The following is a 46,706-nucleotide window of genomic DNA, read 5'->3' as shown; positions in this document are numbered from 1 at the left end:
CAAAATCTTTGACAGACCCGAGAAATCGGAACCGTGGGTTGCGCCGAACTATTATTCGTTATATTCGGTCCAGGCTATGCAGATTCAGGTATATTCCGTGCAGACACAAGCTTTCTTATACCTATTTTAGCTTCGGGGCCTATTCCTTTCCCTACTTATTTGTCTTACTCTTATAATATTTGCGAACGAGAATCTTGGCATATGGTTTTGTTTCCCGCCTATCATTTTCAAATTCCCCCGATTCGACGAATGCTGCATCTGTACTGCTGAAGGTATTTGATGTTCCTTTTAATGTTGCTTGTAATTCTGCAGCAGTCGATGCATCTAGGAAACCCAGCTGTCTTCCGTCTTCTGTCATGATCTTTACGGCATTTTTATCGTGAGGATTATCCGGATCTCTGACCAGATTTAATTTTTGTCCAGCTCTACAGGACTTTGCGATTTTTATGCGTGAGGACCCGTCATCATTTTCATATGTAATCCCCGCAATGTTGACCGTGAATTCTCGAAAATTCTTCTCCTGCGCTACTTCGGTTGTTGCAGCAACTTCAATCTTCATTCTGCTTCTCGTTTGGGCCAAGATGAAAACTGCATGCAATATACCAGGTATCCAAAACAGGAGAGTAAAAAACAGATTCACAATAGCGGCTCTCCATCTTCCGGTTAGTAATACAGCTACTGGGGGGAGGAAGACGGCAAGGAAATACATCATTCTTAATCACCTCGTAGATATGATACGACTATTTTCGGCATAAATTTACCAAAATCCTCCTTGAAATCAGTTCTACCAGGCATGTTTGTTCAAAGTTTTGTTTTTGATAGGCAGATCCATTCTTTCAATTCTTCCTGCAAGCTCCACATGTGTGGTGCGTTTACCGAGCCCCAAGCCTCATTTGCCGCCAGATACGCTGGAACGCGATTTATCGCCGCGATAGATATGCGGCAAATCCACAGGGTCGATGCCGGCGCCGTTATCCTTGACAGTGATCCTGACGGTGCCGCCTTCTTGGACTGCGCTCATGGCGATCATGCACCCGTCCGCGTCCACGTATCGCGTCGCATTATCGTTCAATTTATCGAAAATTACACATATGCAGACCGTTAAAAAAACTAAGCAGTTAGTCGCGTCTGGGCAACTGACTGCTTAGTTCTATTAGTGTGATTCATCAAAATCAATTATAATCTGGCAACCCTTTAGATCGTCCTGTAACCAGAAGGCAAGGTTCCAGAGTTTCTTATTCCCCGCACTTGCTCAACTGTCAATCTTTGATTCGTAGCAATAAGCGATTCCACATCCGCACCATTGATGAGATCATCGAGATCGGCTATATTGCGGTTTCTGCGCAAAATCCTGAAGTTACCGCGGAATCTTGTACGCGTGAACAAAACAAGTGTGGCGTTGTCGCTTGTGGAGAAGAAACGAAGACTTTCGGCGTCTTCTCCACTAATAACGTCATCGAGAGTACGAATACCGAGATTGCCCCTTAATACCCTCGAAGCTCCGCGGAAGTTTTCATCAGTAAAGAGCGTGAGCCGGGGATAAGTTTGAGAAATAGTTGCAGACTTTTGAATCATGTTGCTTCACACCTTTCAGTTCTAGGATATTACAAATTATTCATAGAACTTGAGATGTGCATAGACAAAAGTTATCGTCTCTTCGACCATTTTGAAAGGACGAACAGCTTTTTACAGTTGTTGAACAGTACATAGAATACGGTATAAGCTGTTCTGGCTTACAAACTATCGGCAGTCTCTCTTCTTTCAAGTCTCGCTGCACACTCCACATGTGTTGAGTTGGGAATAGGAACATGAATCACTCCTTTCATTTACTGAGGGCTTTTTTCGATTTTGCCTGCCCATCTTGGCTTGAACGCTGCTCGTAAAGCCTGTTTTATAGATAAAAGTTAGCTTATAAGGATTAGGGTTACCTTCATTAAGGCTCTCTCCAATTATAACTTTATCAACGACGCTCTCAAACACATTCCGGTCAAATGTAGACAGGATGGCATTCGTTTGAAGCACTTTGCGGAAATGTTCAATTCTTTTCTCGATATTGATTTCTTCTTGCGCCGCTTCCTCCAATCCCTCTCTTTCGTCGAGCAGTTCGGTCAACGTGGATTCGAGTTCCTCAAACTTACGCTCATATGTTGGGCGGTCTATTTTTTCTTCCAGATGCAAGTCGATCAGTTTACAGCGCTTATGTTCAATCGCCTGGATTTCATTTATAATTTTGTTCAATTGTTTTTGATTGTTCTGGTCACTAAATACGGATTCCATTCTGATTAATAATTCGTCTAACACATCCTTATGATTACTACAAACTAATTTGTACGTTTCAATAAATGCACCTTCAATAATTTTTTCTTCTATTCCTTTGCTGTGCGGACAAAATCTTTTTCCCTTCTTCGTGTTAGTGGTACACTGCCAAATTGTCTTTTCATGCGATGTACCACTATTCCAACTCCGCCGAGAGAAGTTGGAACCACAGAACGCACATTCCAACTTGCTGCTAAAAGCGAATTTCCTACTGTATTTTTCCCGTTTACTGCCTTGTTTAAGCTTCCCGCGATTTTTTCCTCTACGGTGCAATATATCCTGTGCCTTGTTAAAGACTTCTTCGCTGACAATTGGCTCATGATGATTTTTGATGTAGTATTGATCTTCCTCACCATGATTTTCAAGTCTGCGCTTGGAAATCGGATCGAGAGTAAACGTCTTTCCCTGAAGGAGATCACCTTTATATTTCTCATTCTTAATAATGCCTAGAACAGTTGTATCATTCCATTCGGGATTCCCACTTTTCGTCTTATATCCAAATTCCATCAGTTCTTTTGCAATCACGTATGCACCAACACCAGAAATATAGCGCTCAAAGATGTAGCGTACAATCTTAGCTTCTTCTTCGTTTACCGATATCTGTTTGGTAACGGGATCATAGTCATATCCAAGGCAGCTTTGAAATCCAACCAGTTCCCCACGTTGCATTTTCATTTTCAAGCCCATTTTTACAATAGAAGAAATATTCTCAACCTCTTGTTGAGCAACCGAACTTAAAATGGTTAGTAACATTTCCCCATCCATAGTAAGCGTGTTGATATTCTCTTTCTCAAAAAATACAGCAACGTTTCTTTCTTTCAACATGCGAACATATTTCAAAGTGTCCACAGTATTTCTGGCAAACCTTGAAATGGACTTGGTAATAACCATATCAATTTTGCCATCCATGCAATCCTTTATCAGTCGTTGGAAATCATCACGTTTCTTCACTTGGGTTCCCGTGATGGCTTCATCCGCGTAAATGTCCACCAATATCCAATCGTTTCGTTGGCTAACCATATCTGTATAGTGAGCAACTTGCGACTTATAGCTGCTTAACTGTTCTTCCGTGTCGGTACTCACTCTGGCATAAGGAGCAACGCGCAGACGGTCTGGCCTTCCTCCAACACGATCTGATAGCTTCCGATTGGCTTTGATTACTTCAACTGCGTACCCCATTGTTAAGGCTCCTTTCGTCTTATTATCACGATCAGTGTAATAAGAGTTAAGCAGACCAACAATTGTGCGAATCAAGAAGTCAGGTCTGAAACAACATCGTATTCCTTCATGGTTTTGTTTTTGATAAGAGTAAACTCTTTTTCCGTAATCAGTGACAGAGCCAATAATTGTTTCAACATGGCAATTTGCATGCTATATCTGATTAATTTTCGACTCATCATAAGCCCCCCCTGTTTGGTTCATTACATCTAAAACAGAGATGCGACAAAGGACGATCACCTTATACGCATCTCTGTTCTTCCTTGTTTTGGTTGTATCGCATAAATCCAATTCCAGCGGCCGGTGGTTAACGGCCTCATAGGTATAGTCCGAATACCTCTCCCAGGATCGCTGCAAGCCGCCCCCATTGCGTGATCTGCCTAAAGCAGAGCTGTGGCTGGACGGAAGTATCATTATCCCCCGCATGGGTCATCGCCTTAAATGGAACCACCATTTATTATTGCACGGACAAAAATAAAATCGCTCTCACCCTGCTACTTCAAACACAGATCGAAAAAACAAGCAGAATGGTCATGGCGCACCTGCAAATTGGCTTTCCTAGGCATGCGGGGAACGTACTGGAATGGATGGTATTTAATTTTCAAGGTACGGAAAAACAGTAGAGGACATGCCCCTCTATCATCCTTTTCATTTTGAAGCCAAAATCGGACCTTTCTGCGAAAAAATAAATAGGAGAGGATAGAAAGCTCTTGGTACAGAGATTAGAAATCTCCGGTAGCGTGAGCTATAATGATGGCGAGGTGATCACATTATGGAAGAAATGGTCCCAACAAGAGAGGTTCTGAGCTTTGTCAGAAAGCTCAAAAAAATGATGAATCAATGTGAGGGAAAATAATGTGAGTATTTCGAGATCATCATCTGCATGCTCCGAGAGTTTAATCTCGGTTACAGAATAGATGGGATGTATCTATTGCCGAAAAAAAATAAAAATGGCCACTTAATGCTGTCGCGATTAAATCTCGGTCAATAACCAGCTTTACATGTAAAGAAACTGAACAAAGTGAAGAAAATCCCGTTGAAGGTGGAAGCTAGTGAACTGGGGGATCCCGAAGAATAATTCAAGAGCTTAATGCGCTGCAGGTTGTTCAGATTACTCATTATATATAGGTGCTGGTCATTGTCCGCCGCTCGACCCTGCATGCAATGAATGAACAAGCTGCACTTGCTCTGCCCTCCTATTGCCAAAAACATCTCCAGTATGGCAGATGGAATGAAATCGAATTAAGGCGTGCTCTGCATTTTCGAAATCGCCATGGACTAGCACGCTCTATTGCTGAAGTTCAGCTAAATTAGCGGAAGATAGTTTCGCAATAATACGATCAAAATCTTCTGTTACCTCATTGCAATTAAGCCAGCAGTACCACTTAAACTCAGATGTTGTTTAACTGACATGTATAGACTCCATTTCGTTGGTTTTCTGGAAAAGCCTTGTCTTATCTTGTGCTTATATTGCGACAGTTATGTTGAGAGTTATCCTTAAGGGGCAAACTATATAGCCTGTGAATTAGTATCCAGGTATGGTTTCATCTGAACTAAGTACCTTTCTCAAAGACCGGAAAAGCTTCTTCTTTGGAAACATGAATCATTTCTTGAGGGAATGTTTTCTTAAAGTACTTTTCTACTCTGAGATGGATATCTTTTTGATACCATTCCGAAAGTCCATAGGCTTTGAACAACTGGTGCATGCCGAGTCGTTCAGAGTGTTTCCCCATCGAACCATCCCCGATATTAAGTGTATCTATCCATATCCGATCTACGATACCTTCCAGTAACTTTGGGAAATCCGGAGTGAACGGCAGTACAGGTGAAATTGACGCTTGTGTAGTTATCCCTACCTCATGTACTTCTCTTAATGCTTGAATTCGCAGCTTAATTCCCGGTGCAACCGGAGCAAAAAGCCGCTTTATATCTTCCCGATCGGTTTCAATTGTCATTGACAAAATGTGCTTCAAAGATAGGAGTAAGCACTTGGAGAAGAGCCTGTTGGATAAAGCGATCTACCACAGTCGAAATGCCAAATAATCTGACAACGCCGTCGGGTTTCGGGATTTCGACCCTTCGGACTGGTGCCGTTGATAGGCCCCTTCTAATAATTGTTGTCGTATAAGCGGCCAGTACTCATGGGACTCGGAGTTTGCCGGACGACGCTTAACCATCACTTCAAGGTCCTCTGGGCTTCACCCGTACTTCCCTGAAGGAGTTCCATAGGAATTCTGCTTCAACGCGTCGTTCTCGAAAACGTCTGATCCATCCCTGAGTTGACGTTTGGCCCTTCCCTTTTTCAGGCGTCCCTTACTCACGCACTATGACCTCTGCTGACTCCTGCACGCTCAGCAAAACCTTACGGCCTTGGTTACCATCCTCAGATGGCGTGCCATGCAGGCCTCCCCGGATAAGGATGCGTACTTTCATCCATGCACCTGTCCAATATACTCATACAGCCCTTGGCGGCTTAGGACTTCGCCTTGTTTCGCAGACTCGTCCGACTGTACTAGCCTCACATTGGATTCGTGTATCTCAGGTCGAGTGTTTGCCTCCAGCTTCCTTAAGATTCCACCTCACGATGGACACCCTTACTTTTGGCTAACGGTAGGCGCTCGACAGCCCCCGTTCGGGACTTTCACCCTAAAGCACGGCACCCATGCCGGGCGTACCAAAAAGGGTGCAGAAGCAAAAGCGCTTCTGCACCAAACCTTATTGTGACAACAGCTCCAACAATCTCAGGATACTGGTGACCGCTTCCGCGCGGGTCAGCGTCTCATTCGGCGCGAAGAGATTGCGATCGCGACCGTGAATGATGCCCATGATACGAACCTCTTCCACGTAACTTTTCGCCCATGCCGGAATACTGGCATCGTCTGCAAAGCGGGTGTGCGCATGGTCGGTCAACTCCGCTCCTGTTGCTCTTGCGATCATCACCGCCATTTCCACACGAGTGACCGGGCGACCAGGTCGAAATGTTCCATCTTCATATCCTGACACAATGCCTGCCCTTGCCGCCAAATCAATCGCTTGCTTTGCCCATTCGCCAATTTGCTCCCCGTCCGCAAAAGCAGGCGCATCGCCTCCCGCTTCTCCTTCCAGCCGCAAGGCATGAACGAGCATCAACGTAAATTCAGCGCGGCTGACGGCATGATCCGGCCTAAACGTACCGTCAGGGTATCCGGCAACGATGCCTTTTGCATAGGCTTCCTGAATGAACGGCTCCGCCCAATGACCCGCAATATCCGCAAATAACGGCTCCGGGGAAGGCGGGTCCGGCATCTCCTCTTGCATACGTTCCACGGTGATGGAATACGTTCTGCGCGTTCCGTCTTCTGCAGTGACCACGATGTCAATGATATCCGTATCCGTGTGCAAGGGGATGCGAATGCTTCCCTGATCACTCCGGACTTGCCGACCATTCACGCTGATTCCAGCCTGATGATGTGCAGCACGGATCGTGAGCTGGATGCTGTCAGCATCATGCGGGATCAAAGCCTTGTACATCGTAATGTCCCCCGAAAATTCCGGTGTCAGCACGCCTTCTGACAAGATGAGCTCCCTCAGTGTCGCATTGCCGGAGCGTGCAGAGGCAGGCGGACTCGGCGAATCTGAAGGATCGGGCTCACGCACCAGACGAAAGCGCTGGGATATTTTATAACTCTCTTGACCCACCTGATCTTTGGCGTAAATGTGCAAATACCAGTCGCCGCCGTTTTTGTCTGCATAACTCAACGTGCTTTGGTTAATGAAAGGTTGCCAGTCGGCATGTTCATCCAACGGGTCTGAACTCGTTGACCAAACATAACGGAGGGAAGCGGCATCGATCCCGCTGCCGTCGTCCTTCACGTTGACTTGACTGGATATGGTCCGCGAGAGGGTTTCATCGCCGTCGGGTTTCAATTCGATCTCCGGATTCGTGTGATCGATACGGATGAGTACATGCTCGCTCATTTCATTGCCTAATACATCTTCCACTCTGAACCAAAGCGAGTACTGCCCCTCTGTTGTGAAGTCGAGCGGATCATGATAAATCTCCCAAGCCGCTCCTTCATCCAACGAATATGCAATGGGCCGCAGCGCGATCCCGTGGTCATGAGAAGCATAAACCGCTGCGGTCACACTTTGGTTCGTCCACGTTCCGCCGAGATACGCTTGACTGTCATTATCGGTAAAATACAAATCCACTTCCAGCTTCAGGCCGCTTCTGCTGATCTTCACGGTCCGCTCAACGAGCGTACTCTTATTGCCGATGTCATCCATCGCTTGCGCCTGGATCTTCGTTTGCCCTTCTTCCGTCACCTCGAAGCGAATCGGTGTACCGTTAAATGGATGGTCCTCCCACTCCTCGTCGCCGATTTTCACGCGTATCGTGTGAACATCTGTCTGCCTTGGGTTAGCAGCGCTGTGGTCGATCGACACTTCCACTTTGGCAGCATTGGTCCAGCCGTCGGGATGAAGGGTGATCGTCGGCGGTTCCGGACTTCCGCTGTCCACGACGATGGCGAAAGTCTCCGACTTGTCGAATAAAGATACGGTAATCGTTGCTTTACCACCTTTGACAGCATGGACAGTCCCATCAGAATCAACGCGTACAATTTCAGGAACATCGGGATCAATGGTATATCTGGCGGATCTAACCCCATTGTACTGATCACCATTCTGATGCTCTGTCTTCACGATAATCTTGGTCGAATCATCAAGAGTCAAATCATTCTCTTCAATGGAAATCTCCCAGGAGATCAACGGATTTTGCCAGTGAAGAAATGGCATTTCACCTTCGTAATGGTACCATCCGTCGGTGAGGTCCCAATCGCTAAATGTATCCGGATCCAATAAGTCTTCCTCTGCCACTGGCGTTCCAAACCCATTGTCAGGGATCGGATCGGAATAATGATCCTTGACCCAAAAGTTGTTTTCCACGATGATGTCACTACCCGGTCTAAAATAATTTTCACCAATAAATCCATTGATCGTATCATCGACCGGTCCCGTGACTTTCCCAGTCACATAATTTTGAGCGATTACGAAGGTAGTATCCGACCCGGATGTTGTGACATTATAGCCAATGAGACCACCCACTTGGCTCTGACCCGTTACATCACCTGTTGCATAGGAATTTCGAACGATGATCGTACCGCCCGGTAAGACGGCATTGCTGCCGATGAATCCTCCTACCTGGCTATCGCCTGTAACGTTCCCTTCCGCATAACTATTCGTTATTACATTAACACTGTCCTTATTATCAGTTTCGTTTCTTCCGATCAATCCACCTACAAATGTTGCACCATCAACATCTCCGGAGGCATAGGAATCACGAATGCTGACCGTTTTATCATTTAAGCCGTTCAGAAGTCCTACAAGTCCTCCAACACTATCCACGCCATTAACCAAAATATCTGCATGGGAGCCGACCAGTTCACCTGAATGCCTGCCGACTAGCCCCCCGACAAAGTCATCACCTTGAACCAAACCATCATTGGCGGAGGCGTTTTCAATAACTCCATAATTGAGCCCGACCAGACTGCCGACACAGCTACTCCCGTTTATCGTGACATCTTCAAGGTGCACATTCCGGATCTCGCCTTCTTCCCCTACTGCGGCGAACAATCCTTGACAGAGCTCTTCACGGTCGATTTCTAAATTCGAAATCGTAAAACCATTTCCATCAAAACTGCCTGTAAACAGAGTTTCTGGATGCGAAGTGTTAAACCCTGATGCGATCGGTTCCCAGCCTTCTCCATCACTGTAATGGAATAAATCAATATCTGCTCCCAACTTGAAGTGGGAATCCAGATAATTTCTCACTTTGTCCAGTTGTGCAGGGGTTTCGATGATATATGGGTTTTCTTTTGTACCGTCTCCACCAGCAAAATCACTGCTTGACGGCGCGAATGCACCGTCATCGGCGGCCTGAACCGATATGCCGACATTCCCAAACAGTTGTGTCCAGGTCCATCCGAAAAAAAGAACTAACGCCGCCAACAGAACGGATGATTTAAACGGTCTCATTTTCCTTTCACTTCCTTTCTAATGTGCGGAGACCGCAAGTTCCACATCATTGTCCGTCATAAAGTCCACTCCTCGCCTTCTCCAAGGCTTCCAGATCAATTCTTTCCATCGCAAGCATGGCCTTGTTCACGCACTGCTGTTGTTCCCCGGATTCGTCGGAACTGATCGCTTCCCAATCGGAGGGAAATACTTGTCAGCACGATGCTCTATCATCTATCCAACAATCTTAGCAGCATCACCGTCGCTTCTGCACGGGTAGCCGTTTCGTTCGGCACAAACCGGTTTCCGCCGCGGCCATCGACAATGCCAAGTTTGCGGATGGCTTCGACCGCACCTTTCGCCCACTGCGGAATCGTTTCATCATCGGCAAAGCCGGTTGACGCATTCGCGTTAAGCTGTAGTTGTAACGCCCGAGCGATCATCACCGCCATTTCTACGCGGGTGATCTGTGCGTTTGGCCGGAAGCTGCCATCGTTGTATCCATCCACGATGCCCGCTTGTACGGCCTGCGCAACGGCTTGCTTCGCCCATCCGCCGATCCGGTCATGATCCGTGAAAGTTAGCGCGGAGCCGTCACCTTCCAGTTTCAATGCACCTGCCAGCATCACAGTAAACTCGGCGCGTGTGACTGGATGATTCGGTTTAAATGTGCCATCTGGATAACCGCTGACGATGCCTTTCTCTACAGCACGCATGATATAGTCCTCCGCCCAGTGTCCAGCGATGTCGGTAAATGCAATAACCGGTTCATTTGGCTTTGGCATTTCACGATAAATGGTCAGCGTATAGGTTTTCTTCGTGCCATTCTCCGCTTGTACCGTTAGCTCAATCGTATTGTCGCCTTCCTCCAAATCGACTTGAATACTGTCCGTAATTACCTTGCCCTTCCATATCACTTTCGCCGCGGAGTGAGCTTCTTTGACCACAATCTCAATTCGTTCGCCTTCTGTACGGGCCGTATATTCTGTTGTTCCAGAAGTAAATGAAGGGCTTAGTTTCAATAATTTCCCTTCCACCCATACTTGCAGATCCGCAAGATCCGCATTGTTGGATAACACACGGCCGCCCCCGCCACCACCGGAACCGCTGTTACCTCCTGGTGCTCTTGGGGTCGCTATCGCTACATTGGAGAAATCGCTGGCCCCCTTCACAGTGATAGCCTTCACTACAAATGCATACGTTGTTCCGTTCGTCAATCCCGTGACATTGTAGGAATTCGCCGACACATTCGATTGAATGAGCTTCCAGTTCGCCGGATCGACAGGAACTGATGTGCCTTCCGCTTGGTAAACCGCATAAGTCACGCTGCCTGCTTCCGTAACCGCATCCCACTTTAATGTAACGGAACGATCAGCCGCCGAAGCTGTTAAATTCGCCGGTGCAGGTATCGTTGCAATCGTATACTGTTCCTCCAGCACTTCACTGTCCAGCATGCCTTCCTTCACAGCAATCGCCTTGAGCGTCATCTCTGTTGTCACTTCGATGGGCGCGGTATATTCGGCACTGCTGCTCGTCGGTTCGCTGCCGTCCGTTGTGTAGTAGATTGTTGCATCGTTCGTATACGTGCTCAACGTCACCGTTGTACCAGCCGGGACTGCACCGCCCGCAGGACTGGCGATCGGCTTGGCGACTTGATCAGGAGGTAGGATCGTGTAATGCTCCTCCAGCACTTCGCTGTCGAGCATGCCGTCCTTCACCGCAATGGCCTTAAGCGTCATTCCCCCAGTCACTTCGATGGGCGCGGTATATTCCATACTGCTGCGGCTCGGCATACTGCCGTCCGTCGTGTAGTAAACCGTTGCTCCTTCCGTTGTCGTGCTCAATGTTACCATTGTACCTGCCGGGACTGCACCGCCCGCAGGACTGGCGACTGGTTTCGATACTTGCTCTGGCTCTGCTTCTCGTAAGAGCTTGATCGTATACGTTTTACTTTCTTGCAAATAAGGGGATACTTTCACTTGAACAACTGTTTGTTCACCTTCAACTTCGACCTTGACTCCTTCGACCTGATCGGATTGTCGCTTACCATTCACATACACATCGGCATACTCCGGGTTTTCCAATGTAGCCAGCACATTCACTGAAGTGACGCTATTATCAATTAGAACAGTGTATTCCTGCTCCGAAACATCAAACAAGAACTCCAATTCTCCACCACTTTGATCGGTCAGTTTGATCGTTTTGAGATCACTTGTTGGAATGTTGAGTTGACCTGAACGATTATCACCCCAGGCCACGATCGTCCCATCCTCTTTCAAGGCAAGCGAATGATAGAATCCCGCTGCAATCGCGATCACGCCGCTTTTCGCTGCATCAGGTACAACCGTTTGTCCGTGGTCGTCCGATTCTGTGTTGTCTGAAATGCCCCAGGCAATGACAGATCCATCAGACTTCAAGGCAAGAGAATGTGCATACCCTGCCGCAATGGCGACAACATCACTTTTCGCTTCCTCCGGCACATCAGATTCTCCGAATTCGTTTCTCCCCCAAGCAAACACCTTCCCCGATTCAGTTAATGCCAAAGAATGATGAACTCCTGCACTAATGGCTACTGCATTGCCCTGCACCTCTTCAGGCACATTGAGTTTTCCCCGACTCTTATCTCCCCACGCAATCACATCTCCGTCTTCTTTTAGCGCTAAAGAATGCCAATATCCCGCCGCGATGGCGACAACGCCGCTTTTCGCTGCATCAGGTACAACCGTTTGTCCGTAGTCGTTTCTCCCCCAGGCAATGACTTCTCCCGAAGATGTGAGGGCTAACGAATGGAAGGCACCAGGTCCCGCAGCAATGGCTACGATATCGCTCTTCGCTTCCTCCGGCACATCGGTTCCCTCTGCTCCCCCCCAGGCGATGACCTCGCCGCTTACTGTGAGAGCCAGGGAGTGATTATCTCCCGCGCTCACCGAGACAATATTGGACTGCGCTTCATCGGGGACTTCAATGGGGACCATGGTTTTGTCAATTTTATTCTCCCCCCAGGCGAGCACTTTCCCGTCCGCTGTTAAAGCTAAGGAATGATTCCGCCCTCCTGCGATTTGCAGGATTCCTCCCGAACGATCACTCAAGGCTGGATGAAAACTCCCTTGAGCAGACACGTTGTCATAGGGTACCGTGATCAGAAACGACTGCATGAGCAGCAAAGCGATGCACAACCTCACCAAGCCTCTCCTCCTGTTGCATATGTATGATTGTTCCAAGCTTTTTCCCCATGGATTCATCTCTTACAAATCCTCCTTCAAGTTAATCTCTGCATAGCTTCACCCCATCTATTGTATATTCTTCCAATCCCATTGTGATCAACCCTGCCCGGCACAAAAGATCAAAAAGGTTGAGCAGGGTGGTTGAGATAATTTGTACAAAATAAAAAGAACGGGTCAGAACAATTGTAGTGTTCTGGCACGTTCCAACGCTTGTAAGCGATTTTTGGATTGCAATTTGCAGTAGATATTGTTAATATGTGTTTTTACGGTTGCCAGGGAAACATTCAATTTAAGCGCGATTTCTTTATTAGACATTCCCGTTTCCATCAACCGAAGCACGCTTTGTTCTCTGGCTGTAAGAGCAGCCAACGTTCTATCATGGGGAGTACCGGCTTCCCTTTCGGCTAGCGGAATCAGTCTCCGCAGCCGTTTCACATAGGATAAAGGCACCTTATGGCTGGGGCGGCGAAGCTGATTTTGGCGCAATCGGATATATTGATCCATCAATTGCCCAAGTGATGCTCCTTCGTCGACAAAGGTCCGGATATACCCTTCCGGCCGCGCCAATGCCAGCGCTTCTTCCAGTACGTCCATGGAGTCCGAAATCTTTCCTTGTAAGGATAGGATCATACTCTTGTGAACGAGCAGACGAATTCGGTCGCTTTGCCGTCCTTCTTCTATTGACAGCTGGAGTAGACGCTCCGTCAATGCTGCGGCTTCTTCCATTTTTCCTTGCTCCGCCAATATAGAGGCCAGTAAATCGTATTCCTTGATCATGGATACCGGAATTTCATCACGGAATCGCAAGCGGCTCTTTCTCAGCCATTGTCTCACCGGTTTCTCTTCTCTATGCATCCTGCCCAGCATGGCGCGAAACGAGGCGATTTTCCCGGACAAACGCGAATTCGCCGTCTTGGACGTGAGTTGGGTTAGCTCGCGTAATATGTGCTTTGACGTCGCCTCGTCTCCTTGTACGGTGGCAATGCGGGCAAGCCAGAGCGCTGCGATGGTCGCCAAGCTTCGATGATCATGCAATCTTCCAATATCATAGGCTTGGCGCATCAGCTTTTCCGCTTCGACCAAGCGATTTCGTTCGTACTGCATTTTGCCTAAGTCGATATAAAGATGAGCAACAAAATAGACATTTCGGGTTTCAGACCAAATCGACAGCAAGGACGTTAACACCTGCTCCGCCAATCGAAGGCTGTCATCCGACACGTAGATATCCCACACCGGATGATAGCCATCCACGTCGCTCCCAAACTCAATGAAGAAATCGCCTTCCGGATGCTTCTCGACATATTCATGTGAAAATTGAACGGCATATTCAAAATCACGATCCAAAAACGTGCGAAATGCAGCCAGAAAAGCGAGTCCGGCTTGCAATGTTTCGGCTTCTTCAGGAGGAAGGGGATCTGTGTCCTCTTCTAGCCTGCGAACCGCTTGCCAATACCCGTCAGTGGCCGCTTCGACATGCCCGGACAAGTACTGGGAAGCGAGTTTTGTCAACAGCATCATCGGTCTGGCAAATAACAGCGTGTCGGGAATTGCGTTTAACCACTTGCAAAGCGTCGTCCATTCATTGGTCATCAGCTCCGGTGTCATCACCTCTATCAATGATAGCGCATGTTCATAATCGGCAGCCGCAAGGTAATGATCTACCGCTTCATGCGGATAACCGTTCTCTTCCAACCATTTTCCCGCTGTCATGTGAAGTGTTTGCCATTGCCGCGGCTCGCGCATTTTCAACTGCGCCGTCAAAAATTGCCGGAATAAATGATGATACCTGTACCACTCCCGCCACTCGTCCAAAGCTACAAGAAACAAGCTTTCCTTGTCTAATTGTTGCAGATACGCATGACTTTCGGCTATACCGGTTACCGCTTGACAAAGTTCGCCCTTCATCCGGTCCAAAATGGAAGTATAGAGTAAAAATTGCTGCATCGTTGCGGATTGTCGGGCTAACACCTCATCAAAGAAGTAATCCGATATATCACGTTCCGTCCCCGCCATCTTCCGGATTAGAGATACGGGATCGGTATGTTCGTGCATTGACAAGACCGCCAGTCGCATCGCCACTGCCCAACCCTCTGTCTTTTTTTGTACGGTCGCCACATCTTCATTGGATAATTGTATACCACCGCACATCGCAAAAAATTCAGTCGTTTCGTCCGGCACAAACCGGAGATCGCTCGCCTCCAACGTGATCAGCCTATTTTCTGCTCGTAGTCTGGAAAGAGGAAGCGCTGGAGAATTTCGGCTTGCAAGATAGAGATGGACATGTAGTGGTAAACGTTCCAGCAGATAAGTGACGCCCTGCAAGATGGACGTTTCTTCGATATGATGAAAGTCATCCCATACGAGCACCATCGTGTGTGAAATGCGATGTAGCCCGTTGATGAGCGCAGCAATCAGTGACACACCCGATGGATCTTCTGCGGCATGACGAAGGACGTCCTGTTGGTCAAAAGACGGATAAGCTTGTTTTAACGCTGCAATGGTATGTGCCCAGAAGCGCGTGCGATCATTATCCCCTTGATCAAGCGAGACCCAGGCGACGGGATTTTCCAGCGTCATCACCCATTCGCCGAGCAATGTCGTTTTGCCATACCCGGCTGGAGCTGAGATCAAAGTAAGCGTGCGATCTAACCCTTCATGCAAACGCCGGGTGAGACGGGAACGCACAACAAGCGAGCTTCGCGATCGAGGAATATGCAGTTTCGTGGCTATGATCATGGCTTGCCCCCCTCCCTTATTTGGCAACCGTCATGAGATATGAACATTTTTTCTATTATTTTACCAAAAAACTTTTATTTAGGTAGGGCCTTATCGGAGCATGTCAAATCACTTCGATCGACAATGCTGGGGGTACTATTAACTTGAAATAGAATGGAGTACATCTTTCCGCTAGTCGATGACAGGAAGGCGGACGATAAAGCCTTTCATCGTTTGCTCACGACTGTATTCAATCGTTCCCTCATGCTTTTTAATAATGGATAACGCTATGGATAGACCTAGCCCTGTACCTGCCTTGTTCTTCGTTCTACCTTCCGAAGTTCTGTAAAACGGTTCAAAGATAAACGGAATGTGTTTTTCATCTATGCCATCTCCGGTGTCCATGATAGAAATGAAACACTCTCCTTCTTGACTTGCACACGTGATGATCACTTTTCCTTGTGGCTTGTTGTACATAATAGCGTTCTCGACCAGATTGCTGATGGCTCTCTGGATTAAAATATCGTTCCCATATATCTCAACATCAGGATGGATGTGGATTTCAATAGAAATTGTCTGTGTTGAAGCTAAATCGTTTAATTCACTCACGACTTTACGGATCATTGAACCCACTTCAATCACATCCTTATCCGGGTCATTATTTTTAGCCAGAACGAGCAGTTCATTGACCATATGATTCATTCGTTTTAACGTCTTTTCAAAAATGTCCGAGAGCTGCCGATAATCTGCCAAAGTTGCGGATGGATCACTCCTCAAGACTTCCAGATTCGTCTTCAAAATCGTCAAGGGAGTTCTAAATTCATGAGCGGCATTGGCCATAAAACGTTCTTGCTGCTGGAAGGCATGTTCTAATTTTTTCAGCATGGTATTGAACGATTCCGTTAATTCTTTCAATTCATCATTGGGCAGTTCCTTAACAGGAAGCTGCACGGACAAATCATTGGCATTGATTTTCATAAGTCGTTCACTCAATAAACGCACCGGCCACAGACTTCTTTTGGAGAGATAAAACGCCCCGACCCCACCTAATATAATCATGATGAGCAGGCAGATCAGCGAAAAAAGGAGAACTTGTCCTTTAAATGCAATCAATTCAGATGAAAAGCTTACATCCGATCTGAGCATCCCCTCTTCGTTTACCTGATTCACTTCAATGGTGGGTACGATCACTTCATGATCTTGTTGAAGTAGCATATCATTGGGCTTCACATGAACAGCAGGAAGCATAATTTGAACAAAAACATTGAGCGAAACCAACAGAAACACGCCTGTCAATATGATTAAACCCAGGTTCCACAACACGATTCTTCCCGCCAATGTGAGCCGCTTGCTTTTCATCATTTTGATAACCTCTCAATTTGTTTGTTCAGTCGATAGCCGTACCCTGGCACCGTATTCAAAAAGTTTGCATGGATAACGGATCTTATCTTACTACGCAAAGTCGTAATATGTACCCTGACGGAATTGGAAAAAGGGTCCGCATGCTGATCCCACACATGTTCAACCAATTCTTCGGACGAGACAACTCGATCAGGATGAGATAAAAATACTGTAATAAGGCAAACTCCTTACGAGTAAGGGTCAGCTGTTGCCCAGCACAAGTTGCTGTCATCGTGATCGGATTCAACTCGATAGGGCCATAGGTGAGCAGCGGGCTTTCTCGTAAAAGATCACGTCTCAATAAGGCGCGTATTCTTGCTTTCAGTTCTTCAAAATCAAATGGTTTACCAAGATAATCGTCCGCTCCCAAATTCAATCCTTTCACACGAGAAGATGTATCAGAAAGCGCTGTTAGAATCAGCACTCTGATTTGTTTGGACAGATGTCGTATGTGTTGCAGCACGTCTAACCCATTCCTATCTGGCAAGTTTAAATCCAAGATGATGATATCGTAGGCATGGATTTCCGCCAGGTGACAGCCTTCTTCTCCATCTAATGCAATGTCTACCGCAAATCCTTCCATTTCCAATCCTTTTTTGATCGCACTCGCCAAATCTTGTTCATCTTCGATCACCAACATCCGCATCTTTAGCTCACCTCTCAATAAAACGTCGTAGTCGGGGAATGGTTTATGTTTAGATCGTGATATTTCCAGTGACTGTCACTTGATGGGTATCCGTATTGTAAATCCCCACTCGATAGTTGTCAGCGACATTCACAACAAAAGTTCGACTATCGGCACCGCCTGTAAAGTTCACATAAAAAAATGTATTGTCCGAGTCGATTAAACCAACTCGAAGTGTAGCGTCCCGAGGCAGCCATGTCAACGATATGGTAACCTCTTCGTTCCGAGTCAAATACCACGGGTTTCCAGACCCATCACTTATTGTGGCAAGTGATGATCCCGGCAAGTTGAAGTTAACCGGATAGGCAGCCTGTACACCAACATCGTCAGAATCCCCAAGATTCAATTCAATGATGTTTTCCTCTGATAGTTGAATTTTGTGTACCGGCTGCCCGTCCACAGTGACATCGCTCGAAGTTGGGTTAGCGTCATTCACTTGAGGAGTTGCCCGTTGAATTACTGTAACTGCTCCAGAAGACTGGCCCGAAATATCCTCTGACTTCGAAACAACATCACTCGTTTGAATCGTTACTGCAGGCGCATCCTTTGTCAAGGCAAATGCGGTCATGGGCAACACAGCCAGCAACAAGACAGCCGTAATTAAAAAACGTTTCATTTTCACTTTTTTCACCTCATTTTGTCTTTTCCCCGACTACTTAAAAACAGTCTATCCCATCGATTGTTAAATTTTTGTTAAGTAATTCTGTATTTCAGAAAAAGAGGAAGTCAGCTGAGGAACTTCTGGGGCGAGAACGATGCTTACGGTTATCGAGGCAGTCACGAGCCCCATCGAACATGATACTGTCCACCCAAACCTGCCAGTTAAAATCGGTAGCTTTTCCGATGACAATCGGCAGTCAATCCGTTAAATCCACGACGATCTGACAGAGCCACCGCCGTAGATGGCGGGGAAGCAGATAGAGAAGAGTCAGTACATGATCGCAAGGCCCAAATAAAATTCGCGCGAGTGTGCGCCCATGTTGAGGGATACGATCAAATTCGCCTTGCCGGTAATATCCATGAATCCGATAGTTAACGCCGGAGCGCCTGCGCGGGCGTTAGACCGACGGAAACAGCCGCCTTGGGTTGTCCACGCGCACACCTTCCTGTCTTCAAATCGGCCCCGTACCACCACCCCATTTTCGTTCTCGACGGACTAGGGGAGTTCGTTTACAAACAGAATAGTCACGCGATCCGCAAAGCCGAATTGTTCTGCCTGTTTTTGCAGACGGTGCACAAATATGAGGTCAACGGGCGACCCTCTTTTTTTCTAATCGATAATCTATAAATCATGAATAAGAGAGTCGTATTTACGTTAGATCATCCAACTTTGGCGAATGCTGCGAGCGGATCTATAAAAACCTGCTTCTACCTTCATGCCAGCAAGTACGGGAAGTATGTTCAAGAAGACTGCAGCAGTTGCGGTCATGTACTAGACATCCTCACCTATCGAATAACTTAGTAATGTCGTAACCTGAATCTTGATTTCACCTCACGATAATTTGCAACAGCATAACTGCCAATGGAATAAGAATCCACCCAATAGGAAATAATGATAATGATGAGATGTGAGAATCTGGAGGTTCGTCGATGGCAAGAAAAAAACAAAATCAATCGATCAAGAATGATTTTTTCGGAGACATTCAATCAGCCCTCGGGTTACCCCCGGACTTGGTCTGCCGATCCTTGTTTGTCCAAGGGGAACAAACCGTGCAGTGCGTATATCTGGAATCGATGGTCAATAAAAAAACGATTGACGAATACATTTTGAAATCGTTCACGGAAAATACGTTTTCCGAAGGGGAAGCGCCTCGTTCCGCCGAAAGCGGTTTTTTGCGCGAATTTTCCTTTTCCGATCCATATGAACAGTTGCGGGAACATGCCGTAAAAGCACTCCTTGCAGGCCATTGCGCACTAACCGATTTTGCAAGGGAGCGCGTTTGTCTCATCAATGTGACCGAATCCAAACAACGCTCCATTGAAGAACCGAAGTCGGAATCGACCATTCGCGGGCCGCACGAAGGCTTTACGGAAAGCATTCTGACCAATGTGGGGCTTGTCCGCAAAAGAATCCCCAACCCATTCCTCCGGTTTGATAAAATGAACATCGGCAATCAAACCGGGACGACTTTGCTTATGGTGTACATGGAGAACCTCGCCCCGGAATCGCTGGTCCGGGAAGTGCGCGGCAGATTGTCAGCCATCCGGACGGACAGTGTGCTGGAAAGCGCTTATGTGGAGGAATTCATCCAGGACCGGATTTGGTCTCCTTTTCCGACGCTTACCAACACCGAGCGCCCTGATATGGTAGCTGCCCAGTTGCTGGATGGTAAAGTGGCCGTGATGGTGGACGGGACACCCAGCGTTCTGCTGGCCCCCATGACGTTTTTCGAGTTTTTCAGTTCTCCTGAAGATTATTATCAGCGGGCGGATATCGCCACGTTTATTCGCTGGATTCGGTTGATTTCCTTTTTTACGGCCGTGTTCGTCCCTTCCTTGTATGTCGCGGCCACGACGTTCCATCAGGAACTGATCCCGACCCAACTCCTGATCAGTTTGTCCGCCCAGCGGGAAGGGGTCCCCTTTCCCGCCATCTTCGAAGTGTTGTTAATGGAAGTCGTGTTTGAAATTATCCGGGAGGCGGGGCTGCGCATGCCGCGGGCGGTCGGACAGGCGCTTTCGATCGTGGGGGCGATTGTACTGGGGCAGGCGGCGGTGGAAGCCGGTCTCATTTCCGTCGCGATTGTCATTGTCGTTGCCATAACCGGCATCACCAATTTTGTCGTTCCGGTTTACAGCTTCGGCATGTCACAACGCCTGCTTCGCTTTTCGTTCGTGCTGTTGGCCGGCTTTATGGGCCTTTTTGGCATTTTATGCGGTGCCCTGTTTCTGGTTGTCCATCTGGTGTCGCTTAAGTCATTTGGCGTTCCTTACATCACTCCCGCCTCCCCGTCCATAGGAACCGATTGGAAAGATGTGTTGGTGCGGCTGCCCCGGCCCTGGCTGGATCCGAACGGTCTGCCCGGATATATTCGGAATATGAAGAGAAAAAGGTAATCTGGAGGAACAAACATGACCAACCGGTATGCAGCGGGTCTGTTCATCCTGATGATGTTTACCGCCCTGCTTACGGCTTGCTGGGACAGGACGGAGATGAACGAACTGGCGCTGGTCAGTATGGTGGGGGTGGACAGCGACCCGGAGAGCAACAAAATAACCGTGTATTACCAGATCATCAACCCGCTCAGCGGCACTTCCGCCAAAGGTACGTCGGGAGGCGAACAAGCCCCTGTATACACTTACGAAATCAGTGGATCGTCTTTTGGAGAAATCAAATCTACGATTTACAAAATGTTGCCGCGCAAGTTATTTATGGCCCACTGCAAGGTGCTGCTCGTTTCCCAGCGGGCCGCCAAACAAGACATGCGCGATATTGTCAACTTTATCGAAATGCAACCCAACGGCCGCTCGTCGGTCCCGATGCTGATTGTCGACGGATCGATATCTCAGGTCATGAGAACATTAACTCCCCTGGAGCGGGTGCCGTCTGACACGATCGATTCCAGGCTCGACCTGCTGATCCGGAATTCGCTCCTAGTGGGAAAACAGATCAAGGTCAGTGATGTCATTGAACGGATGGAAAAGTCAGATACGATCGTATTACCGTTGATCACCGGAATGACAGAGGCACCTTCTTCCAACAGCGGGGAAAGGTCGGCGGATATCGACGCCAATCAAAACAACTTTATCATCCGAGGCGGGGCGGTTTTCCGTGATTATCGCATGGCGGGCAAACTGAATGATACGCAGCTGGTCTGGTACCATTTGCTAAATGGCGATCGAGGTCGCCACGTGCGACAGTTTCAGGTGGAAGGAAAACAGGTATCCGTGGAATTGAGACTGGTTCGCATAAAACGTGAGGTCTTCTGGAAATCCGACCAACCTGTCGTTCGGATCCGCATGGACCTCGAACTTTCCACTGCCTATACAATCGAGTCCGTCCCGAAGTCTCGGAACGAGGTGGAGAGACTTGAAAACAGACTGAATCAGATCATAGCAGACGAGTCGCTTGCTTTCTATCAAATGATAAGGGAGCGTGGCTGGGATCTGTTAAGCATCAACGACTTGTTGCGCAAACAAACGCCAAATCATCCGGATATCGACCAAGCGGCGAAAAATGCACAAATTGAGATTCGTGCAAATACCCGGCTGCTCCGAACGGGAAGCATGAGTCAACCTTATGGAGGGACAAGATGAAGCCAATGATTTCCCGATTCCAGTTTTATCTGCTGACAATCAATTATATCCTCGGAACCACCCTTTTCGTGCTGATCGGGCGGCTGGTCGTACAGGCGGGACAGGATGCCTGGCTCATGCCCTTGTGGGCAGGAAGTTTTGGCATACTCGTCGGTCTGTTCTGGATTTTTCTTTTCCGATATTACCCGGGCAAAAGTCTGGTGCAAATCCCGCTGGAAGCTTGGGGACGTTATCTGGGAACACTTGTTTCCGTCCTGTATTTTCTTTATTTCTGTATTTTGGCTGGATGGGTTCTTCGAAATTTAAGCGATTTTTTAAATGGAACCATCATGCCGGAGACGCCGAAAACCGTTTTTCACGTCATGTTTTTGCTTGTCGCCTTTTACACGGTCGCTCAGGGGACGGAAGCCATCGGACGATTAAATCAAATCATTACTCCGTTTTTGTTCTTCCCGTTCTGGTTTGTTCTGTTGCTGGCAATGGTGAACTGGGATTGGGGAAGACTTCAGCCAGCTTTCCATTCCGGCCTGGGTACCATTTTGCAATACCATTCCTTTTTGGGCTTTCCCTATATGGAAACTATTGCGCTCACGATATTGTTTCCGCTGGTCAAACAGGGGGCAACACGCCCCTTTTTGCTTGGGTTGATGACCACTTCCGTTTCTCTTAGCATGACCTTGTTTATGATTATCGGTTTATTAGGAGTGGAGAGGGCGTCACAACTTACCTTTCCAGTGTATACGACCGTGCAGGAAATTTCCATCGGAGAGGTGATCGTCAACATCCATTCCATTATCTCCATTATTTTACTGATTCTGATTTTTATCAAGCTGTTGGTACTCGTTTACGGAGCTTCCGAAACGCTGCGTCAAGTATTTCGTCCAAAAACCCGGTGGCCTCATTTTCTGGGTTTGACGATTTTGTTGTCGGCGACCGCCTTGTCCATCTATGAAAACCCGATCCAAAACGAGGAATGGGATGAAAAATATACATTCATATATGACAGTTTCTTTGTTCTACTGATCCCCTTTTTGTTGCTAGTGACAACATGGGTCAAACGCACGTTCGAGAAGCGAAAAGGAGGGTGAATTGAACATGTTGATGCTTCACATCCTGCTGGCGCCTTTGATAGGTTTACCGATGTTGGGATTGCTTCGAAAGAGACTTTATCGGGATGCAGCAGTTTTTGGGGCTGTATCTGTTATTGGATACGGATTATGGATTTGTATCGTGAATCATCGTCCTTTTATCATTACGATTTTTATTGAAAGAATGATTGAAATGTTAAAATCCATTTCAACGACGATGTTATAAACGTAGAATGAATTGTTTTGCGGGTTCTTCCCAGTTTAGTACCACTATGATCCGCCAATCCTTGTGACAGAACCTTAACAGGAGATATGAAGGATGACTGAAAACGAATGATGATGCTGTCCATTGGAACGCCAATGTTGATGACTTTGCCATACCACTGTCCGGTCGGGTTTTTCCCGGTGATAATTTGAATGCCAAACTGCTCCTGATCCGAAAACTTGCGCAGAGCATTGACGACTTGGCTGCCCGAAAGTGTGGTGTTGTCATACACCGTAAAGGCCGTCTGAGATAATTCCGTTTGGATATTGCTAAAATTGCTTTGAGCTGCTTTTGTTGAATCTTGTGCGGAAATAAACAACACGACGGCGAGGGTAATGAGCGCAATTGCGAGGAAAATGCCCGCCGCCATTACCAGCGCCTTTTGTGCATTGGACATGGTCGATCTCTCCTTTAAATGTAGAAATAAAAAACGGTCCTTTCCAACATGGAAAGCACCGCTAAGGGTGAATCATTGAATGCGTTGCAATTGCTCGTAGTACACCGACATTTGGTTCAAGCTGACAACAATGAGCGGAATGACCAGATAACCGAAAATGAGCGCCATCATTGGTGCGAACCCGATCATTCTGCCCCAGCCCGCCTTGTGCTCAATCAATCGTTCGTACTCCTGCTTGCGTTCTTCCTGTGCATACACGTACTCGGACTCCAAATCATCAAACGCTTTTCGAATCGGCAGCGTGCTTGCCGCCAGTTCCAGCTTTTCCACCATGCGCACGAATGGCTGAAAAGGCGCATCCTCCTTGAGCTGCTCCAGCGCCTGTTCAGCGCCTTGATCAAAATGGAGCAGGCATGTTTGCAGCGGCTCTTCGAACACGCGGGCGAACTGCTCCATCCAAATTAGCAAATGCTCTACCGACATGCGATCCATATCGGCCAGCATCGCAATGACCGCCTGCAATTGATCCACTTCATGCTTCATTTCCATTTGCCGCATCTTGCGCTGAAACAGGCGAATGCCGACCGGCGCCCAGTAGCCGACCCAGTCCGCCAAAACGGTCAATAGTGCTTGCCACCATTTGACGTATTGCCTGTCGAGTTTCTCCAACTTGCCCATAATGCGCTGTGTATCCGCGCGAAGCGCTTCATCCGAACGTTCTCCTCCAGTCTCCTTTCGCAACAGCTCCAAGAGCGACTCCTCTGTAGGCCTCACCCCCTTTACTTTATAGATGATTCTCCGATCCAGCACGGCTGCTTCAAGCGCTTTTTCCTGCTCCTCAGGCGTCGCTTGACCAAACAGCGTATCAGCATACACCGGCGCCTACAGCACTTGATGCCGATCCGCATAATGCAAAGCTATGAATAGTCCCATTGCTGCAAGAAAAGCCATGCTTCCCGCCACGATTCGCTGGACATAAAACCATTCCAACCGCAAAGGAGAAGCCGTTTCTTTCAGCAGCTTCACCATCCGTTCCGCTTCCCTTGAGCCAGGAGCAGGACCCAAACGGTGAACGAGCCAACGCATCCAGCCCCGGCCGTGCACCCATTTTTCCCATCTCTTTCGGCTGGTGATTTTCGGTGAGGTCTCCAAGTTCTGAATATGACGAAGCAGAACATAGGAGAGCCAAACGCCCCCCATCAAGCCGAGCTTTATGCTCCAACCCATCATACTGCTGTAAAAGGCGTCCATCGCCGAAAAATAATAGCTGGCCCATGCTTCAATCGGACGGGTAAACAAGAGCGGAAGCAGGGCAATAACGGACAGCCCATGCAACAAAAAACCAAGGCGTTCCCGGCGCAACAGTTCAAAGTTTAATTCACCGGCCAATTTTCCCAATGCCTTCAAATACAATGATCCGCTATCCGTTTGTTTGTCTCCGTATTCCTTCACCAGATACGACAATCCGGCCAAACCTTTCAAATAACGGTTCGGAGCCGCTTCCAAGTATTGTTCCAGTCGTTCTTCCGCGTGGCTGTCGGTCAACACTTCAACGATTTCCTGGCCGTGCAAAGTCATTTCATACGGCGCTTCATCCGTCGCTTCGTAAATCGCTTCTTCTACCATTCCGTGTCGGTGATAATGATGACGGACATCCCCGAAAAACTGGCGTAGCTGACGCAACAATCGCATTTCCAACCGTTGTACGAATACGTCTGTTAACATGCCGTGGCAAACCCAACCGCCAATCATCAGCATGACAAGTGTAAATACATCGCGCACCCAAAGCGTGATCGGCACAGCCGCTGCAAGCAACATGCCCCAGAGCCAAAGCGCCGTCCGCATCGTCTCCAGACGCAGCTTCCACTCATCGCCCAGGTGGAGAATAACCAAACGACGACGAATGAAGTGTAAGTAGGTACGCAAGAGCGGTACACGAGAGCAGAGGGTATAGAGTTGTTGCATGCCGTTGTGCAATGCCTGCTTGTTGCTCGTTTTAGCAGGTTGGCGCAAGGCTTCATACTTTCGTGCTGCCCCGGCTTCCCCATAGCGGGACAAAAATTGAAACGCTAAGACCGCCCCAAGAAACAACAGCGTCGCTCCGCCAAGCAGCAGGGAAAGCCACTCAAGATTCAACGCCATCCCCCCAATTACACAAAAACGCCTCGAAAGCTGCCTGGTCCGGACCGGCAAGCCGCTTGGCAATCTCTTTGCGGCTTTGTTCGGACAACGGATGAACCGCGACATAACGGCCGTCCCGATATTCAATGACATTTCGCGCTTCATACAGTTTCCGATCCGTGGAGCGATGGAAGTAGTCCGTCACCGTCTCCATAAACGCATCCATCTTCTCATCCAGCGTCTTTTTCTCGCGAAAGTCTGTCCGGTAAGGCATTTCCTGTGCAAGCGGTACGCATTCCGTGATGCGCTCGATATAGCGGCGACCGTCCGCATCCCGTTTTAAATGAATATCAAAGTTGATGACGCTGACCACTTGCTGTTCTGCCACCTGTTCATTGGTAAACACGCCGGTTTTGAGCAATGAATTGCGCAAGGACAACACCAAATCGCGAAACGTTTTGGCGTGGTGGGTAAACAACGTAAAAAGTGAAGCCACTTGCGCCATTTGGATCATCCAGGCCGCTACCGGGTCGGTCGCCACCTCACCCAAAATGTTGACCGAGCCGTCCGTTTTTTTCTGTATATCCAGCCCGGCCTGACCGGAGATCGTTTCAGTTTCCCGAAGGCTGAGAATATTACGATTAGGATAAATTTTGCGCAGTTGCAGTTCAAAGCTCATCTCTTGAACGCGAATCGGGAGCAGGGCGGATATATGACGCACCATGGCCATAAGCAGCGTCGTTTTCCCGCTGCCTTGCGCGCCAGTTATCGCCGTAATGCGCTCTCCCATCACAAGATAGCGAATCAGAGCAATCGGCAGTTCCGCATGTTCATCGCGAATCAGCTGTTCCAAAGTGGCATTTTGCACATCAAATTTGCGCACAAAAAAAGCCCACGACTCGGCAAATCGGGGGCGCAGCACCACGACACGAGAACCGTCGGCCATTTCATTCACCTTGTATCCGGTCGTTTCGGACAACTGGCCGGGAAAATTATGCTTGTAGATGTTTTGGCATACGCGCCGCAGTTCCAGTTCCGATCCAAAGGAGAGGAAACTAAGGTGGATGGATTTCCCCTCATAAAAAACCCACACACTATCATGCGCCCGCGGCACCTCACCGAGTTGAACATCCCCGTCCCAATCCCATGTTTCTTCCCATACGGAAGGCGGCAAACCGGACACTCCGCCGGACACGCCGTCAATGCGCATATCGCGCAGTTCGTCCACGACACTAAAGCCTTTGTAGTGCTGGTAAATGCGCTGCACCACGATTTGCAGTTTATCCTCTTCCGATAGCTGGACGTCCTCTTGTTCATAAATCTCGCCGATCTCCTCAGACGTAATACGGTAAGACAGCTCCTGTTCTTCATGGGCATCCGGCTTGGGCCGATCCAGATCATAGCGGCGTATGAGTTCACTAAGCGCATGATAGCCGTGACGTTTTTTGTATACATGAAGCAAGATGTCAAACCGATCCTGATGCGACAACGATTCAGGGCAATCAAACGGGATCAACCGGTTCAGATGTTCATGATCCAACGTATAGTGCTGTGCAAGCAAATCGGTTATATATTGCTTGACATACATTTTGTCACGCAGATCACCAGACGTGCATCCGCGCAGCGCTTTTTTCATCTCTGCCCGCTTGTTTTTCCGTCGCCGGTACTCTTCTTCTGATAGACCGTAATCCGTCAGATTGGCGCTTATCACGTCATGCAGTGCTCTTTTGACGTATTCTTCCATCGCCTTCAACATGTACACCGGCGCTTCCTGCTGGCGTTCCGGCAAGGTTCGGCTCATGCGCAAATACAGGAACAATACGCCTATTAAGACAATGCCTCCGATCAACAGACCATGTAACGCGCCCATCATATCGGGGTCTCCTTCCCGCCGAAAAAGGCATAGTGCAAGCCCGTTTGTTCAATCAACGCAAGTGCCAACGCTCGCACGTCTCGCATGAACAGATAGTTTTCATGTTCCCGCGGCACTTGCCGATTGCGATACATGTAAGAAATCGCCTGCCCGTTTTGTCCATCATCCAACCACCGTGTATTGTAACTGACCGAACATGTTTGTAAACGCCGTCCATAAGGACGCAACAAATTTTTATGGGTCAAAGATGAGTACCGATCATATTTTCCGAATACGAGCACATGCTTTTTAGTTGTGAGCATCGCTTGAAGTTCATCCATCCGAAAAAAACGATGGACAGCCAACCGATTTTGCGGGAGGCACACCACCAGCACATCCGCCAGCCGCAGTAAACCGTTGGTCCATTCCGATGAATTTCCGCTGCCGCCATCCACAAACACAAGATCATACATCCGTTTCGCCATGCTTAGCAGCGATTCCATCCAAGGCGTGGCCATGTCAATAAAACGATCATCCGGCTTGCTTGAACCCGGCAGCAAGTCGAGCCTGTCCTTTAACAAAGGCAGCGTGTAATCCCGAATCATGTTGGGTTGCAATTTTCGGTTTTGCAGCAGTCGCAATAACGCATCTACCCCCATATTGACTGAGACATCCATGTCCATCTCCCGAGAGGCATGCGTTTGATAAAAGCATTGCTTCAAGGCGATATCGTGACTTTCACAATGACCCAGCAGCAACATATGTGCCGAATACTCCAGTCCCATGACCGAGGCAGTCGCTGCCAGATTGCTCGTTGTCCCGGTTCCCGATACCGGACTCCAAAACACGATTGTATGTCCCGTCACCGTGTCCCCTCCTTTTCTCAATCATTTTGATCAGCTTGATTAGCGACGGAAGGCAGCGCGTTCTTGGCGAAGTCGCTTCCATGCCTTGCGAACGGTTTTGTCGTCCCAATCAAACAACTGTTGTGCCATCTCCCATATCGTGCGGCGGTACGTTCCCGATAGTCCCTTCACATCGATGCGGCCATGATGCTGGTTTTCCAGCTCGGCGGATACATCACGCTCATCCAGCGGAAAACGAAAAACCGCTTCCTCCCAGCGAATGGTCTGCTGAGCAAAGGCGGAATCGAGATACGCCTCGGTGACAGTCAGAGGAACAACGGATAGCATCATCTTGTAAAACGATACCGGTTGATTCTGTGCTTCATGCAAGCATAACCGCTGCATCAATTCGACATTTCGCTGCATGGTCAATCGGTTGAAATTGCTGCACCAGATCCGCTTGTCGTAATGGGGTAACTCCCGCCCTTTGACCATTTCGGTATGGTCGGTGTCCAGCAGTATCACATCGTAATCCATGCCATTTGCTTTCTGATACAAGTATCGTTCCATCTGCGAATACAAGATAAACCCACAGGCCACGTCCACACCTTCAAACTCGTAGAGCGGGGCGCGTAATTCTTCCTGCGGCAAATATCCCTGTGTCGTTTGTGCGAGAGTGGAGTCCACCACCAGCACCTTGTAATCCATTGCGGCCAGGAGTTTGCCAAGCAATAACAGCACATGGCTTTTATCCGGCGCTCCTAAAAATACAATCTTTTTCATGGTTTCTCCTTATTGATTGAAGATTTCGGAATAATCCGGGGCCGTTTCTGACTCTGGCTCGGATGCAGGCGGTGGATCGGGCAACGTCGCTTCGGGCGATTCTTCTTCTACCACGACCGGAAGGGAAGAAGGCGGCTGTTCATCTTCTCCTTGCACCGACTCTTGGTCATCCTGCTCCGGGAAACTAAGGGGCTGCGGCATTGCTTTGCTGTGTTGCGGCCCGTTCATTCATGAGTTGTTGCTGCACGGTGACATTGCCGTACATCACCCGCATTTTGTCCGCTTCGCTCATTTCATTCAGGTTGCTTTCCAACCTTTCGCGTTGCTGACGAGCCAGCTCAGTAGAAACCTGCTCAACCAGGTTTGGGTTTTGCTCCAATAAATCCAACACCATCGGATTGGCCGGATAAGTCGCCGTCGCTGCCTCTTGCAGTCCCGGTTCGATATAGGGCACCGCGTATAATCTTGCGCCTTGCAGATAAGCATCGATGATCGCGCTTGATGTGAGCAGCAGGTCGGTTTCATTCATCTCCAGCCAAATGACGGTTCCCTCGCGATCAAGCACCTGCTTTTTGGCAAGCACAACGAAATCTTCGCCAGTCGGGAAGTTGATCCTCACATCGATATACTGTGCTTTTCCCAGATGCGACGGAAGCTGAATGATTTGAAACTCTTGTGTCCGCACATCCTTGGCAATCGGGTTGCCCTCATACAGCACAGAAGCAAGAAGCGGCATTCCCGGGCGAAGTTCAACTTTGGCGTGTTTACCGACCGCCTCTTCCTCCTTAGCGATCATTTCGGGCGAAACCAATGCGGTCGGCAGGGTCATCGCCGTGACGTCTTCCGGTTCGATCTGCTCACCGGCCGGAATGGTTCGAGCCACAGTCCATACCGTTTGCAGCGATTCTTCTTTAGTCGCTGTTAACTGTTCTATTTGCCTCTCATAATGGGCGATCACTTCCTGATGTTCCTGCTGTTGTTCAGCTTGTCTCATCAAGTGAAAAATGACAGCCGACACGAGCAAAAGAATGCCGAACAAAATGGCAGCGATCACCAGCATCTTGCGATGACGATAGATCCAAGACATGCTCACGACTCCTTTCTATACCAAATGAATTTCAACTTTCTTCCTTCTCATTGCTTTTATGCTTTGCTCGACTTCTTTTTCTTCGTTCCTCTTTAGCTGTGTTGGAACGCTCCGATTCATCTTTCGGTTCTCTGCGGTCAAAACCGGGCCTTTCTTTCATTAATCGTTCGTATTTCCGCCATTTACCTTCCGTAAAGAGCATCTCCGTCACCTCCTTGTAGGCACAAAAAAACTCCCTTGCAATGGAGAGTAAGGAATGGCTATTTTTTGTTCATGTTGCTTAAGATTATCTTCCATGTTCGCGCTGCCGCTTGCGATACCAGCTTTCAAGCAATTGGACAATAAGGTCCTCCTTTTGTTTTTCAGTGAAATTCTTAGGGAAAAAGCGATCAATGCGCTCCCGCTGAATGTGCATTTTTTCCCTCTGATTGGGCTTTTCCTCCGTCAAAATCGAGAAGATAACATCCATATTGAGCCGTCCGCCCTGACTCAGTTTCTTCATACGCAGCGCCTGTGACAAAGAAGGCGTACAGTCTTCGGACTGTATCGTTTCATAAAGGTCTTGCTGCTCTTTTTCGGCCAAGTAAGACAACTCAACAGCCGGATTAAACGCGATCCGTTTTTCATCTACCATTTCAAGAATGGAAGGGATCAAATGAGTCAAGCGAATATACCGCTGAATTTGATTGCGACTTTCTCCAACTTGATCTGCTAGCAGTTCATCGGAACGTTTTTGTGTCCCAACTTGGGACACATTTTCTTTACTTGGTCTGCCTGCCTGTCTTTTCATCGCCTCCAGCTTCATCTTATAAGCAAACGCTTTCTCGCTAGGCGCTATATGCTCCCTTTGCAGGTTGCTGTCCACCATAATAATGGTCGCTTGATCGTCGTCCAGTTCGCGGACGATGCAAGGCATCGTTTCCATACCCGCCAGCTCGCTCGCCTTTTTCCGCCGATGTCCGGCGACCATCTCATAACCGCCCTCTGCCTTCGGACGTACTAATCCAGGAACCAATACGCCGTATTGCTTCACACTATTTGCCATTTCCAGCATCGCTTCATCCGCTTTTACTTTGAATGGATGATCGGGGAAATCGCTGATCTCTGACAACGGGATGTCCATCACTTTTTCCCGCTGTGCATCGGCGCGGCTCTCATCGGTCGAAAACAAATCATCGACTGTGGTCAGCTTGATGCTGGCGCGTCTGTCGTCTTTCTTTGCCAATACCCTTCACCTCCTTTGTAAATGCCGCATACGCTTCGGCTACTTGTCCGTTCGGATCATGCTTATAAATGCTCTTCCCCTTGGCGCTCGTTTCCGCCGCACGGATGGAAAGCGGAATTTCCGTTTGAAACACACGCAGCTTGTCTCCATAATCACGCCGAAGAACAAAGGAAATATCCTTGGCAAAGTTGGTCCGGTTGTCCACCATCGTCAGCAGCACGCCATCTACCAGCAACTTCGGGTTGATTTGGCGTCGGACACGGGAAACGGTTTGCAAAAGCTGCGTCATTCCTTTCGCCGGTAAATAATGCGCCTGAACCGGAATGATGACGCTATCAGCGGCCGCCAGTGCATTGATGGTCAACATGCCCAAGCTGGGCATACAGTCAATAAGGACATAATCATAGTCCTTTTTCACCTTGTCTATATAGGAGCGCAAGATCGTTTCCCTGCTCATTGTATTGACAAGCGAGACTTCAACAGCAGACAATTCGATGTTACCGGGCATTAGGTCAATCCCTTCGGGATGGTGCAAAATGCCTTTTTGGGGCGGATACGATTCTTCCAACATATTTTTAACGAGCAGTGTAGCCAAAGAAATTGACAAATTATCCGGTTCGCGGTAACCCAACGCATCTGTCAAATTGCCTTGTGCATCCGCATCCACTAGAAGAACCTTTTTACCTTCAGTCGCCAAGCCAATACCCAAATTAACAGCCGTAGTCGTTTTGCCGACACCGCCTTTCTGATTGGCAAGAGCAATCACCTTCGTCATTCGCTGTTCCTCCTTTCATGAAAAATGCCGGCTGCCTGAGAGGGACAACCGGCTCTTTGAAGAAATATCTATATAAAAAGAGAACGCCCCGATAAGGACGCTCTCTTGGATATTCTTGTTTTCAATTAAAAATCACTAGGTGTATCTATCCATTCCAAGTCGAGAACAATAGAAACCTCGATTTTATCGTTTAACACCTTATTCCTGTAGTCCTTTCCATTAGTCGTAAACGAAGCATACTTTGCAGAATACTGATAATTCAGCACTTCTACGTATCGTCTCGACATATTCCTATTACGCACTCCACATGCACCGTATGCGGGAACATATCCACCGGCTGCACCTCGACAGTGCGGTAGCCGCCATCCTCCAGCACACGGAGATCGCGAGCCAGTGTAGACGGGTTGCACGATACGTAGACGACGCGCGCGGGGCGCATGGCGAGAATCGTGTCGAGCAGCGCTTCGTCGCAGCCCTTGCGCGGCGGGTCGACGACGATCACATCCGGCTGGATGCCCTGCTCCCGCCAAGCGGGGATGACTTCCTCAGCCGGACCGGTCTGGAACGTCACGTTGCGGATATCGTTCAGCTCCGCATTGCGGCGCGCATCGGCGATTGCATCCTCTACGATTTCCACGCCGTACACTTCCTTGGCGCGCTTCGCGAGGAACAAGGAAATCGTGCCGATACCGCAGTATGCATCGATCACCGTTTCCTCTCCTGTCAGCTGCGCATATTCCAGCGCTTTGTTGTACAGGATTTCCGTCTGCACCGGGTTCACCTGATAGAAGGAACGCGCCGAGATCAGAAACTGCACGTTGCCGATGGCATCGCGAATCGTCTCACTGCCCCATAGCACCCGGGTCTCGGGGCCGAAGATGACATTGGTCTTGTCCGTATTGATGTTCTGGCAGATGCTGACGACACCGGGCACATCCCGGCGCAGCAGTCCAATCAGTTCATCCCGCTTCGGAATGTTCGCACCATTTGTGATCAGCACGATCATGATTTCGCCTGTAGCGAATCCATACTTCGCCACGACGTGGCGCAGCAAGCCGCGGCCTGTCTGCTCATCGTATGCACGGATGCCGAGCTCCTCCGCGATGTGCTTCACCTTCGCCACGACCTGATCGTTCTGCTCATGCTGAATCATGCACTCTGCCATGTCGATAATGCGATGGCTCCCCTGGGCATAGAAACCGCCGACCAAACCGCCCTCCTGCTCTCCGATCGGCACCTGCGCCTTATTCCGGTAGCGCCACGGATCGGCCATGCCGATTGTAGGGTGGACATGTACGCCGGGAGCGGACTGTCTCCCATTCGCTGCCGGCTCTGCCGAACCCGCTGCAGCCATATGTGCATTTCGCTCAGGAAGGTTCTTATGAACGTCTGTCTCAGGAATTTCCTCATGAGCATCTGACACAGGAGGTTCCTTATGAGCATCTGACGCAGGCTTGTCCTTGTCTTGCTTAAGTGCTTCGTTATGTGCATTTCGCTCAGGAGCCTCAATATGTGCACCACGCTCAGGAACAGCAATATGAGCATCACGCTCAGGAAGCCCGCCTTCGGAACCCCTTTCGGCTGCTTCCCCGCCTGCAGCGTCACTTGCATGCGCAGAAGGATCATCCTCAGCATTTCGCCCTGCACCGCCCATCACCGACAGCTTGCCGATTCTCTCCAAATTATCCACGACCAGCTGCCGCTTCACCCGCAGCTGCGCCTCGTAATCAAGATGCTGAAGCTGGCAGCCGCCGCACTGGCTGTAAATGGAACAAGGAGGCGCCACCCTGTCCGGGCTCGCCTCCACAACCTCCAGCAGCTTGCCGTAGCCAAACTGCTTCTTCAGCTTCACGACCCGCGCCAGCGCCTTCTCGCCGGGCAACGCGCCGGGGATGAACAACGTAAAGCCTTGATAGCGCCCTACGCCTTCTCCATTATGGCCAATCCCGACAATGTCGGCGACGACTTCATCGTTCTTGCGAACCGGGAGGCCGGACAAAAAGCAGGCCTTCCCCGCAGCCGACGCCGCCCTCTCCTTTGAGCGCGCTTCCTGCTGGCGATCTGCCCTGCCAGCCACGCGCTCGCCTCGCTTATTCTTCGATTGTGTGCGTGTCGCCTTCTGTTTGCTCATCGTTTGCTTTCGCTCCATTTTTCAATTTCCCTTTGTAAAGCCCCTCTGCATCATGAAACACCTGCAAATGCGAAGGCAATATCGTGCAGCGGCAGGGCAGCGTGCCGCCATATTCGCCGTCCAGGTTTAGCTGTGTATAATCCTCCGACATCACTTCAATGTGCCGCGTCTGGAAATACACGACATGGGAATCCGCAATATGTTCCCCGCGCAGTGCCGCTGTCGCAATTCGGATAAAGTCCGCCAGGTTGCAGCGCTTCAGCAGCAGCACGTCGAACAAGCCGTCGTCCATATGCGCCTGCGGCGCCAACTTCTCGAAGCCTCCGACCGAATTGGAGTTGGCGATAAGGAAAAGCATGAATTCCCCCTCCATCTCGCCCTCATCGGTACGAATAGCCAAGTGGATCGGACGGAAGCGCGGCAGCTTCTCAATGCCTTTCATGTAATAGGCAAGCTGCCCCAGCATGGTCTTGAGCTTGCTCGGCACCTCATAAGTAAGCTCGGTCATTGATCCGCCGCCGGCTATATTAATGAAGAAGCGTTCGTTCATCCTCCCGATATCGATAGGCCGGGTCTGCTGGCGCACAATAATGTCGCACGCCTGCTCCCACTGGCGCGGAATGCCGAGCGCGCGGGCGAAGTCATTCGTTGTGCCCAGCGGCAAAATACCGAGCGGCGGCCGCTGGTCCTTCACGGCCATGCCGCTGATGACCTCATTCAATGTGCCGTCGCCGCCAGCGGCAATGATCAGGTCGAAGCCGCGGTCAATTGCCTCGGCAGCGGCCAATGTTGCATCGCCAGCCCCGATTGTGGCATGGCAGGACGTTTCCAGCCCGCCCTGCTCCAGACGGGTCAGGATGTCGGACAAGCGCCGCTTCATCTCCTCCCGTCCCGAGGTCGGGTTGTAGATCAGACGAGCTCGCTTAATAGGCTTTTTCTGTACGGTGTGGCTGCCAATTCGAACCAAGAGCTGTTCTTCCTTCCACGCATTGCCGTTGTTCACAAGGCCTCGCTTCCTTCATTCAGAGCATCGGCTATCCGCCTCTCCAGCCACCGGCTGGCTACCGGATGAGGCAGCAGCGCTTTGCCGTTGTATAGGATAGTGTATCCCTTCATTCGCTCCGGGATGACATGTTTCGTGAAATATCCCTCACTTAGAAAAACCGGCACGACGACAGGCCGAAGTTCCGGGTACTTGCGCTGCCAGGCAGAGAGCTTGCAAGCCAGCTGATCCGGCAGAAGCAAGGCGAATCCGCTTTGGGCGAAGCCTCCCGTTGCTTGAAGGGCCTGAGCCAATCGCGTCAGTCCATTTCGGTAGGCGGTATAAAAACCCGGCTCCCTGCTGCCGTGCCCCACCAGCACCAACAGCTCGCGAGCCGGTTGAACGGAAAGCGTCTGTATGCGATCCCCGAGCATCTGCAGCACTTCCGGATCATCATCCATGGGCGGCACCATGCGAATCGGGACCCGAACCCGAAATCGCTCGAGATCGGTATCTGTACGGGCCTCCTCTTGAACGCCGAGCGCATAGGCGATTTCGTCAACGTGCGTGCTGCCAGAAGACATGAACAGCGGCACCGCCACGATCATCTGTACGCCCAGCTCCTCCAGCCGATTGATGCCGTCTTGAATGAGCCGTCCCTCGACGATCTCCAGAAAAGCAGATATGATCACCGTATTCTCAGGAAGGACCACCTTCGCCACAGCGTCATCCACCATGGCGACCCACCGGGGATCGCGTGAGCCGTGACTGATGACAAGAATCCCTGTCCTGCCCATCTAAATCCCTCCTGTATGGCTTGGCTGATTATCGGTTCAAGCGTTCTAATGCCAGTTTATATCCGTCGTTGCCGTAATTCAAGCAGCGCTTCACTCGCGAGATTGTGGCCGTGCTGGCCCCCGTCTCCGCTTCAATCTGATTATACGTATTGCCTTTGCGCAGCATGCGGGCTACTTCGAGACGCTGAGCAAGCGACTGGATTTCATTGACGGTGCACAAATCGTCGAAGAACACATACGCCTCTTCCACGTCCTTCAATGTCAAAATAGCTTCAAACAATTGGTCCACAGTTTTGTCATTCAATTTCTTAAGCTGCATCCTGTTCATCCCCCGACTTTCCTGCTCGTGTTCATGATTTCTTCCTATTATCATACTTTATTTGGCTAAAAGCTTCAAACGTTAAAAAGCTCCCGCTTTACAGGGATAAAACATGGAAACATGTGCGCCTGCCCGTTTTGCAGCCCGACTCGTGACAAACGTCCATACCCGCCCGTAGACGAATACATAGAGTGTAGAAAAAAACAAAGGATAGTGACCTATGAACAAATACCATGGAAATCGACAAACGCCAAAGTATGTGGATCCTGCCGCCAAAGCCAAGACAAAGGCCCTGTTCGGCCCGCAAGAGCCCCCTTATTCGCAGCAGTCCTACTTGCCGCCGCAACAGAACACCGGCCAGTTCCTGGGTGGAGGCGGATTTGGCGGCCAGCCTCCTGCAGGAGGCGGATTCGGGGGATTCGGCGGCGGAGCGGGCGGCGGTTCAGGCGGCGGACTGGGCAACTTCAATCTCGGCGAGATGAAGCAGATGATTGATCGGCTCGGCGGCATCGACGGCATCATGAATACCGTCACTAAGCTCAACAAGATGATGCAGACCTTTCAGCAGATGGGTCCGATGCTCAAGCTGTTGGCCGGCTCCTTCCTGCCCAAGGCCGCCACGAACGACGCCGATGACGACTACGACTTCGACCGCCCGAGACGCCGCAGACGCAGACGCCGCCGTAGCAGCAAACGCAGACGCAGAACAACCCACACCCGCCGCTAAACGCATCATCCCGCGATAGCAAAGCGCAGTATGCTTAATCCCAACCAGTTACGCTATCGCGGGATCAGCTATGTTGTTGCTTCCTTACGGCATGCTGCCCCATTGCACTGCGCCGTCGCCTGCTTCTCTAACTCGACGACCTATTCCCATGATACCGCCCTGCTCCCTGACTCGATATCCTTCGCTGCAATGAATTAGCATTTGGCCAACACTGTCCCCTAGGCACGCGGCGAATCTCCCACCACTCCGTCAGCAGTATGTATCACCTGCCCCAAAGCGAAGGCGGCCACTGCGACTGTTCAGACAGCCTCGATGCCAAAGCCGCCTCCCTCTAGCTGGACTTGTAACGGAAGTGAGAGACCTTAATCAGCCAAAATCTGCGCTTCTGAATTTCTAACGGAACCAGCAGACCTTATTTCGGGGTTGTGCCGTACTTTTCAGCAGATTTAGCCCCAATAGCGTCGCTCACTTCCGTTACAATTTCTATCCGCCACTTTTCCACCTAATAACGTCCGTGAGTTCCGTTACAGCTCCTCGGGTTTGTTTTCCACGTTCCATCATCGGCTGCGTCTGGTTGGATGTACTGAATCCACCTCCGGCACTTGAAAGGTGCGATAACGTTGTGTCCCGCTGGATACAATCAGATGCTGACTATGCACCAAATCATGCAGCACACTTCTTGCGTAGCGCTCCGTTTTCCTAAGATGCGCGGCAAGCTCGCGGGAATCGAATGGGCGCATAAGCCTGCGGGCGAACCGCACCGTTTCCGCTTCAGCCCAATTCAAAGCTGCAGGAGTTTCCATCGAGAGCAGCTTCCCGGCAAAAGACAAGACCAACTGTTTGCAGACACTGGGATCCTCTTGTATGGACAAATAGGCCACAGGAAGAAACAACCAATCGTCCAATGCGAGCAGAGCATGCTTCATGCACAAATCCTTGAATCGGCTGGCATCCACATCCCGCGCATGTGAACGATATCCCTGTATCTCGATACACCCCTTAGCGCTGCCCGGCATAAAAGCCAAGTCCAAATAGCGATAGCCGTTATTGAAGTCTCTCACTTCATATTCGGGGTACAAGTGATCCAGATTGCCGAAGACAGGAAACCAGATTGAACGCAAAAACTCTACAGTACCATGCCCCAGCCCTTTTCTCAACAATTCCCTTCTTCTACGATTGGATTCTCCCTCTACATGATCGGCAAGCCATTTCTCATACGTATCCTCGAACAACCCCATCCCTCTCACCTCATTTGCTTGGTCGCGAGCAAACAAAAAACCGCCCTGACGCATAACGACTCCAAACGAGCCTTACCCATCAAAGCGGTATGTGCTTCACACCGAAATTGTAATCCTACATTACCATATTTTTGTTCATGCAGCAATGTAGAAAGACTCGCCCTGCGGAGGAATCAGCTTGCCAGTGTGAGAATGGAGCGATCACATATGCCGAACTGCTCAGACAGAGAGTCTGGCCCGCGCTAGGTATGAGTTCGGCGCATCCGGTATGTCCGGTGCGCTTACAGCGGGTTTGGCGCATCCAACATGTTCGGTGAGCTTACAGCGAGTTTGGCGCATCCAGTATGTCCGGTGAGCTTACAGCGAATTCGGCGCATCCGGTATGTTCGGTGAGCTCACAGCGAGTTCGGCGCATCCGGTATGTTCGGTGAGCAAACAGCGAGTTCGGCGCATGAGCGTGTGAACTGTAACGGAAGTGAGAGACCTTAATCAGCCAAAATCTGCGCTTCTGAATTTCTAACGGAACCAGTAGACCTTATTGCGGGGCTGTGCCGTACTTTTCAGCAGATTTAGCCCTAATAGCGTCGCTCACTTCCGTTACAATTTCAAACAGGGCTAATTCGGCAAAATAACGTCTCTGGCTTCCGTTAGCCGGTTTGCCTAGCCGATCCTAGCCGGTTTGCCTAGCCGGATAGCCTGATCGAACTGCAGCCTCCTCCCTAAACTCCTTGCCGCACCGCAAAACGCCCCCCGTCAAACCAACGGTGGGCGGTGAACTGCCTCCCTATTGCGGTCTGCCACCTCCCTGCCTGGCCGCCGACAACACAGCAAGCCCCCCAAAACCGAAATTTTGGGAGGCTTGCGTTGCTTGCTGCCGCAAATTGCGATCTACAGCGGTCCATATCCACGACCGCGCTCTTACCGCTGGACGATGTCCTGGATCGCCTTGTCGAACTTCTCGAACAACTCCTCCTTGCCGATCGTGCCGCCTTGATATTCCTGCATGGCCGCGCCCCAGCCCTGGATGATGCCGTCCGGATAGCGGCCCCAATGCCAGCCGCCTGCGTTAGCGGCAAGCTGGGATACGCCTTCGCCTAGTTGGCCGATGTCCTCTGAGTTCGCCTCGATTGTCGTCAGCGCCGGAATGAATTGGAATTCCTCCGTCAAGTAGCGCTTGCCTGTCTCGGAAGTGACCATCCACTCCAGGAACGCCTTGGCCTCCTCCGGATGCTTGGACTTGCTGTTGACGATCCAGAAGTTCGCCGGACCTGTATAGATCCGCGCATTGCCGCTGTCGTCAATCGGGATCGGCATCACGCCGATATCCAGCTGCGCGACCTTGTCGATGTCGCCCTGAATCCAGTTGCCCTGCTGAATCATCGCCGCCTGACCAGTTGCGAACAGTGCGACCTGTGTCGCGTAATCGGTCGTCAGCTTGTCGGACTGGCTGTACTTGAACACGAGATCGACATAGTTGATCCACTTCTCGAACACCTCGTTGCCGACGAAGGAAGCGTCGCCGCTCTTCGTATCTTCGATGAAAGCAACCGGGTCCGCTTGCTCCGCCAGACCGATGTTGATCGTGTGCTGGCCGATTGACCACCATTCATTCGTCGTGGCGAACGGCGTAATGCCTGCCGCCTCAAGCTTCTGCGCTACTTCCTCCAGCTCCGACAGCGTAGTCGGAAGCTCCTCAATGCCTGCTTGCTGGAACAGCTCTTTGTTGTAATTGATGCCGTAGCCTTCAATATTCATTGGCATGCCGAGCAGCTTGCCGTCCACCTGGGCCGGGGCCGCAGCGGAAGGAATCACGTCCTTCGCCCAAGACTCGCCCGACAGATCTTCCGCCCGGTCATAGTACGCCTCCAAAGCGGCAAATCCTTCGGAGTTGAAAATTTCCGGCTCAGACCCGGACGCAATCTCCGCCTTCAGCAGCGCATTGTAATCTTCACCGCCGCCGTGCGTTTCCACAATAACCTTCACGCCGGTCTCCTGCTCATATTCCGCCGCCATCTGATTCAGCGCATCGGCGATCTCGACCTTGAACTGGAACATCTTGATCGTGACATCCTTCTTCGGTGCCTCGTCGTTCCCGGCATCCGCCTGATTGCCCCCGCTTCCTCCGCCATTCGCTCCATTGCTGCCGCTGCATGCCGCCATCACGAGCACAAGAACGGCTGCCAGCAGCATGATCGACCATCTTTTCATCGGTTGACCTCCCCATATGCATGTGTGATTTCTTTTACAAGCTCATCATAAAATAGTAACATTACCGAGAAAAACTCACATTTTTGACAAAAAAGGTGTAACATATTGATGCCGCTACTACTATGCACAACCAATCCGTTGCCAGCGCCTAGGGCACGCCACATCGCCAACGTCCGCAGCGGCACGCGCCCTTTTTTCCACCGACAGGGGCATCCTGTACAAGCCCCCGGTACGCTTAGCCTTTCACCGAGCCAGCCGTAATGCCTTCGATAATGTGCTTTTGCAGCAGCAGGAAAAACGCAATAATCGGCGTCACGCCAAGCGTCAACCCGGCCAGCGCCAAATCCCACTGCTTCGTATATTGCCCGAAGAACTTCGTGATCGCAAGAGGAATCGTTGTCAGCTCGCGATTGGAGCCGATAATGAGCACCGGAAGCAAATAATCGTTCCAAATCCATAGGCTGTTCAAAATCATCACCGTGACCATGATCGGGCGCAGCAGCGGAAATACGATTTTCCAGAACACACCATATGGCGAACAGCCGTCGACAACGGCTGCCTCCTCAATTTCAAGCGGCACGTTCTTGATAAAGCCATGGAACAAAAACATCGACAGCGCAATGCCGAAGCCGAGATAGCATACCACGATTCCGATCAGGTTGCCCCTAAGTTCCAGCAGGCTGGTCACCCGCACCAGCTGCAGCATCACCGACTGGAACGGGATGATCATCGAGGAGATGAACAGGACAAACAGCACGTTGTTGAACCAGGTCGGCCGCCGCACCAGCTGATAGGCCGTCATCGAGGACAACATAACAATCCCGGCTACGCTCAGGCCCGTGATCAGGAACGAATTCCACAATACCTTGGGGAACTCAATGATCGACCATACCTTGGCGTAGTTGGCGAAATGGTACGTGACCGGCAGGGAGGCCGCATCGACGATAATTTCGCCGAGTGTCTTGAGCGAGTTGACAATGACGAAATAGAACGGCGCCAAAAAGAGCAGCGCCAGCAGTCCAGCCGAAAGCTCGATGCCGAACAAGCGGATCGAATAAGGCTGCTTCGTCTCCATCATCAGGCTTCCACCTCCTTGCGCTTCGTGAACCACACCTGCGTCACCGTAATCAGCGACACGGCGAGGAAGAACAGCATCGCCTTGGCTGTGCCGAGTCCGTACCGGTTATTGACCAGCGCCTCGGCATAGATGTTGTAAGCGAGCGACTGGGTCGAGGTGCCCGGTCCGCCCTTCGTCAGCGACAGGTTCAAGTCGAACATCTTGAAGGCGTTCGAGACTGTCAGGAACAGGCATACGGTGATCGCTGGCATAATGAGCGGAACGAGCACCCGGCGCACCGACTGCCAGTAGCTTGCCCCGTCGATCTTGGCCGCCTCCAGGAGGTCCTTCGGCACACCAACCAGCGCCGCGATATAGATGACCATCATATAACCGGCCGTCTGCCAGACGAAGACGATGACCAGTCCCCAAAATCCCGTACTGGGCGTTCCCAGCCAAGGCAGCTCGAACAGGGGCCACCCTGTCAGCTTGCCGATCGTATTGAACCCCCTCGTGAAGATGAACTGCCAGATGAAACCAAGCAAGATGCCGCCGATTACATTCGGCAGGAAGAAAACCGTGCGCAGCAGCCCCCGCGACTTCAATGGCTGGATCAGCATGAGCGCCAGGAAGAAGGCCAGCACATTAGCCAGCACGACGGTCGTTACTGTGAAGCGCACCGTGAACCAGAATGCCGCCCAAAACTTCTCGTCGTTCGTGAAGATGCGCTCAAAGTTGCTCCATCCGATCCATTTCGCCTTATCCAGATCCAGTCCGTTCCATTCGGTGAACGAATAATAGAATCCCAGCAAAAAAGGAATAAACACAATGACGCTGAAGCACAGCAGTCCCGGCCCGACAAAAACGGCCTGCCTCAGCCATTCCGATCTTTTTCTCTGTGTGAGCATAGCTGTTCCCCTTTCTTCATTTTCGCTATTGTGCCAGGGTACTTTTACTATAAAAGGCGGTTGTGTTTCCGAACACCGATAGATATGATGAGGTAGGTGGAATATATTGATCTCTCACAGGGGAGGAGACACACATGTTCAGAACCAGCATTCGCAAGAAACTGATGGCCCTGCTGCTTGCTGCCACCATTATCCCCATTGCCACTTCGATGCTTGTCTCGGATTGGTATATCAAACGGTCGGTCACGCAGAAGTCGATTAGCGAGAACGCCAATCTGCTGTCGCTCGGCACAAGCAATATTTTGAACTATACGAATACCATTAACCGCATTTCCTTAAGCGCTTACAATTCCCTGAACACGCCTACCTCCTTATATGCCATCATCGAAAAAGGCGCCGCATCCGGCATCGACGCGGAGCAGTTCGACCTGGACAACCGCACGCACCTATATACACACCTGCTGAATATGTTCCAGCAGACGAAGGAAGTCCACCAGATTCATCTGGAGATATACGGCGAGCAGCGCATATCGTATTTGCTGGCGAGGGGGCTCTTCCGCCGGGACATTCAACCGCAGGACAACCCGACGCTGGCGCCTGCTGCCACCGATCCGCTTCCGTACGTGGAGCCTGCGCATGAGAGCACGAATTACCGTTTGGATTGGACGAGCTATGTGCCCAAGCGGCAAGTGTTCACCCTCCACCGCCCGATCATACGAACGCCGCAGGATGAGGTGCTGGCCAGGCTGTCCATGGATATCCGCACCGATGAGCTGTTCGCCATCGCCCGCCAGCTGGTGCAGTCGCCGAAGGAAAGCCTGTATATCCTCAATCGGGACGGCACAATCGTGTATGCAGACGATGCCGCTCAGATCGGCGGACAACTGGAGACGGCCTGGTCCGCGAAGCTGCTGGACGACCGCTCGCCGCGCGGCCACTTCGAATGGAAGCAGGACAGCTTCTCCGGCATTATCGTGTACGATTCGATGCAGACCCAGTATGCCGACTGGCTTATTGTCAAGCAGCTCCCCTACGATTACTTGTACGAAGGGGCGCAGGCGATTACGAAGATCAATACGTATATCGTCGCTTGCTTTCTAGTGGTCGTCATTATCGCCACGCTCATCATTTCCTTTCAGTTCGCCAAGCCGATCAAGCGGCTCATTCATTCGATCAACAAGGTGCAAACGGGCAATTTCAATGTCGATATCGGGGTGCAGGGACAGGATGAGATCGGGCTGCTGGCACGACGGTTCAACGATATGGTCGGGAAGATCAATCAGTTGATCAACCGCGAATACAAGCTGGAAATTGCCAATAAGAACAATCAGCTGCGGGCGATGCAGGCGCAGATCAATCCCCACTTCCTCAACAATGCGCTGCAGTCGATCGGGACGCTTGCCCTGCAGCACGGCGCCTCGAAGGTGTACAGCCTGATTCACGCTCTGGCCAAAATGATGCGCTACAGCATGAATACCAGCGAGACGATTGTCCCGCTGTCGGCGGAATGGAACCATGCCAAATCTTATCTGGATCTGCAGCAGCAGCGCTTCGGCGAGAAGCTGAACGTGCAGGCGGCGATGGATGAGGCGGCGCTCGCCGTCAAGGTGCCGAAGATGGTGCTGCAGCCCTTGATTGAAAATTACTTTAAGCACGGCTTCGATCAGCAGGAGGGACTTGGCGAGTTGCGAATGGCAGCCCGGCTTGCCGGAGAATCGCTCGTCTTGACCGTCGAAGACAACGGGGCCGGCGTTGCGCCCGAGCGGCTGCAGCAGCTGCAGAAGCTGCTCGCCCTCCCTCCGCAAGTATTGCTGGAAGAGCAGGACAGCATCGGGCTGAGCAATGTGCAGGCGAGGCTGAAGCTGTATTACGGAGAACTGGCCGAGATGAAAGTTACCGCCGGGGAGGAGCGAGGCTTTCGTGTAGAGCTGCGCATCCCTGTGAAAGGAGTACAGGCATGAACATTCTGATTGTTGATGATGAACAGCACGTCCGGGACGCGATCCGGCTGCTTGTCGATTGGGAAGCCTTCGGCATCCGGCATGTCTACGAGGCGACGAATGGCGAGGAAGCCATTCAGCTGATTGAGGCGCATCGGCCCGAGATTGTCGTGACGGATATGATGATGCCGATCAAAGGAGGGATCGATCTGCTCGCCTGGATGGAGGAGCATGCCAATGACCTCAAGCGAATCGTCGTCAGCGGCTACGATGATTTCCAGCTGGTGCGCAGCACGATGAAGCACGGCGGGCTCGATTACATCCTGAAGCCGATTGATCCGGACGAGCTGGCCGCCGCGCTCGCCAAGGCCAAGCAAGCCTGGGAAGCCGATGAATCGAGCCGCAAGCAGCTGGTGCGGCAAAGCATCCAGATGAACCAGTTCAAGCCGGCTTATTGGGACAAGCTGTTCTCCAGTCTGATCCACGATCCGCATCAGCCACCGTCCGTCATGCACGCCTTAGAGAGCGAGTTCCAGGTCAGGAAGGGACAATCGTGCCACGTGGCGGTTATCAGCCTGGCGCTGCTGGACGAAGCTGTTGCCCGCAAGTACCAAGGCCAGCCGGAATTGCTGTGCTTTACGCTGACGAACATTTGCAATGAGCTGCTCCGTGAGGAGAATAGCGGATATGCCTGCCGCTACTGGGGCAGCGAACAGGAGCTGCTGCTGTTCTATTGGGGGGAAGGCGGCAGCCAGGGCAGCTTGGCTGATGGACTCGACCGGCAGCTGCGCCGCATGCAGCATGGATTTTACCTGACGCTGCAGGCGCGGTTCGACACAGGCATCGGCCTGGCGTGCAGCTTCCCGGACGGCGTATTTCAGTCCTACGAGGAAGCCAGACAAGCGCTGCGGCAGCGCAATATCCGGGACAAGGGGCCGCACGTATGCTGGTTCCATGCCGACGGCTGGTCTGCCGAGGATTGGGTACAGCCCTTCGCCTTCGAGGAATCGTTCAGGCTGGCGCTGCAAAGCGCAAGCCTGGAAGAGATCGAAGCTGCGGCGGACAAGTGGGTGGCAGCCGTGGACGCTTATGCCCGCATTCCCTTCGGACAGTTGGAGCAATGGATGGCGCAGCTGGAGCAGCTGGAGGCCCAGTTCCTGCATCAGCCGCCGTTCGCCGATCCGGCGGAAGCGGGAGAAAGCGCGGTCAAGCCTCCCGAGCTTCCGAAAGCCCCTTGGCCGTTCGACGAGGACAGGCGGTTCTCATCCGCGCTGTGGAAGCGGACACTGGCGGAACGGCTGATGCAAATTGCGCAGTATTGGGCGGAACGAAATACCGGGGGCAAGAACGTCATACGTGAAATCGCCCGCTATATCGATACACACTATAGCCAGGAAATTACGCTGCAGGATATCTCCAGCCATTTTTACTTGAGCCGGGAATATATCTCGCGCAAATTCAAGCAGGAAACAGGAGAAAATATCAGCGAATACATCGGCCGCGTCCGCATGGAACATGCCAAGTTGCTGCTGAAAAACCCTGCCCTCAAGGTGGCCCAAATCGCGGAGATGGTCGGCTACACCGACGAGAAGTATTTCAGCAAGGTATTCCGCAAGCTCGTGGGCGTTTCTCCGAATCAGTACAGGAAAGCCGGGCAATGAAGGGCGATGGTTGTAAGTTTGGCATGCAGGCCGTGCTGATCGCCGCAGCGGCGAAACGGCAGCTTGGCTCACCAAGACAGCATCGCAGCACTTAGCAGAACCGCAGCTGAACAAGATAGCATCGCAGCGCCTAGCAGAACCGCAGCTGAACAAGATAGCATCGCAGCGCCTAACGAACCTCAGCTGAACGGGAAGCTTCGCCATGCTTGCGGGGCCTCCGGTCTGGCCGCCACCATCCCTTCCCCACTTTACTAGAGGCGAGAAACTGGGCGTTCAGCAATCGCCTGCCCCGCTAACGGAAGTCAGAAGCACTATTTCGCTATTTTGGGCGACAAAAAAATTCTAACTATCAAGCCCCCTAATTAAGTTGGAGAATACCTAGGGAAATAAGGTACCATATAAATTAGGGGGCTGAGGAAATGAGACAGCGTAACAATGCGTTCAAAGAGGTGCGGTACAAGGTAGCGCAAGAGGCGTTAGCTGGCATCAA

General features: G+C 50.5%; 36 protein-coding genes and 4 pseudogenes. 6 read left to right on the top strand and 34 right to left on the bottom strand.

All coding sequences use genetic code 11. From position 1 onward, the window contains the following. Window positions 1-151: 151 nt before the first annotated feature. The 16 genes and pseudogenes from XYCOK13_RS08720 to XYCOK13_RS08670 form a co-directional block, all read right to left on the bottom strand. A complete protein-coding gene (locus tag XYCOK13_RS08720) occupies window positions 152-559 on the bottom strand; it encodes an HIRAN domain-containing protein (RefSeq protein WP_244865080.1) in 408 nt (135 codons plus the stop codon). A gap of 30 nt (window positions 560-589) precedes the next feature. Further along, window positions 590-709, bottom strand: a pseudogene (locus XYCOK13_RS22140) (YqaE/Pmp3 family membrane protein); the annotation flags it as partial. A 180-nt stretch (window positions 710-889) separates the two neighbouring features. Continuing rightward, on the bottom strand, window positions 890-1,072 hold the full coding sequence (locus tag XYCOK13_RS22135; protein WP_373314364.1) for an ATP-binding protein: 183 nt from the start codon (window positions 1,070-1,072) through the stop codon (window positions 890-892). A 122-nt stretch (window positions 1,073-1,194) separates the two neighbouring features. Then, the gene (locus tag XYCOK13_RS08715) at window positions 1,195-1,575 is read right to left on the bottom strand and encodes a hypothetical protein (protein ID WP_373314363.1); all 381 of its coding nucleotides are present in this window, start codon (window positions 1,573-1,575) and stop codon (window positions 1,195-1,197) included. 186 nt (window positions 1,576-1,761) lie between these two features. Further along, a complete protein-coding gene (locus tag XYCOK13_RS08710; protein WP_213411740.1) occupies window positions 1,762-3,495 on the bottom strand; it encodes a recombinase family protein in 1,734 nt (577 codons plus the stop codon). Window positions 3,496-3,566: 71 nt separating this feature from the next. Next, window positions 3,567-3,713, bottom strand: coding sequence for an SHOCT domain-containing protein (locus XYCOK13_RS08705; protein ID WP_155609838.1), 147 nt, complete (start codon window positions 3,711-3,713; stop codon window positions 3,567-3,569). Between the two features lie 980 nt (window positions 3,714-4,693). Next, a pseudogene (locus tag XYCOK13_RS21880) lies at window positions 4,694-4,933 on the bottom strand (GTP cyclohydrolase); the annotation flags it as partial. Window positions 4,934-5,087: 154 nt separating this feature from the next. Further along, a complete protein-coding gene (locus tag XYCOK13_RS08700) occupies window positions 5,088-5,489 on the bottom strand; it encodes a hypothetical protein (protein WP_373314362.1) in 402 nt (133 codons plus the stop codon). A gap of 4 nt (window positions 5,490-5,493) precedes the next feature. Further along, window positions 5,494-5,672, bottom strand: a pseudogene (locus XYCOK13_RS21875) (group II intron reverse transcriptase/maturase); the annotation flags it as partial. Between the two features lie 577 nt (window positions 5,673-6,249). Then, entirely contained in the window at window positions 6,250-9,549 is a 3,300-nt protein-coding gene (locus tag XYCOK13_RS08695; RefSeq protein ID WP_213411738.1) for an S-layer homology domain-containing protein, read from the bottom strand. A gap of 209 nt (window positions 9,550-9,758) precedes the next feature. Beyond that, on the bottom strand, window positions 9,759-12,710 hold the full coding sequence (locus XYCOK13_RS08690; protein WP_213411736.1) for a chitobiase/beta-hexosaminidase C-terminal domain-containing protein: 2,952 nt from the start codon (window positions 12,708-12,710) through the stop codon (window positions 9,759-9,761). A gap of 216 nt (window positions 12,711-12,926) precedes the next feature. Further along, window positions 12,927-15,488: a winged helix-turn-helix domain-containing protein gene (locus XYCOK13_RS08685; protein ID WP_213411734.1), complete on the bottom strand. Its 2,562-nt coding sequence runs from the start codon at window positions 15,486-15,488 to the stop codon at window positions 12,927-12,929. Between the two features lie 171 nt (window positions 15,489-15,659). Next, on the bottom strand, window positions 15,660-16,829 hold the full coding sequence (locus XYCOK13_RS08680) for a sensor histidine kinase (protein ID WP_095397576.1): 1,170 nt from the start codon (window positions 16,827-16,829) through the stop codon (window positions 15,660-15,662). Beyond that, a complete protein-coding gene (locus XYCOK13_RS21870; protein WP_244865077.1) occupies window positions 16,826-16,996 on the bottom strand; it encodes a winged helix-turn-helix domain-containing protein in 171 nt (56 codons plus the stop codon). Before XYCOK13_RS21870 ends, XYCOK13_RS08680 begins: the two co-directional genes overlap by 4 nt. A gap of 239 nt (window positions 16,997-17,235) precedes the next feature. Next, window positions 17,236-17,451 (bottom strand): annotated as a pseudogene (locus tag XYCOK13_RS21865) (response regulator); the annotation flags it as partial. Window positions 17,452-17,563: 112 nt separating this feature from the next. Then, on the bottom strand, window positions 17,564-18,169 hold the full coding sequence (locus XYCOK13_RS08670) for a hypothetical protein (RefSeq protein WP_244865079.1): 606 nt from the start codon (window positions 18,167-18,169) through the stop codon (window positions 17,564-17,566). 974 nt (window positions 18,170-19,143) lie between these two features. Here XYCOK13_RS08670 and XYCOK13_RS08665 point away from each other — a divergent pair. From XYCOK13_RS08665 to XYCOK13_RS08655, 3 genes are read left to right on the top strand one after another with little or no spacing between them, the layout of a single operon-like run. Continuing rightward, complete coding sequence (locus tag XYCOK13_RS08665) at window positions 19,144-20,610, top strand: spore germination protein (protein ID WP_213411732.1); 1,467 nt, start codon at window positions 19,144-19,146, stop codon at window positions 20,608-20,610. A gap of 15 nt (window positions 20,611-20,625) precedes the next feature. Further along, window positions 20,626-21,810, top strand: a complete 1,185-nt coding sequence (locus XYCOK13_RS08660) for a Ger(x)C family spore germination protein (protein ID WP_213411730.1) — start codon at window positions 20,626-20,628, stop codon at window positions 21,808-21,810. Further along, entirely contained in the window at window positions 21,807-22,898 is a 1,092-nt protein-coding gene (locus tag XYCOK13_RS08655; protein ID WP_213411728.1) for a GerAB/ArcD/ProY family transporter, read from the top strand. Before XYCOK13_RS08660 ends, XYCOK13_RS08655 begins: the two co-directional genes overlap by 4 nt. Before the next feature lie 173 nt (window positions 22,899-23,071). Here XYCOK13_RS08655 and XYCOK13_RS21860 read toward each other — a convergent pair whose 3' ends face one another. The 14 genes from XYCOK13_RS21860 to XYCOK13_RS08590 form a co-directional block, all read right to left on the bottom strand. Next, a complete protein-coding gene (locus XYCOK13_RS21860) occupies window positions 23,072-23,560 on the bottom strand; it encodes an ABC transporter permease (protein WP_244865076.1) in 489 nt (162 codons plus the stop codon). 72 nt (window positions 23,561-23,632) lie between these two features. Beyond that, window positions 23,633-24,436, bottom strand: a complete 804-nt coding sequence (locus XYCOK13_RS21855; protein WP_244865075.1) for a hypothetical protein — start codon at window positions 24,434-24,436, stop codon at window positions 23,633-23,635. A 6-nt stretch (window positions 24,437-24,442) separates the two neighbouring features. Beyond that, a complete protein-coding gene (locus XYCOK13_RS21850; RefSeq protein ID WP_244865074.1) occupies window positions 24,443-25,696 on the bottom strand; it encodes a hypothetical protein in 1,254 nt (417 codons plus the stop codon). Then, complete coding sequence (locus XYCOK13_RS08640) at window positions 25,686-27,554, bottom strand: P-loop NTPase family protein (RefSeq protein ID WP_213411726.1); 1,869 nt, start codon at window positions 27,552-27,554, stop codon at window positions 25,686-25,688. Before XYCOK13_RS08640 ends, XYCOK13_RS21850 begins: the two co-directional genes overlap by 11 nt. Continuing rightward, window positions 27,551-28,399: a CpaE/TadZ family protein gene (locus XYCOK13_RS08635; RefSeq protein ID WP_213411724.1), complete on the bottom strand. Its 849-nt coding sequence runs from the start codon at window positions 28,397-28,399 to the stop codon at window positions 27,551-27,553. Before XYCOK13_RS08635 ends, XYCOK13_RS08640 begins: the two co-directional genes overlap by 4 nt. A 39-nt stretch (window positions 28,400-28,438) precedes the next feature. Next, on the bottom strand, window positions 28,439-29,161 hold the full coding sequence (locus tag XYCOK13_RS08630) for a hypothetical protein (protein ID WP_213411722.1): 723 nt from the start codon (window positions 29,159-29,161) through the stop codon (window positions 28,439-28,441). Window positions 29,162-29,345: 184 nt separating this feature from the next. Beyond that, window positions 29,346-30,248, bottom strand: a complete 903-nt coding sequence (locus tag XYCOK13_RS08625) for an SAF domain-containing protein (protein ID WP_213411720.1) — start codon at window positions 30,246-30,248, stop codon at window positions 29,346-29,348. 31 nt (window positions 30,249-30,279) lie between these two features. Continuing rightward, window positions 30,280-30,450: a hypothetical protein gene (locus XYCOK13_RS08620; protein WP_155609868.1), complete on the bottom strand. Its 171-nt coding sequence runs from the start codon at window positions 30,448-30,450 to the stop codon at window positions 30,280-30,282. 84 nt (window positions 30,451-30,534) lie between these two features. Beyond that, complete coding sequence (locus XYCOK13_RS08615) at window positions 30,535-31,473, bottom strand: ParB/RepB/Spo0J family partition protein (protein WP_213411718.1); 939 nt, start codon at window positions 31,471-31,473, stop codon at window positions 30,535-30,537. Beyond that, window positions 31,421-32,248 carry a ParA family protein gene (locus XYCOK13_RS08610; protein WP_213411716.1) on the bottom strand — a complete coding sequence of 276 codons (828 nt, stop codon included), beginning with the start codon at window positions 32,246-32,248 and terminating at the stop codon, window positions 31,421-31,423. Before XYCOK13_RS08610 ends, XYCOK13_RS08615 begins: the two co-directional genes overlap by 53 nt. 268 nt (window positions 32,249-32,516) lie before the next feature. Then, a complete protein-coding gene (rlmD, locus tag XYCOK13_RS08605; RefSeq protein WP_213411714.1) occupies window positions 32,517-34,397 on the bottom strand; it encodes a 23S rRNA (uracil(1939)-C(5))-methyltransferase RlmD in 1,881 nt (626 codons plus the stop codon). Then, window positions 34,339-35,259, bottom strand: a complete 921-nt coding sequence (locus XYCOK13_RS08600; RefSeq protein WP_244865078.1) for a diacylglycerol kinase — start codon at window positions 35,257-35,259, stop codon at window positions 34,339-34,341. Before XYCOK13_RS08600 ends, rlmD begins: the two co-directional genes overlap by 59 nt. A 119-nt stretch (window positions 35,260-35,378) precedes the next feature. Continuing rightward, entirely contained in the window at window positions 35,379-36,158 is a 780-nt protein-coding gene (locus XYCOK13_RS08595; protein ID WP_213411712.1) for a sirohydrochlorin chelatase, read from the bottom strand. Window positions 36,159-36,186: 28 nt separating this feature from the next. Further along, window positions 36,187-36,477, bottom strand: a complete 291-nt coding sequence (locus tag XYCOK13_RS08590; RefSeq protein WP_213411745.1) for a YerC/YecD family TrpR-related protein — start codon at window positions 36,475-36,477, stop codon at window positions 36,187-36,189. A 220-nt stretch (window positions 36,478-36,697) separates the two neighbouring features. Here XYCOK13_RS08590 and XYCOK13_RS08585 point away from each other — a divergent pair, with 220 nt between their 5' ends. Further along, entirely contained in the window at window positions 36,698-37,204 is a 507-nt protein-coding gene (locus XYCOK13_RS08585) for a tyrosine protein kinase (RefSeq protein WP_213411711.1), read from the top strand. A 557-nt stretch (window positions 37,205-37,761) separates the two neighbouring features. On the opposite strand, the gene XYCOK13_RS08580 is transcribed toward XYCOK13_RS08585, so the two are convergent. The 4 genes from XYCOK13_RS08580 to XYCOK13_RS08565 all read right to left on the bottom strand — a co-directional run bounded on the left by XYCOK13_RS08580 (window position 37,762) and on the right by XYCOK13_RS08565 (window position 42,615). Further along, window positions 37,762-38,442: a transcriptional regulator gene (locus XYCOK13_RS08580; RefSeq protein ID WP_213411710.1), complete on the bottom strand. Its 681-nt coding sequence runs from the start codon at window positions 38,440-38,442 to the stop codon at window positions 37,762-37,764. A gap of 918 nt (window positions 38,443-39,360) precedes the next feature. Continuing rightward, window positions 39,361-40,650, bottom strand: a complete 1,290-nt coding sequence (locus XYCOK13_RS08575) for an ABC transporter substrate-binding protein (RefSeq protein WP_213411708.1) — start codon at window positions 40,648-40,650, stop codon at window positions 39,361-39,363. Between the two features lie 235 nt (window positions 40,651-40,885). Then, window positions 40,886-41,725, bottom strand: a complete 840-nt coding sequence (locus tag XYCOK13_RS08570; protein WP_213411744.1) for a carbohydrate ABC transporter permease — start codon at window positions 41,723-41,725, stop codon at window positions 40,886-40,888. A gap of 2 nt (window positions 41,726-41,727) precedes the next feature. After that, complete coding sequence (locus XYCOK13_RS08565; protein ID WP_213411707.1) at window positions 41,728-42,615, bottom strand: carbohydrate ABC transporter permease; 888 nt, start codon at window positions 42,613-42,615, stop codon at window positions 41,728-41,730. Between the two features lie 134 nt (window positions 42,616-42,749). On the opposite strand from XYCOK13_RS08565, the gene XYCOK13_RS08560 reads away from it, so the two are divergent. After that, a complete protein-coding gene (locus XYCOK13_RS08560) occupies window positions 42,750-44,576 on the top strand; it encodes a sensor histidine kinase (protein ID WP_213411706.1) in 1,827 nt (608 codons plus the stop codon). Next, complete coding sequence (locus XYCOK13_RS08555) at window positions 44,573-46,216, top strand: response regulator (protein ID WP_213411704.1); 1,644 nt, start codon at window positions 44,573-44,575, stop codon at window positions 46,214-46,216. Before XYCOK13_RS08560 ends, XYCOK13_RS08555 begins: the two co-directional genes overlap by 4 nt. Window positions 46,217-46,706 lie beyond the last annotated feature (490 nt).

The organism is Xylanibacillus composti, assembly GCF_018403685.1.
Taxonomy (GTDB): domain Bacteria; phylum Bacillota; class Bacilli; order Paenibacillales; family K13; genus Xylanibacillus; species Xylanibacillus composti.
The sequence above is the reverse complement of the archived record's forward strand: the minus strand, read 5'-3'. Positions and strand labels throughout refer to the sequence as shown.

What these genes read in the sequence shown, in the direction of transcription:
- XYCOK13_RS08595 (WP_213411712.1), bottom strand. Translation starts at nt 36,158, where the DNA reads ATGGGCAGGACAGGGATTCTTGTCATCAGTCACGGCTCACGCGATCCC.
- XYCOK13_RS08575 (WP_213411708.1), bottom strand. Translation starts at nt 40,650, where the DNA reads ATGAAAAGATGGTCGATCATGCTGCTGGCAGCCGTTCTTGTGCTCGTG.
- rlmD (WP_213411714.1), bottom strand. Translation starts at nt 34,397, where the DNA reads ATGGAGCGAAAGCAAACGATGAGCAAACAGAAGGCGACACGCACACAA.
- XYCOK13_RS08655 (WP_213411728.1), top strand. Translation starts at nt 21,807, where the DNA reads ATGAAGCCAATGATTTCCCGATTCCAGTTTTATCTGCTGACAATCAAT.
- XYCOK13_RS08585 (WP_213411711.1), top strand. Translation starts at nt 36,698, where the DNA reads ATGAACAAATACCATGGAAATCGACAAACGCCAAAGTATGTGGATCCT.
- XYCOK13_RS08620 (WP_155609868.1), bottom strand. Translation starts at nt 30,450, where the DNA reads ATGCTCTTTACGGAAGGTAAATGGCGGAAATACGAACGATTAATGAAA.
- XYCOK13_RS08600 (WP_244865078.1), bottom strand. Translation starts at nt 35,259, where the DNA reads ATGAAGCGGCGCTTGTCCGACATCCTGACCCGTCTGGAGCAGGGCGGG.
- XYCOK13_RS08625 (WP_213411720.1), bottom strand. Translation starts at nt 30,248, where the DNA reads ATGTCTTGGATCTATCGTCATCGCAAGATGCTGGTGATCGCTGCCATT.
- XYCOK13_RS08685 (WP_213411734.1), bottom strand. Translation starts at nt 15,488, where the DNA reads ATGATCATAGCCACGAAACTGCATATTCCTCGATCGCGAAGCTCGCTT.
- XYCOK13_RS08555 (WP_213411704.1), top strand. Translation starts at nt 44,573, where the DNA reads ATGAACATTCTGATTGTTGATGATGAACAGCACGTCCGGGACGCGATC.
- XYCOK13_RS08705 (WP_155609838.1), bottom strand. Translation starts at nt 3,713, where the DNA reads ATGAGTCGAAAATTAATCAGATATAGCATGCAAATTGCCATGTTGAAA.
- XYCOK13_RS08695 (WP_213411738.1), bottom strand. Translation starts at nt 9,549, where the DNA reads ATGAGACCGTTTAAATCATCCGTTCTGTTGGCGGCGTTAGTTCTTTTT.
- XYCOK13_RS08660 (WP_213411730.1), top strand. Translation starts at nt 20,626, where the DNA reads ATGACCAACCGGTATGCAGCGGGTCTGTTCATCCTGATGATGTTTACC.
- XYCOK13_RS08700 (WP_373314362.1), bottom strand. Translation starts at nt 5,489, where the DNA reads ATGACAATTGAAACCGATCGGGAAGATATAAAGCGGCTTTTTGCTCCG.
- XYCOK13_RS08580 (WP_213411710.1), bottom strand. Translation starts at nt 38,442, where the DNA reads ATGGGGTTGTTCGAGGATACGTATGAGAAATGGCTTGCCGATCATGTA.
- XYCOK13_RS08560 (WP_213411706.1), top strand. Translation starts at nt 42,750, where the DNA reads ATGTTCAGAACCAGCATTCGCAAGAAACTGATGGCCCTGCTGCTTGCT.
- XYCOK13_RS21860 (WP_244865076.1), bottom strand. Translation starts at nt 23,560, where the DNA reads ATGTCCAATGCACAAAAGGCGCTGGTAATGGCGGCGGGCATTTTCCTC.
- XYCOK13_RS08680 (WP_095397576.1), bottom strand. Translation starts at nt 16,829, where the DNA reads ATGATGAAAAGCAAGCGGCTCACATTGGCGGGAAGAATCGTGTTGTGG.
- XYCOK13_RS08670 (WP_244865079.1), bottom strand. Translation starts at nt 18,169, where the DNA reads ATGAAACGTTTTTTAATTACGGCTGTCTTGTTGCTGGCTGTGTTGCCC.
- XYCOK13_RS08665 (WP_213411732.1), top strand. Translation starts at nt 19,144, where the DNA reads ATGGCAAGAAAAAAACAAAATCAATCGATCAAGAATGATTTTTTCGGA.
- XYCOK13_RS08610 (WP_213411716.1), bottom strand. Translation starts at nt 32,248, where the DNA reads ATGACGAAGGTGATTGCTCTTGCCAATCAGAAAGGCGGTGTCGGCAAA.
- XYCOK13_RS08590 (WP_213411745.1), bottom strand. Translation starts at nt 36,477, where the DNA reads ATGCAGCTTAAGAAATTGAATGACAAAACTGTGGACCAATTGTTTGAA.
- XYCOK13_RS08570 (WP_213411744.1), bottom strand. Translation starts at nt 41,725, where the DNA reads ATGGAGACGAAGCAGCCTTATTCGATCCGCTTGTTCGGCATCGAGCTT.
- XYCOK13_RS08630 (WP_213411722.1), bottom strand. Translation starts at nt 29,161, where the DNA reads ATGAAAAAGATTGTATTTTTAGGAGCGCCGGATAAAAGCCATGTGCTG.
- XYCOK13_RS08640 (WP_213411726.1), bottom strand. Translation starts at nt 27,554, where the DNA reads ATGATGGGCGCGTTACATGGTCTGTTGATCGGAGGCATTGTCTTAATA.
- XYCOK13_RS08565 (WP_213411707.1), bottom strand. Translation starts at nt 42,615, where the DNA reads ATGCTCACACAGAGAAAAAGATCGGAATGGCTGAGGCAGGCCGTTTTT.
- XYCOK13_RS08715 (WP_373314363.1), bottom strand. Translation starts at nt 1,575, where the DNA reads ATGATTCAAAAGTCTGCAACTATTTCTCAAACTTATCCCCGGCTCACG.
- XYCOK13_RS08720 (WP_244865080.1), bottom strand. Translation starts at nt 559, where the DNA reads ATGAAGATTGAAGTTGCTGCAACAACCGAAGTAGCGCAGGAGAAGAAT.
- XYCOK13_RS08710 (WP_213411740.1), bottom strand. Translation starts at nt 3,495, where the DNA reads ATGGGGTACGCAGTTGAAGTAATCAAAGCCAATCGGAAGCTATCAGAT.